This window comes from Paenibacillus xerothermodurans (assembly GCF_002220865.2).
GTDB classification, from domain to species: domain Bacteria; phylum Bacillota; class Bacilli; order Paenibacillales; family NBRC-103111; genus Paenibacillus_S; species Paenibacillus_S xerothermodurans.
In genome coordinates this window covers 57,672-115,342 of the sequence record NZ_NHRJ02000007.1, presented here as the reverse complement: position 1 = coordinate 115,342, position 57,671 = coordinate 57,672, and the positions used below count along the sequence as shown (strand labels likewise).

56 protein-coding genes, 1 pseudogene and 1 riboswitch (2 of these 58 cut by a window edge) are annotated in these 57,671 nt (G+C 53.2%); of the genes and pseudogenes, 36 read left to right on the top strand and 21 right to left on the bottom strand.

All coding sequences use genetic code 11. From position 1 onward, the window contains the following. The 8 genes from lplT to CBW46_RS13375 form a co-directional block, all read right to left on the bottom strand. On the bottom strand, positions 1-323 hold the start of the coding sequence (lplT, locus tag CBW46_RS13410) for a lysophospholipid transporter LplT (protein ID WP_089200506.1). Its footprint begins 937 nt before the window's first position; 323 of the gene's 1,260 nt are visible here — the first part of the coding sequence; its start codon is at positions 321-323; its stop codon lies beyond the left edge, outside the window. Further along, a complete protein-coding gene (locus tag CBW46_RS13405) occupies positions 323-2,446 on the bottom strand; it encodes an AMP-binding protein (RefSeq protein WP_089200505.1) in 2,124 nt (707 codons plus the stop codon). Before CBW46_RS13405 ends, lplT begins: the two co-directional genes overlap by 1 nt. A 291-nt stretch (positions 2,447-2,737) precedes the next feature. Beyond that, positions 2,738-3,919, bottom strand: a complete 1,182-nt coding sequence (locus CBW46_RS13400; protein ID WP_089200504.1) for an ABC transporter permease — start codon at positions 3,917-3,919, stop codon at positions 2,738-2,740. Beyond that, positions 3,919-4,665 carry an ABC transporter ATP-binding protein gene (locus CBW46_RS13395; protein WP_089200503.1) on the bottom strand — a complete coding sequence of 249 codons (747 nt, stop codon included), beginning with the start codon at positions 4,663-4,665 and terminating at the stop codon, positions 3,919-3,921. Before CBW46_RS13395 ends, CBW46_RS13400 begins: the two co-directional genes overlap by 1 nt. A 558-nt stretch (positions 4,666-5,223) precedes the next feature. Continuing rightward, on the bottom strand, positions 5,224-6,546 hold the full coding sequence (locus CBW46_RS13390) for a dicarboxylate/amino acid:cation symporter (RefSeq protein ID WP_089200502.1): 1,323 nt from the start codon (positions 6,544-6,546) through the stop codon (positions 5,224-5,226). A gap of 400 nt (positions 6,547-6,946) precedes the next feature. After that, on the bottom strand, positions 6,947-7,672 hold the full coding sequence (locus CBW46_RS13385; RefSeq protein ID WP_089200501.1) for a response regulator: 726 nt from the start codon (positions 7,670-7,672) through the stop codon (positions 6,947-6,949). 39 nt (positions 7,673-7,711) lie between these two features. After that, positions 7,712-9,334: an ATP-binding protein gene (locus CBW46_RS13380; RefSeq protein ID WP_089200500.1), complete on the bottom strand. Its 1,623-nt coding sequence runs from the start codon at positions 9,332-9,334 to the stop codon at positions 7,712-7,714. Positions 9,335-9,501: 167 nt separating this feature from the next. Beyond that, the gene (locus CBW46_RS13375; protein WP_133253982.1) at positions 9,502-10,185 is read right to left on the bottom strand and encodes a hypothetical protein; all 684 of its coding nucleotides are present in this window, start codon (positions 10,183-10,185) and stop codon (positions 9,502-9,504) included. Positions 10,186-10,267: 82 nt separating this feature from the next. On the opposite strand from CBW46_RS13375, the gene CBW46_RS13370 reads away from it, so the two are divergent. From CBW46_RS13370 to CBW46_RS13305, 12 genes and pseudogenes are all read left to right on the top strand, one after another. Further along, entirely contained in the window at positions 10,268-10,504 is a 237-nt protein-coding gene (locus CBW46_RS13370; RefSeq protein ID WP_089200498.1) for a hypothetical protein, read from the top strand. Positions 10,505-10,535: 31 nt separating this feature from the next. Further along, the gene (locus CBW46_RS13365; protein WP_089200574.1) at positions 10,536-11,381 is read left to right on the top strand and encodes a YitT family protein; all 846 of its coding nucleotides are present in this window, start codon (positions 10,536-10,538) and stop codon (positions 11,379-11,381) included. 71 nt (positions 11,382-11,452) lie between these two features. After that, on the top strand, positions 11,453-12,523 hold the full coding sequence (locus tag CBW46_RS13360) for a DctP family TRAP transporter solute-binding subunit (RefSeq protein WP_243633304.1): 1,071 nt from the start codon (positions 11,453-11,455) through the stop codon (positions 12,521-12,523). A gap of 152 nt (positions 12,524-12,675) precedes the next feature. Continuing rightward, complete coding sequence (locus CBW46_RS13355) at positions 12,676-13,497, top strand: uroporphyrinogen-III synthase (RefSeq protein ID WP_089200497.1); 822 nt, start codon at positions 12,676-12,678, stop codon at positions 13,495-13,497. A gap of 104 nt (positions 13,498-13,601) precedes the next feature. Beyond that, positions 13,602-13,735: pseudogene (locus tag CBW46_RS22310) on the top strand (bacitracin ABC transporter ATP-binding protein); the annotation flags it as partial. Positions 13,736-13,969: 234 nt separating this feature from the next. Beyond that, complete coding sequence (locus CBW46_RS13340) at positions 13,970-15,604, top strand: bifunctional metallophosphatase/5'-nucleotidase (RefSeq protein ID WP_089200496.1); 1,635 nt, start codon at positions 13,970-13,972, stop codon at positions 15,602-15,604. Positions 15,605-15,710: 106 nt separating this feature from the next. Further along, entirely contained in the window at positions 15,711-15,854 is a 144-nt protein-coding gene (locus CBW46_RS21335) for a hypothetical protein (protein WP_165842299.1), read from the top strand. Next, on the top strand, positions 15,851-16,639 hold the full coding sequence (locus CBW46_RS13335; protein WP_089200495.1) for an alpha/beta hydrolase: 789 nt from the start codon (positions 15,851-15,853) through the stop codon (positions 16,637-16,639). Before CBW46_RS21335 ends, CBW46_RS13335 begins: the two co-directional genes overlap by 4 nt. 641 nt (positions 16,640-17,280) lie before the next feature. Continuing rightward, positions 17,281-17,568 (top strand): CD3324 family protein, encoded by a 288-nt coding sequence (locus CBW46_RS13330; RefSeq protein ID WP_089200494.1) that lies wholly within the window; start codon positions 17,281-17,283, stop codon positions 17,566-17,568. A 222-nt stretch (positions 17,569-17,790) separates the two neighbouring features. After that, positions 17,791-18,855, top strand: coding sequence for a Gfo/Idh/MocA family protein (locus tag CBW46_RS13325; protein ID WP_165842298.1), 1,065 nt, complete (start codon positions 17,791-17,793; stop codon positions 18,853-18,855). A 185-nt stretch (positions 18,856-19,040) separates the two neighbouring features. Beyond that, the gene (locus CBW46_RS13315; RefSeq protein WP_089200492.1) at positions 19,041-20,177 is read left to right on the top strand and encodes a Gfo/Idh/MocA family protein; all 1,137 of its coding nucleotides are present in this window, start codon (positions 19,041-19,043) and stop codon (positions 20,175-20,177) included. Between the two features lie 329 nt (positions 20,178-20,506). Next, complete coding sequence (locus tag CBW46_RS13305; protein ID WP_165842297.1) at positions 20,507-20,737, top strand: TIM barrel protein; 231 nt, start codon at positions 20,507-20,509, stop codon at positions 20,735-20,737. A gap of 310 nt (positions 20,738-21,047) precedes the next feature. On the opposite strand, the gene CBW46_RS13300 is transcribed toward CBW46_RS13305, so the two are convergent. After that, entirely contained in the window at positions 21,048-21,188 is a 141-nt protein-coding gene (locus CBW46_RS13300; protein ID WP_089200489.1) for an N-acetylmuramoyl-L-alanine amidase, read from the bottom strand. A 42-nt stretch (positions 21,189-21,230) separates the two neighbouring features. Between CBW46_RS13300 and CBW46_RS13295 the strand changes: the two genes are divergently transcribed. Then, positions 21,231-21,446, top strand: a complete 216-nt coding sequence (locus CBW46_RS13295; protein ID WP_089200488.1) for a response regulator transcription factor — start codon at positions 21,231-21,233, stop codon at positions 21,444-21,446. A gap of 409 nt (positions 21,447-21,855) precedes the next feature. On the opposite strand, the gene CBW46_RS13290 is transcribed toward CBW46_RS13295, so the two are convergent. From CBW46_RS13290 to CBW46_RS13285, 3 genes are all read right to left on the bottom strand, one after another. Then, on the bottom strand, positions 21,856-22,161 hold the full coding sequence (locus CBW46_RS13290) for a hypothetical protein (protein ID WP_089200487.1): 306 nt from the start codon (positions 22,159-22,161) through the stop codon (positions 21,856-21,858). Beyond that, positions 22,154-22,312 (bottom strand): hypothetical protein, encoded by a 159-nt coding sequence (locus CBW46_RS21330; protein WP_165842296.1) that lies wholly within the window; start codon positions 22,310-22,312, stop codon positions 22,154-22,156. Before CBW46_RS21330 ends, CBW46_RS13290 begins: the two co-directional genes overlap by 8 nt. 90 nt (positions 22,313-22,402) lie before the next feature. Next, the gene (locus tag CBW46_RS13285) at positions 22,403-22,618 is read right to left on the bottom strand and encodes a hypothetical protein (protein WP_089200486.1); all 216 of its coding nucleotides are present in this window, start codon (positions 22,616-22,618) and stop codon (positions 22,403-22,405) included. A 117-nt stretch (positions 22,619-22,735) separates the two neighbouring features. On the opposite strand from CBW46_RS13285, the gene CBW46_RS13280 reads away from it, so the two are divergent. Beyond that, a complete protein-coding gene (locus tag CBW46_RS13280; RefSeq protein WP_089200485.1) occupies positions 22,736-22,957 on the top strand; it encodes a hypothetical protein in 222 nt (73 codons plus the stop codon). Between the two features lie 156 nt (positions 22,958-23,113). Here the strand turns inward: CBW46_RS13280 and CBW46_RS13275 are convergent, their stop codons facing one another. Together CBW46_RS13275 and CBW46_RS13270 are read right to left on the bottom strand one after the other, a co-directional pair. Continuing rightward, on the bottom strand, positions 23,114-24,151 hold the full coding sequence (locus CBW46_RS13275; protein WP_089200484.1) for a ribonucleotide-diphosphate reductase subunit beta: 1,038 nt from the start codon (positions 24,149-24,151) through the stop codon (positions 23,114-23,116). A gap of 574 nt (positions 24,152-24,725) precedes the next feature. Next, entirely contained in the window at positions 24,726-26,951 is a 2,226-nt protein-coding gene (locus CBW46_RS13270) for a ribonucleoside-diphosphate reductase subunit alpha (protein WP_089200483.1), read from the bottom strand. Between the two features lie 803 nt (positions 26,952-27,754). On the opposite strand from CBW46_RS13270, the gene nikR reads away from it, so the two are divergent. From nikR to CBW46_RS13250, 4 genes are all read left to right on the top strand, one after another. Next, positions 27,755-28,213 (top strand): nickel-responsive transcriptional regulator NikR, encoded by a 459-nt coding sequence (gene nikR / locus CBW46_RS13265; protein WP_089200482.1) that lies wholly within the window; start codon positions 27,755-27,757, stop codon positions 28,211-28,213. A gap of 29 nt (positions 28,214-28,242) precedes the next feature. Beyond that, complete coding sequence (locus tag CBW46_RS13260; protein WP_089200481.1) at positions 28,243-28,647, top strand: DUF2203 domain-containing protein; 405 nt, start codon at positions 28,243-28,245, stop codon at positions 28,645-28,647. A 40-nt stretch (positions 28,648-28,687) separates the two neighbouring features. Continuing rightward, positions 28,688-30,358: a copper resistance CopC/CopD family protein gene (locus tag CBW46_RS13255; protein ID WP_165842295.1), complete on the top strand. Its 1,671-nt coding sequence runs from the start codon at positions 28,688-28,690 to the stop codon at positions 30,356-30,358. 162 nt (positions 30,359-30,520) lie between these two features. Continuing rightward, positions 30,521-31,342: a putative bifunctional diguanylate cyclase/phosphodiesterase gene (locus tag CBW46_RS13250; RefSeq protein WP_243633303.1), complete on the top strand. Its 822-nt coding sequence runs from the start codon at positions 30,521-30,523 to the stop codon at positions 31,340-31,342. Between the two features lie 154 nt (positions 31,343-31,496). Here CBW46_RS13250 and CBW46_RS13245 read toward each other — a convergent pair whose 3' ends face one another. Next, on the bottom strand, positions 31,497-32,690 hold the full coding sequence (locus CBW46_RS13245; protein WP_089200479.1) for an MFS transporter: 1,194 nt from the start codon (positions 32,688-32,690) through the stop codon (positions 31,497-31,499). A gap of 137 nt (positions 32,691-32,827) precedes the next feature. Next, positions 32,828-33,748: an aldo/keto reductase gene (locus CBW46_RS13240; RefSeq protein WP_089200478.1), complete on the bottom strand. Its 921-nt coding sequence runs from the start codon at positions 33,746-33,748 to the stop codon at positions 32,828-32,830. A gap of 543 nt (positions 33,749-34,291) precedes the next feature. On the opposite strand from CBW46_RS13240, the gene pheS reads away from it, so the two are divergent. The 4 genes from pheS (at position 34,292) to CBW46_RS13220 (ending at position 41,254) form a co-directional block, all read left to right on the top strand. After that, on the top strand, positions 34,292-35,326 hold the full coding sequence (pheS, locus tag CBW46_RS13235; RefSeq protein WP_089200477.1) for a phenylalanine--tRNA ligase subunit alpha: 1,035 nt from the start codon (positions 34,292-34,294) through the stop codon (positions 35,324-35,326). A 19-nt stretch (positions 35,327-35,345) separates the two neighbouring features. Continuing rightward, complete coding sequence (gene pheT, locus CBW46_RS13230) at positions 35,346-37,787, top strand: phenylalanine--tRNA ligase subunit beta (RefSeq protein ID WP_089200476.1); 2,442 nt, start codon at positions 35,346-35,348, stop codon at positions 37,785-37,787. A 125-nt stretch (positions 37,788-37,912) separates the two neighbouring features. After that, complete coding sequence (locus CBW46_RS20925; RefSeq protein ID WP_117434371.1) at positions 37,913-40,687, top strand: hypothetical protein; 2,775 nt, start codon at positions 37,913-37,915, stop codon at positions 40,685-40,687. A 21-nt stretch (positions 40,688-40,708) separates the two neighbouring features. Then, complete coding sequence (locus tag CBW46_RS13220; protein WP_089200475.1) at positions 40,709-41,254, top strand: CvpA family protein; 546 nt, start codon at positions 40,709-40,711, stop codon at positions 41,252-41,254. 215 nt (positions 41,255-41,469) lie between these two features. On the opposite strand, the gene CBW46_RS13215 is transcribed toward CBW46_RS13220, so the two are convergent. Next, positions 41,470-41,853: a cupredoxin domain-containing protein gene (locus tag CBW46_RS13215; protein ID WP_089200474.1), complete on the bottom strand. Its 384-nt coding sequence runs from the start codon at positions 41,851-41,853 to the stop codon at positions 41,470-41,472. A 235-nt stretch (positions 41,854-42,088) separates the two neighbouring features. Then, the gene (locus tag CBW46_RS13210; protein WP_089200473.1) at positions 42,089-42,442 is read right to left on the bottom strand and encodes a phage holin family protein; all 354 of its coding nucleotides are present in this window, start codon (positions 42,440-42,442) and stop codon (positions 42,089-42,091) included. A 263-nt stretch (positions 42,443-42,705) separates the two neighbouring features. Here CBW46_RS13210 and CBW46_RS13205 point away from each other — a divergent pair, with 263 nt between their 5' ends. The 6 genes from CBW46_RS13205 (at position 42,706) to CBW46_RS21325 (ending at position 48,941) form a co-directional block, all read left to right on the top strand. Continuing rightward, positions 42,706-45,075 (top strand): endonuclease MutS2, encoded by a 2,370-nt coding sequence (locus CBW46_RS13205; RefSeq protein ID WP_089200472.1) that lies wholly within the window; start codon positions 42,706-42,708, stop codon positions 45,073-45,075. A gap of 119 nt (positions 45,076-45,194) precedes the next feature. Next, positions 45,195-45,614 carry a DUF350 domain-containing protein gene (locus CBW46_RS13200; protein WP_089200471.1) on the top strand — a complete coding sequence of 140 codons (420 nt, stop codon included), beginning with the start codon at positions 45,195-45,197 and terminating at the stop codon, positions 45,612-45,614. 140 nt (positions 45,615-45,754) lie between these two features. Continuing rightward, on the top strand, positions 45,755-46,240 hold the full coding sequence (locus CBW46_RS13195) for a hypothetical protein (protein WP_341538191.1): 486 nt from the start codon (positions 45,755-45,757) through the stop codon (positions 46,238-46,240). Positions 46,241-46,360: 120 nt separating this feature from the next. Continuing rightward, positions 46,361-47,716 carry an MFS transporter gene (locus CBW46_RS13190; protein ID WP_089200469.1) on the top strand — a complete coding sequence of 452 codons (1,356 nt, stop codon included), beginning with the start codon at positions 46,361-46,363 and terminating at the stop codon, positions 47,714-47,716. A gap of 86 nt (positions 47,717-47,802) precedes the next feature. Beyond that, a complete protein-coding gene (cysK, locus tag CBW46_RS13185; RefSeq protein ID WP_089200468.1) occupies positions 47,803-48,726 on the top strand; it encodes a cysteine synthase A in 924 nt (307 codons plus the stop codon). Positions 48,727-48,773: 47 nt separating this feature from the next. Next, on the top strand, positions 48,774-48,941 hold the full coding sequence (locus tag CBW46_RS21325) for a hypothetical protein (protein WP_165842294.1): 168 nt from the start codon (positions 48,774-48,776) through the stop codon (positions 48,939-48,941). Between the two features lie 115 nt (positions 48,942-49,056). Here the strand turns inward: CBW46_RS21325 and CBW46_RS13180 are convergent, their stop codons facing one another. The 3 genes from CBW46_RS13180 to CBW46_RS13170 form a co-directional block, all read right to left on the bottom strand. Then, the gene (locus tag CBW46_RS13180) at positions 49,057-49,314 is read right to left on the bottom strand and encodes a DUF1292 domain-containing protein (RefSeq protein WP_089200467.1); all 258 of its coding nucleotides are present in this window, start codon (positions 49,312-49,314) and stop codon (positions 49,057-49,059) included. Positions 49,315-49,527: 213 nt separating this feature from the next. Further along, positions 49,528-50,604, bottom strand: a complete 1,077-nt coding sequence (locus tag CBW46_RS13175; protein ID WP_089200466.1) for a PRK06851 family protein — start codon at positions 50,602-50,604, stop codon at positions 49,528-49,530. Between the two features lie 77 nt (positions 50,605-50,681). Beyond that, a complete protein-coding gene (locus CBW46_RS13170; protein ID WP_165842293.1) occupies positions 50,682-50,906 on the bottom strand; it encodes a DUF2642 domain-containing protein in 225 nt (74 codons plus the stop codon). Positions 50,907-51,113: 207 nt separating this feature from the next. Here CBW46_RS13170 and CBW46_RS13165 point away from each other — a divergent pair, with 207 nt between their 5' ends. The 8 genes from CBW46_RS13165 to CBW46_RS13130 form a co-directional block, all read left to right on the top strand. Further along, positions 51,114-51,944, top strand: coding sequence for a squalene/phytoene synthase family protein (locus CBW46_RS13165; RefSeq protein WP_341538190.1), 831 nt, complete (start codon positions 51,114-51,116; stop codon positions 51,942-51,944). A 228-nt stretch (positions 51,945-52,172) separates the two neighbouring features. After that, the gene (locus CBW46_RS13160) at positions 52,173-52,454 is read left to right on the top strand and encodes a GNAT family N-acetyltransferase (RefSeq protein WP_165842292.1); all 282 of its coding nucleotides are present in this window, start codon (positions 52,173-52,175) and stop codon (positions 52,452-52,454) included. A gap of 380 nt (positions 52,455-52,834) precedes the next feature. Next, positions 52,835-53,326 (top strand): Lrp/AsnC family transcriptional regulator, encoded by a 492-nt coding sequence (locus CBW46_RS13155; RefSeq protein WP_089200463.1) that lies wholly within the window; start codon positions 52,835-52,837, stop codon positions 53,324-53,326. 13 nt (positions 53,327-53,339) lie between these two features. Further along, the gene (locus CBW46_RS13150) at positions 53,340-54,542 is read left to right on the top strand and encodes an aminotransferase class I/II-fold pyridoxal phosphate-dependent enzyme (protein WP_089200462.1); all 1,203 of its coding nucleotides are present in this window, start codon (positions 53,340-53,342) and stop codon (positions 54,540-54,542) included. 127 nt (positions 54,543-54,669) lie between these two features. Then, entirely contained in the window at positions 54,670-54,936 is a 267-nt protein-coding gene (locus tag CBW46_RS13145) for an aspartyl-phosphate phosphatase Spo0E family protein (RefSeq protein WP_089200461.1), read from the top strand. Positions 54,937-55,179: 243 nt separating this feature from the next. Continuing rightward, the gene (locus CBW46_RS13140; RefSeq protein ID WP_089200460.1) at positions 55,180-55,707 is read left to right on the top strand and encodes a hypothetical protein; all 528 of its coding nucleotides are present in this window, start codon (positions 55,180-55,182) and stop codon (positions 55,705-55,707) included. 25 nt (positions 55,708-55,732) lie between these two features. Continuing rightward, a riboswitch (cobalamin riboswitch) is annotated at positions 55,733-55,935 on the top strand. Positions 55,936-56,113: 178 nt separating this feature from the next. Next, a complete protein-coding gene (locus CBW46_RS13135; protein ID WP_341538189.1) occupies positions 56,114-57,166 on the top strand; it encodes an ABC transporter substrate-binding protein in 1,053 nt (350 codons plus the stop codon). After that, positions 57,167-57,671, top strand: partial view of a FecCD family ABC transporter permease gene (locus CBW46_RS13130; RefSeq protein ID WP_089200458.1) — the 5' end (the start) only. The gene runs 527 nt beyond the window's last position; only the first 505 of its 1,032 coding nucleotides appear in the window; the start codon lies at positions 57,167-57,169; the stop codon falls past the right edge of the window.

Sequence of the window (57,671 nt, the reverse complement as noted above, 5' to 3'; positions counted from 1 at the left end):
GCCGCTTTGATAGCATTGCCGATGCAGAGCACGGTCGATTTCGCATTTTTATCCGCAAAAGCTCCGACGAAGGGAGCCAGCAGGACAAAGGCAAACAGGAATGCCCCTTGCACCACGCCGATGTAGAAGTCAGGCAGGGCATATAATTTAATCATGGCAAGTGTGATGAACAAAATCATATTATCTGCGAACGCCGATAAAAACTGGGTAAGCAAGAGGGCGGACAAAGGGCTGAATGAGCGGTGCAGCCTATGCTGAGGCTTGCTGCCGTTCGATGCGGTCAACGATGGGTTGATCAAATTCGTCGGCTTTGTCGGTTTCATCAGTCTTGTACTCCTTTGTCCGCGGCGGACTCGGCAAGTTTTTGCAGCGTCACATAGTCGGTTTTGCCGCTGCCGAGAAGCGGCAGCTTATCGATTACCACTAACCGCGATGGCAGCAGTAAAGGCGGGTGGCCTTTCTCGGTGATGTAAGCTTTGAGCTCAGACAGCTTGTGATTCGGATTGGTGACGCACAGCAGTATGCGCTCGCCTTTTCGGCCGTCCTCCACGCTGATCGCGGCTAATGCGGCATCGTTATAGCATTCCGCCGCGGTTTCCTCTACCGTCTGCAGAGAAATCATTTCGCCGCCTATTTTGGCGAATCTTTTTAAGCGTGATTTGATTGTCATAAAGCCTCGCTCATCAAACTCCACTACATCGCCGCAATCGTACCATTCCGGCCGGGGCACAAAGCCTTGGCCATGGATTAAATACCCCTTCATTACATTCGGTCCTTGAATCTGCAGACTTCCGCCACGCTCGATCCCGGGGATTTCTTGCAGTCTGCAGCGCATACCCGGAAGAAGGCGGCCGACAGTGCCGGGCTTGTAGGCCAAAGGCGAGTTGATAGTGACGATAGGTGCCGCTTCCGTGGTCCCATAGCCTTCCAAGATGCGGATGCCGAATTTGCGGCTCCACAGCTCGCGGACTTCATCTTTCAGCTTTTCCGCACCGGCTACCGCATAGCGCACGGCATGGAAATCATACGGGTGTGCCGCCCGGCCGTAGCCGGCTAAGAACGTGGACGTACCGAAGATCACTGTAGCATTCCGGTCATACACGAGCTCGGGAATCACCCGGTAATGCAGCGGACTTGGATACAGTACCACGGTCACTCCATTGAGTATGGGCAGCAGCGTCCCGGCCGTCAGTCCGAAGCTGTGGAACATTGGGAGCGCATTGAACAATTTGTCCGCCGGAGTGAAGTCGAACAACGTTAGAGCCTGCTGCATGTTGGCGAACAGCTGCTCATGGCCGAGCACCACGCCTTTCGGCTTGCTCTCGCTGCCCGATGTGAAAAGGATGACGTCGTTGAACCCTTTGTCTGCTCGTTGTCCCGTGAGCAGGTCTGCAAAGGCACCTAGTTTATGCGAAAAACGGATGTCTTTTCTCACATCTTCGAGATATACGATTTTGCACTTTTTCTCGAGTGCAGCCACGGTATCAGCCAGCTTGGCTTTTTCCACGAACTGCCGGGACGTGAGTATCGTGTGAAGCACGGCGGTGTCACAGGCGTCCAGCAGGCTTTGGGTGCCTGCTGAGAAATTGAGCATTGCCGGAGTGATGCCGAGCCGGAATAGGGCAAACAGGGCAATCGCATGACCGTTCGAGTTGGGCAGCAGCACCCCCGTCGCGGCTTGATCTTTCAACAACGGGCGCAGCTTGCGGCTGAACAGGTAGCTGGCGAGGATGAGCTTGCGGTACGTCAGCTTTTGTGCGATGTCCTCGCATATGACGCGGCCTCGCCCGTGACGCGAAGCCTGCAGCAGCAGCTCGTCGAACAGATTCACGCCGGGCTTCAGCCGGCTCTGCAGCAGAACCTCCTGAAGTGCGCGTAAGATTTTGTCAGCCGCCATCTCTTTTTGCAGCTTCATCGAGACATCGGGCTGCCCGGCAATATGGAAGTGATCCCCGATCACAATGTTGATTTTGGGGAACCAGACGGTTCTGATTTTGTTACCGATATAGGACAGCTTTGAGCGTTCCGCACCGTTAATCGCAATAGGATAGAGCTGTGCGCCGGTTCTGATCGCGATGTAGCCGATGCCGCTGTACACTTTCATCAAACCGCCCGTCACCGTTACTCGGCCCTCCGGGAAAAGCACTAGAGGCACGCCGCTTTGTACTGTTTTGAGCATGGTTCTGACGGAGTACGGGTTTTGGGGATCGACGGTGATATGATTGCGCAGCTTCAGCGGCAGTCTGATCTTCTTGGCAATCTGAGTGTTCACGACAAAAGTCGCTTCTTTTGGCAAATACGCTGCCAGCAGGACCGCGTCCAGCAATGACACGTGGTTCGGCATCAGTATGGTGGGGCGGGAGAAGTCCAGCTTCTCCAAGCCTGAGATGTTCAGTTTGAATAGAACGCGGAACAATATTTTTAAGAACGCCATAACTACGGGCATGACCATCGTCTCCTCTGCTTCTGCTGGGTTCTATTACCAGATGCTAATTGTATTCTACATGGTCTTGGCGTAATTGCAGAGTACTAATTTTGTATAGTACCTGGTTGTCGGAAGCTCCAGACTATGTCAGGGAATAACCCACTGAATAGAATGCGCATTGTACACCATAAAAAGCCATACAATCGACCCTGTCACAGGGAATTCCATGGAGGTACCGGAGCAATTCAACAACAAAAAAATGGATAGAACTTTCAGACATGATCTGAAATTTCTATCCATTATTAACGCAGCTCAGCGATAACGGTGATACAGCGCTGAAGCGGCGGCGCTGACCAACAGGACGGACGCTGCCCAAAGCGGATTGGCGATCGTAATGAATGTCGGTATGGCGAGTAGCAAAAGCATGCCCGTATGGATGGACAGTCTCACTCGGTTGACGGCATGTTCACGCAGCGCGGCGGGAAGCGGATAGATGTGCACCCACAGATGTTCGCGGTAGTACCGCTTCAAATCAGCCAACTGCAGTGCCCCGAAGCCGGCGAAGACCGCGTAAATGATCACACGGGTAATGTCGCCCGGTACTAGCGCCAGCAGAATGACACCGACCACCGTTAGACGAACAATGATACCGAACAGCTCCGAGCGCAGCCAAACGAGCGTATACAAATACGGGTAAGCACGGTCTCGCCGAAACCGGCCGGGACGGACAGCCCAATCGAGCCAATGCATATTTCTGGCTTTACCTTGGACCGCAGGAACGTCAATGAACCAGTTCAAAGTACGATACACGCTGCCCTTATGGGTCCGTTCCATGTCTATCAGCAAACCCCAGTTAACGATATACTTGCGAGCCAACCGCAGTCCGGCGAGGTATGCAATGGCTAACAACGCGAACACCAGAATGCCGTACAGCGGGTGCAAAACGAACAAAGCATACGCACCGGCAGCACTCATGCTCCATCGGAGAGCGGCAAATCCCAGACGGGAACGTCTTTCTTGGAGCTGCAGCTCCAGCCATTTTCCCTGTGTAAGGATATAGGCGAACGCGAGCCAAATGGCAAGAATGACGACAAACATCCAACCGCCGGAAGGCGTCAGTTTGTGGTATACAGGCCAGACGAGCAGCCATGCCGCGACCACTGCAACAATGCGCTTGAGCAATGCACGATTCACAGCGGTTCTGAGGTACGCGTCCATGGCATGTTCGCGCGGAAGCAGAAACAGCGTGTCCGCTTCCTGCAGATAAGTACGGATGCGCCCGCCTGCCAGCGCAATCAGCATCACCGCGGTCACTAAGAGCTCCCAGGGAAACGCCGGGTGGACCCACAACAAAAACTGACGGTAGCCGATCGCACCCAGCAGGAAGGCCAGTCCTGCAGACACGGCTGCACCCTGAAGCGCATAGTGCAGATACGGGCGGATTTCATTCAGGAACAGCGCGCTTCTCTGTCGGTATAACGCTTGGGTATCCATCAATGTAGATCGCCCCTTGTCACCAGATCACAGAACACTTCGTCCAACGGCGCGGAGGGCATGCCGGCAGTCTTCTGCAGCGCCGCCACATCCCCGGACGCGATAAGTTTGCCTTGGTGCAGCACCAGGAAGCGGTCGCAGTAGCGCTCGATGGTTGCCAGAATGTGAGAGCTAATGAGGATCGAAGCGCCGCTTTGCTTTACACTCACCATTAATTCCAACAGCGAACGCATACTGAGCGGGTCTAGCCCGAGAAAGGGTTCATCAATGATATATAATTCGGGCTGGACGAGAAAAGCGCACAAAATCATGACCTTTTGCCGCATACCCTTGGACAAATGGGACGAGAGTCGCTCGGTCAGCTTGTCCATCTGAAACTGCTTCAGCAGCGGCTCCGCTCGCTGTTCAAAAACGCTGCGCTCCAAGCCGTATGCCATAGCGGTCATCTCCATGTGCTCGCGCACCGTGAGTTCCTCGTACAATAGCGGACTCTCAGGCACAAAAGCAAGCGTCTGTCGGTATGACTCACGTGAATCCTCGAGCGTCCGCCCTTTCAAACGTATTTCGCCTGCGTGGGGCTGCATCAAACCAAGAATGTGTTTGATCGTCGTGCTCTTGCCGGCGCCGTTTAATCCGATCAGTCCGACCATTTCGCCGGGCTGCACATGAAATGTCAAATTATGCAGCACAGGCTGAAGTCGGCTGTATCCCCCGGTGACGCCGTTTACTTCGAGAATAGGCTTCACTGTCGTTCCCCCTTGGTATCTCTGTTTCTCTTAGACTAGCGGAAAAAGAGGGACTTTTCCAGTCGACCGCGCCGGAGAGCACGGCAGAAGCTGGATTCTCCTCGCGTAGAACTCAAGTGTCAAGCGCAGCTTAAACGCTCAGCAAGCGCTCACACCATCCCAATCCTATGGCGGTCCGGCAGCAAAGTCGATGATTATCCCAGCAGGCCATACTTGCCCGAATCCCCGGCACTTGACTGGTGCCTCGAATGGCAGCCACTCATGGTCCACGTTGGGAAAGAGACAACACGAAACTGTTTCCCCCGCTGACGCTTCGTTCTGACTGCAGACAACCGCATAGACAAACTAAAAAGCCATCCATTCTTCGTAGGGAAGAATGGATGGCTGGTTCGCGCGCCACCGCAGAGGCCGCACGCGTTGTCGGAGCAACCACACGGTGCGATGCCAGACGATTTTGTGGAAGTAGGGTGGGACCTTCATAGTGTCTCGTCATTTTTTTATCTCCCGGATGCCCTTCGCGGCCCCGTGGCACTGTGGCCCCGTGGCCCTCTGGCCCGCTCACCCTTTGGACGTGCCAAGCAGCTGCTGATCACTTACATACACAGAATCGTCGGTTGGCGCGGAAGCGTCGGTCGACGCCGGCTCTTGTTCTACGCGGAACTGATTTTCGCTCTTTGCGATTACCACCGTCGCCACGCTGTTGCCGATAATGTTAGTTATCGCGCGCGCTTCAGACATGAAGCGGTCAACGCCGAGCAGCAGGGCCATACCTTCCATCGGAATAACGTTGCCCGGAATTGCGGACAATGTCGCAGCCAATGTGATAAAACCAGAGCCGGTCACACCTGCGGCGCCTTTCGAGGTGAGCATCAGCACACCAAGCAGGGTGAGCACTTGCAATATAGTCAATTCAATGCCATACGCCTGCGCGATGAACAGTGCCGCCATGGACAGGTAAATTGACGTTCCGTCCAGATTAAACGAATATCCTGTCGGAACAACAAGTCCGACAACCGATTTGGAGCACCCGTATTTCTCCAGCCGATCCATCAATCGGGGCAAAGCGGATTCGGAAGAAGAAGTACCGAGCACCAGCAGCAGTTCATCTTTGATGAATCTAAGAAGATTGAATAGGCTGAACCCATAAAATCTGGCGACAGACCCTAAAATGATAACGACGAACAGGAACATCGTGATATACACGGAACCCATCATTTTACCAAGAGAAGTCAGAGAGCCAAGGCCGAACTTCCCAATCGTGTAAGCCATCGCGCCGCCTGCCGCGAACGGGGAGAAGCGCATAATCAGTGCGACGAGTCTAAAGAAAATCTCATTCATTTGCTCAAAAAAGCTGGTAACCGGCCTTGCTTTTTCCCCGAGTCCAGCCATGGCCAGACCGAACAGGACGGAGAAGAAAAGCACAGGGAGCATTTCCCCTTTGGCCAGTGCGCCGACAACGCTATCCGGGATAATGCTAACCAGGAAATCGACAAACCCGTGAGGTGTTTCCGCAGCCTGCTGCGTGAACTTTTCCACTTCTGCCGCGTTAGCGCCCACTTTGCTCGTGTCCATGCCCGTACCTGGGCTCACCAAGTACATTACGCCGATACCGATCGCCATGGCGAAGGTCGTAATGATTTCGAAGTAGAGCAGCGCTTTGCCGCCGATGCGGCCGACCTTTTTCATGTCACCCATGTTGGCGAAGCCGATAACAATCGTGAAAAACACTATCGGAGCGATAACCATCTTGATGAGCTTGACGAAAATATCGCCGAGCACCTTCAACTGAACACCGACCGCCGGGAAAAATTGCCCGATGGCGATACCGAGCACGATAGCGAAGAGCACTTGAACGGTCAGGTTTTTGAAATTGATTCGCATAAAAAGACCTCGTTTCTGTGAAAATAGGATGAAGTAGCCACCTGCGATGATAGATATGTCAACGGGTGCGGCACAGCATTTCTAAGCACCTGCCGGCGAAGGAAGCGGTTTCTTTTGCCCAGGTGAACGTATCTGGCCGTAGATTACAAAATGTTATTCCAATTTATTGGAAAACCGCAGCTTGCCCAGCCAAGGAAGGCTGTGAATGAGTTCATTCCCTATGTTGACTTTGTGGATTCAATGTTATCGCTTTCAAAAATAAATGTGAATCATTTGATCATATTGGTGCTTTTGGTCTTTTTGTTCATGACGTGTTTCCGCATAAAAAAACCATACTCCGCAGGTATACCAATGCTGAGAATGGCTGTGATTTGGATAGACTCCGATAAATGTGAACAATTCACGATTCGTACGCCAAAACATATTTGTGCACAGGGCGCCCGACTCCGTATTGGAGATCGATGCGCACCCGGCCCGATTTTTCCAAGAATTCAAGATAACGCCGGGCTGTGACACGGGCGATACCCACGCCCTCGGCCACCTCTTCGGCAGACAGCGGCGCACGTGTATGTGCGAGAAACGCGGTGATCTGCTTCATAGTCACCATCTGCAGCCCTTTCGGAAGCTGTACTGCGATAGCGCCAACGTCCTGTGGACCGGGCCCGGTCGACTCCGCCTGACTGGCCGAGCCGAATAGCAGCCGATCCAAATCATGTTGTGACAGTGCGCTATTATTCTCTAGCATTTCCTTCATATTGCGATAGTGGTCGAGTGCTTGTTTCACACGTTCGAACTTGAACGGCTTCATGATGTAGTCGATGGCTCCGTTTTGCAGCATACGCTGAATGGTGTGTTGGTCTTTGGCGGCGGAGATAACCATCACATCCACGGACAGCTGCTCCCGCCGGATCTGGGTCAATGTTTCAATGCCATCCTGCAGCGGCATAAATATGTCGAGAATGACCAAATCGGGCTGTAATTCACGCAGCAGCCGCATGCCTTCCACCCCTGAGCCGGCTACGCCAACCACTTTAAAAGCTTTCACTCTTTCAACAAACTGCCGGTTGACCTCCTGAACCATAGGATCGTCTTCAATTAGCAGTACTCTAATCGTGCGGTCATACATTCATGATGTACCTCCTTGCAGCAACACTTATTTTCAGCTTCACGCTAAATCCGTTAACTGTGAGGTCTCCTGTGCGGGACCGGTGAACGGAAAAGAGATCAAAAATGCCGTTCCCTCGCCAGGCGCGGAATCTATGCTTATGGTGCCAGAACCCTTCTGCACAATGTCGGCGATGAGGAACAGACCGATGCCGCGGCCGTCGGCCGCCTTGGTGGTGAATCCTTTTTCGAAAATGCGCTCACGCGTTTCCGCAGCCATACCGCAGCCGTTGTCCTCCACGAGGATGGAGAGCACCTCGTCATCCTGCTCAATACTGATAAAAATCTGCTTATCCATTTGTTCCTGGTTGGCATGCAACGCATCGAAGGCGTTTTCAATCAAATTGCCCACCAAAACGACAAAATCGTGATGATCGAGCCGCCCCGGAAACCGCTCGAGACGGCTTTGCCGGTCGATGGTCACGGTGATACCGAGTTCCGCGCCGCGGCTTATTTTTCCGAGCAGAAGCCCCGTCAGGCTGTCATTCTTAATCCGCCCGCTGAGAAACCGGGTCAGCTCTTCTTTTTGCTCTGTGATTTCAAATAAGTACTCCAGTGCTCTCTCCTTGCTGCCAAGCTGGATGAGTCCGCCGATCGTGTGAAGCTTGTTCATATATTCGTGATTCTGTACCCGCAGCGCGTCAACGAATGCTTTTACGCCGGTGAGTTCTTCAGCCATTCGCGTGACCTCCGTGCGGTCCTGGAAAATCGCTACGGCGCCGACAGTTTGACCGTGAACCTTGATTGGCACCCGGTTACTCATGATGTGAGCGGAGCTCACGTACAATTCTTGATTGTAGATCGGATGATTGAAATCCAAAATCTCAGGCAGCCGCGTGTCGGGTATGACCTCGCGAATCGGCCTGCCGATCACTTCGCCTGCGATGCTCAGCATTTGTTTGGCCTTGTCGTTGAAAATGGTGATGCGCTCATTTTTGTCGATGGCGATGACGCCTTCGTGCATCGCATGAAACGTCGCGGTGCGCTCAACGAGCAGACGGGCGATCTGGTGAGGCTCAAGTGCGAACATCTGCTGCTTGATGTGCTGTGCGAGCTTCCATGAGCCCCAGATGCCGAACAATAGCGACAGAAGCAGAATGACATAAGCTTTGCCGCTTAAATCTAGCAGCACCTCGCTGCCGGTCGGGAGCAGGTGGCCGACCATGACGACGCCGATCTGCACATGATCGGCGTTCATCACCGGCACGAATGCGCGCAGCGCCGTGCCGAGCTCTCCCTTCGCCTTGGACACGTACGTGTGCTCGGCAAAGGCGGATCCTTCATCGGCACCTTGCGAAGCGGTGCCGATCATCCCTTCAACCGGGTGGGACAGCCTCACCCGGTTCATATCCATCACAACGACATAGGTCACGTCGTTGATGATGCGGATGCGCTCTGCGGCGGGCTGCACCGCGGGGCGGTGACGCTCGTCGGCGATGGCGTTCGCCACCTCGGGCAGCTGCGCTACTGTCCGCGCAGTGACAAGCAGGCGCCGGCCGAGCTCCTCTTCTCTGAGGCTTATAATGGAGCCGACGAGTATCGTCCCGCCGATCAGCAGGGAGAAGACGACGATGCCGAAGGAAAGTATGGCTATTTTCCAGTTGATTTTCAGACGCTGCAGCATACGGCCAAGGCCCCCTCCGTGACGTGTCACTACCATCTTACAATAGGAGGGACGGATAGTTAAGAGTGTAAACAACAAACCCCGCTTTTGCCAGGACCTGCGCAAATAGCGGGGTGATAAAGTTTGTGTGGACCCTCAGTCCATGATTACAGCGAGCCAAGCAATGTCTACGCCCCGCGGCCGCCACCGCCGCCGCCTTCGCTGCCGCCATGGCCGCCGCCGCCGGTGCCGCCGCCGCGCGTTTTTTCTTCTTTTTTCCTCTGCTCTCCACCTCCACTTTCCCGCTTGCCGGCGCTACCACTTTCGGACGAGCCGTCCTTCTCGCTGCCTTGCCCGCCGGTCGAGCCGTCCTTCTCGCTGCCTTGCGCGCCGGACGCGCCGGACTTCTCGTCTTCTTGCCCGCCGCCATCGCCGTCCTGGCCGCCGCCTTGCCGATCACTTGGCGGCTGCGTGGCACCGCCCTGTGATTCGATCAGCATGCGCAGCTCCTCCCGCTCGACCGTAAGCTGCCGTTGCGCCTCATCATATTGTAATTGGCGCATGCGCTTATATTGCTGCAGCTGGTCGCTCAGCTCCGGATCCGGGGGCCGACTTTCGGCTCGCTCCGCGCCTTGCCCTTGCTGTTCGCCTTGGCCCTGCTGCTGCTGGCCGCTGTTCTGCTTATTGTCGCCTTGCCGCGGGCTGTTTCCGTTCTGACCGCCGTCCTGATGTTGATGCAATTGGTCGTCGCCGCACCCGGCGCACGAGATAAACAATAGAAAACAGAATAAGAAAGAGAACAGCCCTTTCATGCCCGCTACACCTCCGTGGAACAGTAATAACTGTATTTTGCCCTCGCGATTGGAAAACATTTATGTCACACACAAGTTGCATATATGTATACAATTGCATACAATTAATATAAAACCATATGCATAATTGGAGGAATCGGGCATGGCGGAAACATACCGTAAATCGAGAGTTGAGCACTACCTGGAACGTCTGGAGGTTCGCAGGCAGGCGCTCAAAGGCCAGTTGGAAATGAGCGAGCTTGAACCTTCACGTGAGTTTATCCGGGGGCAATTATCCGCCACGGATCTCATTATTTGCGAAATAGCCGCCGAGTTCGGTTTCGACAAAGCGAAAGAAGAAGGGGGAGAATCGAATGGAGGAAAAAGTCATCCGAAATGAAGCAGTTCCGGTGGCTCCGCGGCATCACAGCATGACCGGATTTCAGCTCATGAGAAGATTATTGTTTCTTTTTCTGGGCGCGTGCTTTGTGTCGGTAGGTCTGGAGATTTTTCTGGTACCCAACTCGATCATAGACGGCGGTGTCGTAGGAATCTCTATTATTGCATCTCATTTGAGTGATGTGCCGCTGGGCGTGTTTCTGTTTATTTTAAATCTGCCGTTTTTATTTCTCGGGTATAAACAGATCGGTAAAACATTCGCACTATCTACACTGTTCGCAGTGGTTATCATGTCCATCGGCACCACACTCCTGCATCCGGTCAAGCCGCTGACCATTGACCCGCTGCTCGCAGCTGTGTTCGGCGGGATTATCCTGGGCATAGGGGTTGGTATAGTGATCCGCTTTGGGGGATCGCTCGACGGCACTGAAATCGTTGCCATTCTGGTGAACAAAAAGTCACCTTTTTCCGTCGGCGAAATCGTCATGTTTATTAATTTGTTCATTCTCGCGAGCGCCGGATTTGTTTTCGGTTGGGACCATGCAATGTACTCGTTGATAGCTTATTATATTGCTTTTAAAATGATAGACGTGACCATTGAGGGCTTTGATGAGTCCAAATCGGTGTGGATTATCAGCGATGAGTACCGTGAAATCGGTGAGGCAATACTGGACCGCTTGGGACGCGGCGTGACATATTTGAACGGCGAGGGCGGCTTTACCGGGGGAGAGAAGCGTGTTATATTTTGCGTGATTACCCGCTTGGAGGAAGCGAAACTGAAATCGATTGTAGAGGAGCTCGATGCCACGGCGTTTTTGGCGGTAGGCAATATCCACGACGTGAAGGGCGGACGGTTTAAGAAGAAGGACATCCATTAGCGTTGCATGCGGCAATCCCTAAGATGCGATCAACTCTATCAAGTTCAGCGGAAAGGCAGGCGTGTGCACCCGTGAAATCATTTCTGGGCATAGCCGTCATTGTCGTGTTGGGCTTGACTGCTGCAGCCGTGATCGGATTTTATCCGGTGCTGTCGCAGGCTCCCACGGTATATGATGACGAGCAAGAGGGGTTCGATCAGCAAATTGTCATCAAGTTCAGCCATGTAGTTGCGGAAAATACTCCAAAAGGGCTGGCCGCGCAGCAGTTCGCCCGGCTGGTCGACGAGAGGACGCAGGGGCGCGTGAAAGTCGAGGTGTATCCGAACGGCGTGCTCTACTCGGAGCCTGATGAGATTGAAGTGCTGAAGCAGGGGAATGTGCAAATGATAGCTCCATCCTTCCCCAACCTGTCCAAGCTCCAGCCTGCCTGGATGGTGCTGGATTTACCTTTTGCATTTCTCAGCCACGAGGCGGTGCGGGAGGCGTTTGACGGCAAGCTGGGCAGGATGCTGTTCAACCAGCTGCAGCAGGAGGACATGGTCGGATTAGCTTATTGGGGCAACGGATTTAAACAAATGACCAACAGCGGGCGGCCCATTCTCCGTCCGTCCGATTTGCGCGGACAGCATATACGGACGATGCGCAGCGACTTGCTGGAAAGGGCGTTTCAGATGTTCGGCGCGCAGACGACGCAGATGCCGTTTAATCAGGTGTACCGCGGGTTAGAGAGCGGAATGCTTGACGGTGAGGAAAACTCGATCTCGAACATATACTCCAAGAAGTTTTTTCAGGTACAAAAGTATTTGACCATTAGCAACCACGGTTACCTTGGGTATGCGGTGCTGATGAATCGAACATTTTGGAACAAGCTGCCTACGGACATTCAGGCGCAAATCCGCGATGCGATGAAAGAGACCACGCAGTGGGCGAACGTGAATGCGATTCGTCTGAATGACCGGCAGCTGGAAGAAATTCGACAGATTCCCGACCTCGAGATCCATACGTTAACCGACGCGCAGAGGGCGGAGTGGATGCAGGCTTGGGAACCGCTCTATAGAGAGTACGAGTCGGTCGTAGGCAGGCAGTATATCGACGAGATACGCGCGCTGCAGCACAAATATGCGGGTTCATTGGTGCCGTAGCTCAATATTGTATATAAGAAAATTTGATGGAAGTCATAAATTGTTGCTGCTTGTCACGGCACAGACATGTGCGGTATATTGCAGTTTAATGGCGATACTCACACGGGAGAGGCAGGATGAAGCCAATTATTAGCGGTTCGGGGGAGTAACACATGCGGAGATTGGAAGGGAAGCGAATCGCCCTCACGGGGCCGAGAAAGGCGGCGGAGCTCAGCGTCATCGTAGAAAAGCTGGGGGGTATACCGCTGCTACGACCGGCGCAGGGAACGGTTGCGGTAGAGAGGCCTCAGCTGGAGGCTGAGATTAGACAGTTTTTGGATCACGGTGCGGATTGGATCATACTCACTACCGGAATCGGTACGGAGATGCTGTATGAGGCAGCAGCGGGACTCGATGCCGCGGACGTTTTTGTCGAGCGTTTAAAGCAAACCAAAATAGCCGCCAGAGGCTACAAAACCGTCCGGTATCTGAAATCTTTAGGCTTGACGCCAACGGTCCGCGACGACGACGGTACGACGCGCGGCATTTTGCGGGCTCTGCAGCCGTATGATTTGCGCGAATGCCGGGTGGCATTGCAGCTATACGGGGACCACGCTCCTCAGCTGGTCGCTTGGCTTAAGCAGCAGCAGGCGGATTATTATGAGATATTGCCATATCAGCATGTCCCGCCGGAGTTGGAAGTGCTGGACATGCTGCTGTCCGAAATAATTGGTGGACAGGTGGACGCAGTCACATTTACCAGCACGCCGCAGGTCCGGTTCATGATGTCCTACGCGCGGCGGCAAGGCAAAGCCGACCAACTGCTGGCCGCCTTCCAGTCGGGCACCGTGGCGGTTGCGGTGGGTAAGGTCACTGCCGAAGCGCTGTGGGATGAAGGCGTTGAGCGGGTGGTAGCGCCCGCGCCGGACGAAGAGCGAATGGGCAGTATGATCGTGGCCCTGGCCAAATATTACGAGAGCCAATCTCCCGCGTGACGCGGTTTGGCCCGATTTTAGAGGATATGGTATACTTTCCAAAAAAGTTGCCATATCTTTTGTTTGTGGGCGGAAAACCGGCGAATAGCCAGTGCGTGCTACAGCTGCGGGATGTGTCGGAGCGGATCGGCTCCAAAACCATAGTCGATCGTCTGTCGCTAGACGCGTCCCCGGAGAGGTGTTGGGCTTCCTCGGTCCGAATGGCACGGGCACAACCAGCATCCGCATGATGGTAGGTCCACCACGGTGATCGTATCGAGCCATTTGCTGTCCGAAATGGAGCTTTCACAACGAGACAAGCCGCCTTCTTGTTTGGCCGTCCCTTCGTGCCGGGCATGACGCTGGGATTTTCAGTGCGATACTTGCGCTGTATTGGCTTGTACTGTACGGCGTTCCCTGGCTCTTGTTCACTAAGCGGGATGCAGCCGGGTAATACTGTATTACAAAAAGGACAGTGGGAGTTGACCACACGATGGATTCACTGGCGGAGTTTACGTTGACCATACTGGAAACGAGTGACATACATGGTTATATGCTGCCCATTGAATATGCGAATAATGAACCGACCGAGCAAGGCTTCGTCAAAATTGCTACGCTAATTGCACAACAACGGGAACGGAATCCCAACCTGCTATTGATTGATAACGGGGATTTAATCCAAGGCACGCCGCTTGCCTATCATCACGCACGTCTGAATGCGGATGCGGCGAACCCGATGATCCGCTGCTTGAATGAGCTGCAATACGATGCGGCGGTGGTTGGCAATCATGAATTTAACTACGGGCTTCCGCTGCTGAAGAAGGCGGTACGCGAATCGGCGTTTCCTTGGCTGGCCGCGAACGTCGTGGATGCCGGAAGCGACAAGCCGTATTTCGGCACACCTTATCTGTTGAAACAGTATGAGAATGGGCCGCGAGTAGCGGTCCTCGGTCTTATTACGCACTACGTGCCGCACTGGGAGAAACCGGAGCATATTGCAGGGCTGCGCTTTTTGGACACGGTGGAGACGGCCCGCCAATGGGTGTCCTTCCTTCGCCAGGAAGCAGGGGCCGACGTGATCGTCGTCTCTTATCACGGCGGCTTTGAACGTGATCCTGATACGGGCGAGACCACTGAGCCGCTCACCGGCGAAAACTTGGGCTATGCTCTATGCACTGAGGTGGAGGCGATAGATGTGCTGCTCACAGGTCATCAGCATCGTACCATCCACAGCCGCCAGATCAATGGAGTGACAGTCCTACAGCCCGGAAGCCAAGGCGCGTTTGTGGGGAAGGTGGAGCTGCAGCTGCACCGGGGACAGGACGGAAAATGGAGCATCACGGCCGCAGAGTCGGAGCTGCTATCCGCCAAGGGTGTCGCTCCCATGATGAGCGTTGCGAAGCTGCTGAAGGAGCATGAAGAGCTGACACAAGAGTGGCTCGACCAGCCGCTCGGCAAGGTCGCGGGTGAAATGCGAATTGCAGATTCGATGGCTGTGAGGCTGAAAGATCATCCGCTGATCGAGTTCATTAATAGGGTCCAAATGGAGGTTTCCGGAGCCGCTATCTCCATGACAGCATTGTTCGATAATGTCTCGCCGGGTTTTCCGCCGGACATCACCATGCGCGATATTGTGTCGAACTACGTCTATCCCAACACGCTGCAGGTGATCCGCATCAGCGGACGGGATATCAAAGCGGCACTGGAGCGGTCGGCTTCCTATTTTGCTACGTACACGGGAGGCCCCGTTCAGGTGAATCCAGCATTCAGCCAACTTAAGCCGCAGCACTACAATTACGATATGTGGGAAGGCATAGAGTATAAATTAAACATATCCCGCCCGGCAGGGCACAGGGTGGAGGACCTGAAGTTTCAAGGGGAGCCGCTTAATTTGGATCGGGAATACGAGGTGGCGATGAACAATTACCGCGCGGCAGGCGGAGGCGGATATACCATGTTTCAGGGGAAGCCTGTCGTACGGGACATTCCTACGGACATGACAGAGCTCCTCGCTAACTACATTATGGAAAAGGGCACCATCGAGGCCAGTCTGAATTCGAATTGGGAAGTTGTATGGGATGGAAAAAGCCAGACGAGGAGCGGTCAGACGGGGGAACTGCAAACGTAATCTGAATCGATGCCCGAATGGCGCATCTAGGCACAGCAGTCGGACGCATCGCCCGAGCGGGACGCATAGACTATACTAATCCGCTCAAAAAAATAGGAGGGCAAGTATGGGATATCCTACTGGTGGCGCCGGCTTTGGCAAACTGACAAGCGCACAAGCAGCCGGAATCAGCCGGCTCAGTTTTTTCGCTCACGACGACGATCTTCCACTCCGACTGCATAAGCCGATACTTAGGAGGTATTACGCATGAGCCTGTTATTGTGGCCTGACGGAACGCCCAATGCTCTTGGGGATGGAGAAGAGGATAAACCCATCTTGGTACCTTATCTTGTTGACGCTCCCCAGCCGACGGCTGCGGTTGTGGTTTGTCCCGGGGGCGGATATGCGCGCCGGGCGGATCATGAGGCAGAGCCTGTTGCCCGATGGTTGAATAGCTTAGGGATTTCCGCTTTTGTTCTGCATTACAGGGTTGCGCCATATCGGCATCCTAACCCGCTGCTGGACGCCCAGCGAGCAATAAGAATGGTACGAAGCCGTGCCGGGGAGTGGCAGCTCGATCCCGCCCGCGTAGGTATTTTAGGGTTTTCCGCCGGCGGACATTTGGCGTCCGTGTGCGGTACGCACTACGACGGTGGACGGCCGGATGCTGACGATCCGATCGAGCGGCAGAGCTCAAGGCCCGATCTACTGGTGCTCTGTTATCCGGTGATTAGCCTTGATACCTTCGCACATATGGGTTCAAGAGCGAACCTTCTCGGTGAGTCGCCCGACGATTATTTGGTGCAGGTGCTTTCCACTGAGAGACAGGTGAATAAGCAAACACCGCCGACATTTCTCTGGCACACTGCCGACGATGCCGCAGTACCGGTGGAAAACAGTCTCATGTTCGCCGCCGCCCTCAGCGGGCATAAGGTGCCGTTTGAGCTGCACGTATTTGAACAGGGCAGGCACGGTCTTGGATTGGCATCAGACAACACGGGCGTGAAACAGTGGACGGATGTGTGTGCAGTATGGCTGAAAGGGCAAGGGTTTTGAGTTGTGCCGTCCACTCCTTGCCGCAGCTTCATAGAGGAGAAAACATTTATAAAAATTTTTTCGCTTGAGAGTGGATGTGCGGTGTGCGTTAATAAGAGATGTAGCCGGCCAGCTAACGTTTGACGGAAAGGAGTGATCGTGAGCGATGATTACATTACCTGAGGTGGTCTCCGCGTGAGCGGAGGCGCCATACCACGGGGAGGCGCCAGAAGCCTCCCCCCATTTTCTTTTCCGGCCGTGCACAGTGTCCGTGGTCCGGTAATTCGAAATAGACAGTAGTCGAGGACATCAGTTATAATTGAAAAGGAAGTTTTTGGTATCATGACTAGAAGACGAAGGGAGTGGCGTTCGATGTATGAGGGCACAGTTAACAAAGGGTTTCGCACAATTGAATAAGCATTTTCTCCATCACCGTCACCTGACGTCATTCACATGAAACCATCAATATAAAATATGGCATCCAGGCACGATACGGCAGATCGTGTTTTTTTGTTTTTATGCATGACCCTATAAATGCTGGCACAAGCGAGCTCGCTTTGGGCTTCGTGCATTTTGACAGCCTTCAGGAGGTGTGAAGATGAAAATGCTTATCTCTTTCACGGCGATAACTGCAACGAAAGCACGGAAGGAGGATTTCATCGATGGGTTACAAAAACGGGAGGGATATTCTTCCCCCTAGCCTGCTGAAGCAGCTGCAGGACTACATATCGGGAGAGATCATTTATATCCCGAAGAAAGAGCAAACGCGCGCCGGCTGGGGTGAAAATAACGGCACACGGCAAACGATCCTGCGGCGTAACCATGAGATATACCGGCTGTATGAGAACGGCACCAGCGTGCCGGAGCTGATTAAGAAATACCACTTGTCCGAGGACAGCATCCGCAAAATTATAGTAAAAACCCGGGGGGGCGCCGCACGGCAGCGTTAGTCATATGCATGCTGCCTGCCATGGCGTTGCAACCCCAGTCAAACATCCCGAGCCTGCTCCGGTGCCCGGGATGTTTTTGTTACCATAGCTATGTTACCAAATCGTAAGCCTTAACTTTATTTATGCTGCAATCTTAAGTTTGTGTATTCTCATCCGTGCGGATGTTCGTTATATTGTATTGTGTAAACGCTTAACATGGTGCTGACAAAGGAGAGGGACAATTTGAGCGCAATTCGTTTGATTCAAATCGGAGCCGGGGGATTCGGGCAGTCTTGGTTGAAAGTCGCGACCGAACACCCGAATGTAGAGCTCGTGGCGGTAGCAGACATCATGGAGGACAATCTGCGTTTGGCGGGGGAGCTCACGAGTCTGCCGCCGGAGCGCCTGTTCACAAGCCCTGAATTGGCGTTGAGCCAAGCGGCTGCGGATATGGCGTTGATCGTCACACCGCCGCAAACTCACAAAGAGCTTGCGGTGACAGCCATGCAGGCGGGGCTGCACGTATTAATGGAAAAACCGTTGGCCCATACATACAGTGAAGCGCTGGAGCTCCTGACGCTCAGCAAGGGACACAACATGAAGCTGGGAATCAGCCAGAATTATCGCTGGCGCCCTCCGGTGCAGACCGTCAAACGGCTGCTGGATGAGCAGGCGATCGGTAAGATCGGCTATGTCGAGTACGAGTTCAGGAAGGCGATGAAATTTGGCGGCTGGCGAGACAATTACAAGGAAATTTTGCTCGAGGATATGTCCATCCATCATTTTGACATCATGCGCTTCCTGCTTGGCGCCGACCCGGTAGATGTGATGGCGCACAGCTTCCGCCCGGATTGGAGCTGGTTTAGCGGAAAACCGTCGGCCAGTGCGGTGATCCGGTTTGAACAGGATGTGCACGTGCACTACTTCGGCAGCTGGGTCTCGCGGGGACAAGAGACAACGTGGAACGGAGACATTCGCATCGTTGGAGACAGAGGCGCGATAGAGATGATAGGGGATGAAGTGAAGCTGTGGCTTGGAGAAGCGCCGCACCAAGCCGTCTGTCAGGACATTGAACTGATTGTCATGCCGTGTGATGACCGAGCGTCCTCGTTGGATAACTTTGTCGCGGCGGTTGTCGGTGGCACTGAGCCTGCCACGTCCATCGGAGATAACATACGGAGCTTCGAGCTAACTTGCGCCGCCATCCGGTCCGCGCAAACCGGTCAACGGATCAATATCAGTGAATTCAGGCAGCGTACGGAAGCAGAGAATGCCACGGTCCGAAGCGTACGGCACACAGTGGAATAATTTGATGGCTGCAGCTACGATAACGGCAGTGCCAATTATATTGATATTTATCACGATGCAAAAATATATTGTGGGAGGGCTGACTAACGGATCGATGAAGGACTGATTCTGCGTCCAGTCCAGTCTAACAAACGAAAGGACGGCGACTGCAAGTGGGAGTACAGACACAGGAAGTTCGGGTTGGCATGATCGGTTATAAATTTATGGGAAAGGCACACAGTCACGCATATCGGGACGTGCCGTTTTTCTTCGACGTTCCTGCGGTTCCGGTGCTGCAGGCGATCGCTGGAAGGGATGAGGCAGGAGTGCAAGCCGCGGCCTCCCGCATGGGCTGGCTATCGCACGAGACCGATTGGCGCAGGCTGATTGAGCGCAAGGACATTGATCTGATCGACATCGTAACACCGAATTACATGCACGCGGAGATGGCGATTGCGGCGTTAGAGGCAGGCAAGCATGTGCTGTGTGAAAAGCCCTTGGCGATGAGTGCGGATCAAGCGAAACGCATGCTCCAAGCGGCTGACCGTTCGGGCAAAGTTCATATGGTTTGCCATAATTACCGCTATGCTTCGGCGATCCAGTATGCGAAGAAGCTCATTTCCGAAGGCAGGCTTGGCCGAATTTATCATATTCGTGCCACTTATCTGCAGGATTGGATCATGGATCCGCAGTTTCCTCTTGTTTGGCGGCTGCAAAAGGAGGTGTGCGGCTCGGGCACGCATGGAGATTTGGCCGCGCATATCATCGATCTTGCGCGATACCTCGTTGGCGAAGTAAAAGAAGTGGTGGGCACGATGGAGACCTTTATCAAGGAACGGCCTATGGCTGACGCAAGCGGCGGATTGAGCGCCACGGGCAAAACGGGGACTGTTGGCCAGGTGGATGTGGACGATGCCTCGGTATTCATTGCACGGTTTGAGAATGGCGCAATCGGCACGTTCGAGGCGACACGATTTGCCGCCGGCAACCGCAACGGTCAACGGCTGGAGATCAATGGAGAGCTTGGTTCCATTCGCTGGGACCTGGAGAACATGAATAACCTGGGCGTTTACCTCTCCTCCGACGAGCAGGGTATGCAAGGGTTCCGCACCATTAATTGCACGGAGGAGAGTCATCCATACGCCGGGGCATACTGGCCGGCCGCGCACATCACCGGATATGAGCACACTTTCATCAATATGATCAGCGAGCTGATGAAAGGGATCGCCGGCGGCTATAGTCCAGCACCGGACTTCTCGGACGGATACCGCAATCAGTTAGTGTTGGACGCAGTTGAGCGCTCGTCTGAAAGTAAAACATGGGTGCCCATACAGTACGACTGAGCCGGCAAATAGGAGCAGCTTGGATCTACGGCAACAAGAGTGGAATCACACGTATCAAAGATCTGTTGCATAAATGCAACCTGACTATCAGCGCGCTGAGCTGCCATGGCAATCCGCTTCATACGAACGAAGCGATTGCTTCACAGCATCAGAACGATTTGAACAAACCGTGCTTGTCGCAGGACAGCTTGGCGTCGACACTGTGGTGAATTTCTCCGGCTGCCCGGGAGAATCGGAATCGTCGCAACAACCGGTTGGATCACATGCCCGTGGCCGACGGTTGTTGCAGACACGGTGCACTGGCAGTAGGAACAGCGGGTCATTCCTTATTGGGAGAAATGGGTCAGTTTGTCCGTGCCCACGGTATCAGGGCGGCGGTAGAGCCGCATCCCGGCTTTGTGGTGTGCAACTCCGAGACCGCGCTCAAGCTGTGTGAAGTGGCGGGGGGCAGCGCTGGCGTGAACTTTGACCCGAGCCATTTGTTCTGGCAGGGCTCGGATCCGGTCGCCTGCATCCTCCCGCTGAACAAGCGCTATATGATCCGGCCATGCGGAGCTTGATTTGGCACGCCAGGCGATCAACTGAAAGCATGCCACTAATATCACTGAACTCCCAACGGGGCTAGATTATTACGATAAGAAAAAGAAAGAAGGCAAACCCTACAAGGTCGCGGTGATAGCTTACGCCAACAAGCTATTGCATCACGTATTCGCCATCCTTAGTAAGAGTCAGCCTTACCATAGATAATTCCACACTTATCCAGAAGTCTTCACGCCAATGAAGGCTTCTTGGTCATGCCAATAAAACCGCATACCAGTAATCCTTTCCGGACCAAGCAAGATACTTGACAAACATTAGCTGGTGTTTGTTTCATTCTTCCGGCAGGCCGGCTGCTCGGCGTACCGCGTTAGCCAAACGGTGGAATTCCGCTCGAGCGGCATCGGACTCAGTGCAGTAATAAGCTGCGGACAAAAATAAAATAATTTTTTTGGCGTCCTCCGCACTTAGCAACTAGATCATCCCCTTTCTCGGGAAGCTGTGTGTCACTGCATTATGATATGCTGCAATCCGGATTTAGCGGCGGCGGGACTTTTTTCCTATCTAATTGGTAAAAATGGGGACGCCCCGGTCATATTATTGACAGCCAAGGCGCTGGAGAAGGATCGGGTACGGGCGGAGGCTGCGGGAGTCACTACTTATGTGGTAAAACCTTTCAGTCCTCTCAAGCTGGTCGACACGGTGAAAGAGTTAATGGGGAGCAGCGTGTAGGGGGTCTGTTTCATTTTGGCAACGGACTGCAGTGGTTTTTTAATGCGACATCCAGCATCTCAGCAGCGGGCCGATCGAGAAGAGAGATTGCTGCAAGAAGGCCGAAAGCGATATATCGCGCGCTGTGCAATGAGCTCGACCGGCTGCATGAACTGCGCAGCACTGCCAGCTCACAAGTGACTTGGATCACCGCGGCACAAATCTACAGGCTGGTGCATCTGCGGACAACAGCTTGGATTGGATGCCTATCTGCGTGATTCGTTTTCGATGGTCGAATTAGAGTTTAAAGTAAAGCAAATATTAGAGCAAACCGATTGCTAGGTTGGCGATAATTAAACAACCCGGCCCCAAAACGTCGACAGTTTGGGATCGGGCTGTTTTTGTTATGCTCGTTTCGGCCGCTGCTCATTTATATGATCTCATCCTTCTCCGGATCATAATAATCGACTTGATCGGGAAACGCACCCTTGGCCTGCAGTGCGGCTCCGCGTACGGTATCAAACCATGCCGGCACAGGCTCTGCTTCGGTGTCCGGCTGTTCCTGTCGGTCCGTGCGTGTGCTGGGCGGCTCATGTCGATCAGTATGTGCATACGGCGGCTCATGTCGATCAGTATGTGCATCCAACGGACCGTATCGGGCAGTCCGTGTGTCCGACAAGGATGCATCCTGGTTCTCCTGAGCCTCCGGCACGTCCGATCTTTGTTCGTCAGTCATTGGCACTGCCTCCCTGGCCAAAGGCCCGCCTATCGCCCTTGAATTGCAGGTCGATCTCGTTGCTTTCCTTCGCGCTGGTGGACGGAGTGTCATCCTGCTCATTAGACAGCCGCTCCGCTGTCTGCCGCTGATCGTCGTTTGCTTTCACCATATGCGCCGCCGCCTTTCGCGTGTGATTGTTTGCCCTTGTTAAATTTCCCGTCCGCAAACAAATTATTCCTGGATCAGGGCCGCACATACGTTATCTGCGTCTTAATTCAAAAAACTCACACTCATGTCTGCGGTGGTACGATATGTCACTCACTCCGGACTGCAGTACAACCGACTGTTCGTCAAACCGTGTGATCACTCCCCCGTGGGCGACCACATGATCATTTTGAAATACACGTATCGCCCGTTGATGCTCCATTGCCTCCTGAAAATCTTGATCCGTCAGCAGCCGCCTATTTTGGGACATGTCACAAGCTCCTTTGTGTATAGTATGAAATCATTCCATTGTTTGACTATCCCTGCAAAAAGGTAAAAACAAGGTGAGGAAAGCTTTATTATATCAAGTTTACGTGAGGTGAGCCAAATGGAAGAATTCAATAAAAGTGCCGATAAAGTGAAGCAAAAAGGGAACAGGGACCACCCTGAGCAGTATCCGACCGAAAATGAAAGCCTGTTCGACATGTATGAGAGCGAGCGTAATGTGGATCCGATTCCGGTCGAGGATTTAAACATGGAGGTACGAGAAGAAAAAGATAAGGAGGCGACCAAAACCAATTCCTCCAGTGAGAAAAAATACAAGCCGTAACGGCGTACGCAGCCGATAAACAACAGCTGCACAGCGCACCGTCCAATGGGCTATCTACAGCAGCATAAAAAACACCCCTCGCGTGCGAGCAGTGCTCTGAGCAACGCAGAGCTTAACGCCGCAATGAGGGGTGTTTGACTTTGATTGTGTGCCGGCTTATAGGTCGTCCCAATTCAGGCTCGACGATTTGCTGTAGTTCGTTACCTTTTGTTCGAAAAAGTCCGTCTTCATGCTGTTCATGTTGCTGAAATTCTCCACCCACTTCATCGGGTGCTCCTGCACTTCCGGAAAGAGGATCTCCAGCCCGAGCATTTTCAAACGCTCATTGGACAAGTATTTGATGTATTGATCAATTATTTCGTTGCTCAACCCAGTGATTTGGTTATCGGTAATATATTGTCCCCACTCAATCTCATGGTGTACCGCGGTTTTCATCATGTTCCGCAGATCCTCAATCAGCTCGCCGGTGAACACTTCAGGATTTTCCTTCCGAATCTCACGGAAAATGTTTTGGAACAAGGCCAGATGCGTCAGTTCGTCGCGCTGGATATATTTGATCTCCGACACGGTGCCGAGCATTTTGCCCTGCCGGCCTAGCGCATAGAAGAAGCTGAATCCGCTGTAGAAGTACAATCCTTCCAATATGTAGTTCGCCATGATCGTGCGGATCAGATTATCTGTGTTCGGCGTTTCGATGAACCGCTCATATAAATCGGTGATAAACCGGTTGCGGCGCAGCAAGTGTTTGTCCTCACGCCACTGATTATATATCTCATCACGGACTTCCGCGGAGCATACGCTGTCCAAAATGTAGGAGTAGCTTTGGCTGTGTACCGCTTCTTGGAAAGTTTGAACGGTCAGGCACAGATTCACTTCCGGCGCGGTGATGTACTCGTTGATGTTCGGTAAATTGGCTGTTTGCAGCGAATCCAGAAATATAAGAAAGCTGATGATTTTATCATAGCTTTGACGTTCGTGCGGCGAAAGAAATTTATAATCCTTGGCGTCTTGAGCCAAAGGGATTTCTTCAGGAATCCAAAAATTATTCATCATCGTTCTGTACATCTTCGTTGCCCAATCATATTTCACATTGTTCAGTTCGATCAGGTTGGTTGTATTGCCGCCGATCATGCGGCGCTTACCCCAATCCCGATCACCGTCTTCATTAAAAAGCTTCTTCTTTTGCAAATCCAAGTGGACTACCCCCTAAATCCCCCTCCAGTGGGGGACCCCAGGGGGCGCTACCCCCTGGACCCCCTGGTGTGGGAGGTACTTTTGTGTGGTTTGGTGCGCGTCTGTCTGAGGACTGGCCGGGGTTTCTCCCCGGCATTCCTCAGACACGCTTGACGGTAGAGCGGTGATCCGTGTGCGGACGTTTGGGCGATGGATGCCCGCTTACGTACATACCGTCTGCTTGCTTCTGCAAAACAGACGGTATGTACACGCTCTACGGTATGCTGTGGTGCGACGTAAACATGGGCAGAGCGCTTCCGCTGCTGCCTGTCGCTGGCGGTATGACTACGCCAGCGGGAGAGAACTAGCGCAAGTGAGGCAGAGCGCTGCGCTGCTGCCTGAAACGCTGGCGGTATGATTACGCCAGCGTGAGAACTAGCGCAAGTGAGGCAGGGCGCTGCGCTGCTGCCTGAACGCTGGCGGTATGACTACGCCAGCGGGTGAGAACTAGCGCAAGTGAGGCGGAGCGCTGCGCTGCTGCCTGAGCGCTGGCGGTTGACTACGCCAGCGAGTGCGCACTAGCGTAACCGGGCATTTACGCGGAGCAGCTGACGCAATCCTCCACTTCCAGGCTCTTATTGCGGACGTAGTATACGGTCTTCAGTCCTTGTTGCCAAGCGGCCATGTACAGCTGCAAAAATTCCTTCGCAGACAGCTCAGGCGTGATATACAGATTGAACGATTGAGCCTGGTCAATATGGCGCTGACGGGCGCCGGCAGCTTTGATGCTCCACAATTGGTCGATCGAGTGAGCTTCCTTGTAATACCACATCGTGTCGGCGTTAAGATTAGGCGCCGTTTGCGGGATCACGGCATTTTTCTTCTCTTCCACGAAAAATTTATTGAAGATCGGATCAATGCCCGCAGTAGAACCGGCAATCAACGAAGTGGAGGCGGTAGGAGCGATAGCGAACATCCACCCGTTACGAACACCATGCTCTGCGACCTGCCGCTTAAGCTCGAGCCACTCAGGGCTATTATAGCCGCGGGATTCGAAGTAAGCGCCGGTCTGCCACTCGCTGCCTTCAAAAGCACGGAATGCTCCTTTTTCTTTAGCGATTTCCATGGAAGCTTTGATCGCGTAGTAGTTCATCCATTCGTACACTTCATTGGCTTTGGTCACATGGTCATCCGATTCCCAAACAATTTTCAATTGCGCCAGCATTTGATGATATCCGCTAGATCCAAGTCCCACCGCGCGGTATTTTTTGTTCGTGATTTCCGCCTGTGGCACGGGGTAATAGTTCAAGTCGATAACATTGTCCATCATGCGCATTTGGGTTGTTACGACTCGTTCGATGTCTTCCTTTGTGTACACACGGCCGAGATTCAGTGAAGACAGGTTGCACACAACAAAATCGCCGCTCTTCACTTGATTGGTGATGATACCATCTTCGTGCTGGGTTTCAATCAGCTCGGTAGCGCTCATGTTCTGGCAAATCTCCGTGCAAAGGTTCGAGCAATAGATCATGCCCGCGTGCTTATTAGGGTTCGCACGGTTCACCGTATCGCGGAAGAACAAGAACGGCGTTCCGGTTTCAAACGAGCTGGTCAGGATGCGCTTCATAATATCGATGGCAGGAATCTCATCTTTCGAGAGCTTGTCGTCGTTGACGCAATCCCAATACCGCTTCTCAAACTCTTCGCCCCAGCTGTCCTCGATGGAATAGCCCTTCAGTTTACGCACTTCGTGCGGATCGAACAAATACCAAGTGCCTCTTTCCTGCACGGTTTTCATGAACAGATCGGGGATACACACGCCTGGGAAAATATCGTGGGCTTTCATCCGGTCGTCCCCGTTGTTTGTTTTCAGGTTGAGGAAATCCAGTATATCTTTGTGCCACACGTCCAGGTAAATTGCCACCGCGCCGGAACGCACTCCCAACTGGTCGACGGCAATGGCCGTATTGTTGTAGTTTTTAATCCACGGGACAACGCCGCCGGCCACATTTTTGTAGCCACGGATATTGGACCCTCTGCTGCGCACCTTGCCGACATAGATTCCCATGCCGCCGCCATGCTTGGATACCTGCGCGAAGCTCTGGTCGACGTTGTAGATGCCCCACAGGTTATCAGGCACGGTGTCAATAAAACAGCTCGACAGCTGGTGCAGCGGCTTCCGTGCATTCGCCAGAGTCGGGGTGGCCACCGTCATCTCCAAGCTGCTGAGCACGTCATAGAACTGCTTGGCCCATTTTAATTTATCGTTTTCCTTCATCGCCAGGTGCATGGCTACACCCATGAACAACTCTTGCGGAAGCTCCAGCACTTCCTTGTCCAAGCCGCGGATCAGGTAACGGTCGGCGAGAGTTTTCAGACCGATATAATTGAGCAAATAGTCGCGCTCCGGCTTGATGTATGCACCGAGCTCCTGAATTTCTTCGCGAGTATAATGTTCAAGTATGTAGCTTCCGTATAACCCCATATCAGTCAAATATGTAATGAGCGAGTAAAGGTCACCGTAGCCGAAATATCCGTATTTTCGGTTCAACCGGGCTTCCTTATATAAATCGTAAGTGAGCAGCTTGGCCGCAACATACTGCCAGTTAGGCTGTTCCACACTTGTTTTTTCCACAGCTACCTGAATTAATAGACGTTGAATTTCCTTAGTGGTGATTCCATTGCGGAACAAAGGCAGAAGCGCAGTCTCCAGCTCTAATGGATCGCATTCCGGGTAAGTCGCGCACGCGAAATCGATCACTTTCTTCATTTTGGAAAAAACGAGTTCTTCCTGTGTGCCGTCTCTTTTTACGATAATCATGCTACTACCTACTCCTTTGCGAGCATAAATGGGGAAAAATTGATTGACAAAAAATGAAAAAGAATGCGGCCTGTCAGATGTCGCAGGCACAACATGCGAGTCTCCAGCGAGAAACCCTGTGAATACACTTTTCGGAGGGGGATGCTTGCGGTAGAAATTGTGGTTAGTGCGCGCCAAGGTGCATCCGAGATCTCATGCCGCCTGCTGGGTCTTTTTTAACCCCCCCCGAAAGCAGGTGATAACGGGCGAAAAGCAATTCGCGAATCTTGTCGTTCACGTAAGCCGTATCCACAATATATAGTTGCAAATGAACATGTAAAAAGAACTTACCGCAATATATGGTAGCTGTCAATGATATTATTTTCGACATGGCAGGGCTGCGAACAAAGTGCGAATCACTTGTTTTTGACGTAGCTCCAGGGCTCCAAGAGATCGCGAAGGGGCATCTAGCCGCCGAGAAGAATGGACAAAATTAGGCAAAAAGTCCTGATTAACAGCGCTGCATGTATCCAATCTATATCTGTTCCGACGCCAACCCACTGCAGGATCGCCGCAGCGCTAATCCCATGAATTTCGTATGGCGATTGCATGCACAGCCGTGACGCCACGCGAGGGGTATGGTCGCAGCGTATGGTGCGCCGGTCAACATCGGCGGTGCAGCGAGTTAAGATGGACTAGCAGGTTTGACTAACATTGCTGTGTGGCATTACCGTGAACACATTGGTTTGATTTGCACGAATATGCTACATTTAATGCAATCAACCAATAGGAACGGGAGTACTCAGACCAAAGGAGAGAGCAGGATGAACGAGAAGGAGACGTTAGTCCGTTTCGGTATTTCCATGCCCCAGTTTTTAATCGAGCAGTTTGACGCTTTAATCGTTAATCAAGGTTACGATAACCGCTCCGAGGCCGTCAGAGATTTGGTGCGCAGGGCGCTTCTGGCACCATCCAACATTGTACCTGAACAACTGGCCGCCGGCACAATTGTGATGGTGTACGACCACCATGTTAGCGATCTGCCGGTTGTTTTAACGGAGCTGCAGCATGATTACCATCAGGAAATCAACTCTACTCTACATACACATTTGAATTATCATCAATGTTTGGAGGTCATCGTCGTGCGGGGTGTCGTGCGTCGGCTGCGGGAGCTTCATCAGCGCATTCAGGTGCTAAAGGGAGTGAGCTATGCCGAGCTCTCCGTTACCCACATTGACGGACAGGAGCCGTCTTCTCATCAACATAATCCACAACACAGTTAGAAGAAAAAATTCATGGAAGGAGCTCAAAAATGAAAACTTATTTCACAGTGTCAGAAGCAAACGCGATGCTGCCTTCGGTTAAGTCGGATTTGGAAAAATTGCAGCAGATCAAACGACGGTTCCGCGATAAACATACGGAGCTGCAGCAGTTGAAAGGAGCCGCCAGTCACAGCCATTTGCCGCGTGGCACTGATCCCTGCTTCACACTGGAGTGCGAAATGGATTTCTTGCAAATTGAGGCCAATGCCTTGATCAAAAGCTTCGAACTTAAGCATGTACAGCTGAAAGATATTGACACCGGTCTGGTTGATTTCCCGGCGCTGATCGACGGCGATGAAGTACTGCTTTGCTGGCGTCAGGGTGAGGAGCGAATCATGCATTACCACAGCCCGGAAGACGGCTTCGCAGGAAGAAGGAAATTTACCGGAGAATGAAAAGATATATCCCGGCTATTTGCAAGGAGGATTGTATGCAATGGTAAGTCCGGCGTTGAACACGCTGCCAGACAGAAGGAAGACAATATTGCGGTGCAGTGCGATCAGGCTGCTCGCAGTATTTGCAATGATAATATTTATACTGCTTATCCCGCATCGGGCAGGAGCCCATGCCACACTCATCAGGGCTACGCCGGCCGCTAATGCTGAACTGCCGCAATCACCCCCTCGGATTCTGCTCGAGTTCAACGAACAGCTGGAGGCTAGCGCGTTTTATATTAAAGTATTTGATGCAAACAAAAAATCAGTGACGAACACCCAAGCGAGAATAAACGCGACCCACACTGCGATAGAACTGGATTTGCCTGCGCTGCCGAAGGGACACTATGTAGTCACGTACCATGTGATTTCCGCTGACGGACATCCCGTGGAAGGAACCTATCTGTTCGCGGTTGGGCAAAGCTTAGACGGACCGCCGACGGAGCCGGGAGCGAATATCCAACATTCGCCTGCAGCAGGACTGTCGCTGGGGCCAGACTTGATGGACATGCTCAATTTTGCATTACGGATCATTTACTATGTTTTCCTGCTTGTTTTGAGCGGGTGGGTGATATGGCTGCGTTTCGGCCAGGTGTCCGACAGCGGGACGAGCGCGATGCTGGAGGGCTGGCGGGTGCAGCTGCTTCGGGCTTATGTGCTGGTCTTTCTTTTGTTGATGTTTACCCACCTGTATTCGATGGCGGGGGACGGCGGCGCGGAAACACTGCTCGCACTTTTTACCCGCACTGGCATCGGCTACGTGTGGATCACAACGCTCGTCGTATCTCTGCTTGGATTTGTGCTGCTTGGCCGCAGCCTTTTACTTGACGTGCTGTGGGTGATACTCTTGTGGCTGCTGAAAAGCTTGAACGGTCATGCCGCAGCTTTCGAACCAACCGCACAGACTATCACATTGGACGTGATTCATTTGGCTGCAGCTTCCCTTTGGATGGGAGGACTGTTGATGTTAATCGTGCTCTGCTATCGTAAAGGAGAAGTCGCCCGGAAGTTTTTCGAACGTTTCTCTCCGGCAGCCGGAGCAGCTATGATACTGCTCACGGTGTCGGGGATTTTCATGGTGCTGATCTATCTCCCGGACATCCGGTATGTGATTGAGACCAACTGGGGCAAAATGCTCCTTGTGAAATCCGCACTCGTGGTGCTGGTCATCATCAGCGGCATGCTGCTGCGCAGGAGCTACCGCAAGCGTTCCGCAGACAGACCGTCAGCGCTGCTCATGTTCGACGGGGTTCTGGCGCTGCTAATAGCGGCCATCGTGGGTATATTTACGTATTTGAGTCCACTGCCGGAGAATCAACCATTGAATTGGCATGCAATGGGCGGCACCATTCACATGACCACGCAGATCACACCGAATGCTCCGGGCGTGAATGACTTTACGGTGAAGGCATGGCTGCCCGAGGAGCTCGGTAAACCGAAGCAGGTTGTGCTAAAACTGCACAATTTGAGCATGCCGGAGATGGCGGCGATAGAGGTGCCCCTGAGCTACACGGAAGATATGACATCGGAAGAATCCTTTGGGTTAAAGCGACATACCTACAAAGCGCGCGGTGCGTACATGCCCTACCCCGGTGATTGGCGGATTGAAGTGCGCATAATGGACAGCAATGACGATGAGACGCCGTACGAGCGCCAAATTCGGGTATATTAACTCACGGCTATTGTCCCCCTCAATCCATAAAAGGACCTAAAACGTAAATCACACACGTTTTAGGTCTTTTGTTCTAAATAATGCTTGTCGAATGTACTCGAAACAGGTAAAATAATACATCATCTCTGATAGAATTTGTTTTTCGAGGGGACGCGGTGGACATTGATAATCAACCGTAAACGGCAGTTATCCGACCGAACTGTACAACAGGACAAAGGCACGATGAAGGACCGGCTGAATAAAGCGTTGCAGCGGGAGGAATTTTTCCTGCACTTTCAACCGCAAGTGGACATCCTAACCAACCGGGTGAACGGCATGGAGGCGCTGCTCCGCTGGCGTCATCCCACCGACGGCCTCATTCCTCCGGGGGAGTTTATTCCGGTGGCGGAGGAGACGGGACTCATCATCCCCATAGGCGAATGGGTACTGCGTACCGCGTGCAAGCAAAATAAAGCATGGCAGCTTGCCGGCTATGCACCGGTAACAATGGCGGTCAATGTGTCACCAATCCAGTTTCATCAGCACAATTTTATCGAAATCGTGCTGGATGCTCTCAGGGACAGCGAGCTTGATTCGGCATACTTGGAGCTGGAAATCACGGAAGGCGTCGCGATGGAGCACGTCGACCAAGTGATATATAAGCTGCAAGCTCTTCGTGATATTGGCGTACAAATTTCGATCGATGATTTTGGCACGGGCTTTTCATCATTAACCTATCTGAAGCAATTTCCGATTCATACCTTGAAAGTAGCCAGGGAGTTCGTCCGGGACATACCCGGTGACCCGGATGGAGCTGCTATTGTGCAGGCTATTATCGCCATGGCGAACAGTCTCAGGCTGAAGGTGATCGCCGAGGGCGTCGAAACGGAAGAACAGCTGTCGTTCCTTCAGCATATTGGCTGTGCGGAGATCCAAGGTTACATTTTCAGCCGGCCGATGCCTGAAGGAGAAATCAAGAAAATGCTCACTCCAAGTCCGGCATAAGCGATAGCAGCGTGCGAGGGCCGTAGTTGGCTGGCTTAACAAATAAAACGCGTCCGTTCAGTGAGATGGGCGTCTACTGCGTTTAAGCGTCCCAGCCATCGCAGTTCGGGGCACATGAATAAAGCGTCCCGGCCGGACGCTTTTTTATTACGCTTCAGCGGACTCCACTTCCCTGCTGCGGCTGCAGCAGGAGGGCGGTCTTTGCCTCTTGCGCTTTCATCGCTCGATAGCTGACATAGAACAGAACCCTGCAGATTGCGATGATCACGAAGCATCCCCAGATCGGAAGGAACATCAACAGCGCGCCGGACAATAACGCCCCGATGCCGTTGCCGGCATTCATAACCAGCTGAAAATCGGAAAAATACGCCATCTCCTTGCTGTGCTTGTGTGCCTCTCTCATCATAATGGTTTGCGAGGCCACCTCGTTCACCGCAAGACAGACGCCGACCCAGCTTTGTATCACCAGCAGCAGCCAAAAGGATTGGATAAAGCCGTATGGCAGCAGAACCAGCGCCATGCCAATGATTGCCGTGCCGTACACCTTGATGATGCCGAAGCGCTCCATGCAGCGGCGGGCGACCGGCAGCAGCACCGTTGACGCGATTCCGGCAGCCACGACAAAGTAGGCGATTTGTGTGTTGCTCAGCTGCAGCACATTGACATGGTAAATGATAAGCAGCGGTGTGACCATCGCAATGCCTACATTATTCAGACCCAACCACCATGTTGTGACACCGCATTCTTGGAAAGGTTTCACCCAGGTCAATCTGATCGGTTTTTTCTCCCGAGGTGCAAGCTCGGCCATGATCGACATTCCGGCAAACGTAGAGAGGCATCCTATTAACATAGAGATGACATAGTTGGTTGGAAACATCCAGTTATAAGCGTCCAGAAAGTGGCCGATAGCAAAGCTGCCAGCCGTCATGATGACGATGCCGATAATTTTGTTGTTGCTGAAGATTTTCGTAAAATCTCCCGCCGATACCCACCTGCGCATGATGGCGGGCTTCTGGGCCTCACACACCATAACCGCCACGGCATTGACCGACCAGAAAAGTAAAAGATAAGGTACCGGATCGGGAAGCAGCACAGAGAACGCCATGCATAGAAACGCGCATTGACGTATGTATCCGCCGGCAAGAAAAACACCTCTGGTCACCGGCAGTTGTCGAGTTAGTAAAGCTAACGACAGCGCGCAGAACAGAGGCGGTAGAGCATTGGACAGAGCGATTTGGAAATTCGATGCGCCCAGACGTGCGATAAGTACGTGCAAAAAAGTAAAGAAGAAAACACTTTTCATGTTTTGCAAGGCGGCGTCCAGGTAAATTCGAGTCGACAGCTTCATCGGTTTTCTAATACCTTCTTTCTCGACAGCAGTGCAGGCGCTGTTGCATATTCCTGCGTTTGTTTACCGACTAGCATAACGCGTGCAGTCGTGGAAAAACATGGACGGTTCTGCCGAGAAACATGGATTATCTTGCTCTAATCCTTCCAGCTTTGAGCATGCTCATTGGAAACATAGTCCGCCGCCGCGGCGTTGGAAATGACCTGCTCGGCACTCTTGCAGCCCGGAATTACAGCGGTGACAGCGGGATGCTTCAAGCACCAGGCCAACGCCCATGTAGCCATATCGATGCCTTCGGGAACCTCGTTTTTGCGTATTTTCTCGACTTCCTCGAGCTTATGGAGCGTTTGCTCCCGGTCATGGCGGTGACGCACGTCATTTTTGCCAAATTCCGCACCCGGCTTATATTTCCCGCTTAGGTAACCACTAGCGAGCGGCACGCGTGCCAGCACGCCAAGATCTTGCTCCTCGCATGAAGGCAAAACCCGTTCTTCCGGCTTACGGTCCAAACGGTTATACACGACTTGGATTACTTTCGAATTCACCTTGGTGGAAGCGGCCGTTTGATGCAGATTAGCGTTGCTGCCGATCGAGGTGCCCAAGTGGCGGATCTTCCCGGCCTCCACCTGTTTCTGCAGGACGGTCCAAAGCTCGTCGTTGTCAAAGGCTTCGTCTGTGCCCGAATGGAACTGGTAAATGTCGACGTAATCGGTGCGAAGCGCCTGCAACGAGTCGTCAAGCTGCTTGATGACGTCCGAGGCGGACCAGAGCTGCTCCCGGCTGAAGTTCTCGGTAAAACGGTGGCCGAATTTGGTTGCAATCACCCAATCCTCACGCTTCCCGCGTGCCACATAATTGCCGATTAACGATTCGGACACATGGTCTCCATAGCACTCAGCAGTGTCGATCAAGTTGATGCCCGATGCCTGCGCCTGATCAAGAATTGCGTCCACTTCCTGCTGGCTGAACTGTTTGCCCCACTCGCCGCCATACTGCCAGGTGCCTATACCGATCACGGACACCTTCAGATTCGTTTTTCCAAGCCTCCGATACTTCAAATTCCATCCCTCCCGGATACGTTAATTCACCTTCATTTAACGGTATTATTCCAATGAAGTCAAAATATCACTTATGATGAACTGTCCGCGTTTGTGAGCGGTATTGAAACCGGCTTGCATATCGCAGGCAATTTTCATATAATAAAATGTAAAGTTTCATACAATGAAATGCGTTGACGGAGAAAAGTACGCAGTGCCTCTTTACAGGGAGGAGCCGCCGGAGATTGAGAGCGGTTCTACAGATCCAGGCTGCCGAAGTTCGCTCCCGAGCAGACCTTTGAAACCTCGGCGCTTCGCCGCAGGCAAGTAGAGGGCACCGGCTATGAACGTCACTGTTCTTGATCCGTTATTTTCAATGAAGTGAGAAGTTATGTTGCTCGCTGGTTGTGTGGCTCATATTGGGTCTGCAAACGCGCACAGGCTTTTCTGAACAAGGGTGGCACCACGACTTTTTCGTCCCTTTCCCGGGATGGAAAAGTCTTTTTTGCGTTCTCCCGCATCTAAACGTGCCAGCCTTGACCTAAGAATCAAGGAGGAGAATAAATGAGAGAGCGATTGGAAGCTTTAAAAGCGGAGGCTTTGGAAGAGCTCGCACAGGTTACAAATCAGCAGCAGCTGAATGAAATGCGAATCAAATATTTGGGCAAAAAGGGACCGATCACCGAGGTATTGCGCGGGATGGGCGCATTAAGTGCGGAAGAGCGTCCGGTTATCGGTCAAGTAGCGAATGATGTGCGTGCAGCGATCGAGGCTGTCATCGAGAGCAAGCAGGCGGAATATGAGAAGGCGGAAACGGAAATGCGGCTTCGTGCGGAGACGATTGATGTCACTCTGCCCGGGCGGCCTGCGGCGGCGGGAGCGGCGCATCCGATCAGCAAAGTCATCCAGCAAATCGAAGATATTTTTATCGGCATGGGGTATACGGTGGCCGAGGGTCCGGAAGTCGAACAGGATTACTACAATTTCGAAGCGCTGAATCTACCGAAAAACCACCCCGCCCGGGACATGCAGGATTCATTTTATATCACCGATGAGATTTTGATGCGTACCCACACATCTCCCGTTCAAGTTAGAACCATGGAGAAAAAGAGAGGCCAGGTTCCGGTAAAAATCATCTGCCCCGGACGTGTGTACCGGCGTGATGACGATGACGCAACGCACAGCCACATGTTCACGCAAATCGAGGGCCTCGTGATAGACCGCAATATCCGCATGAGCGACCTCAAAGGAACACTGCTGCAGTTCGTGCAGGAGCTGTTCGGCAAGCAGACCCAAATTCGTATGCGTCCGAGCTTTTTCCCGTTCACGGAACCGAGCGCGGAGGTAGATGTTACTTGTGCGATGTGCGGCGGAAAAGGCTGCCGCGTGTGCAAGCAGACCGGGTGGCTGGAGATTCTTGGCTCGGGGATGGTCCATCCGCGCGTGCTGGAGATGGCCGGCTACGATCCTGAAGAATACAGCGGATTTGCTTTCGGATTAGGCGTCGAACGGATCGCTATGTTGAAATACGACATTGAGGATATCCGTCATTTTTACACGAACGACCTTCGATTCCTGAAGCAGTTTGCACATTTATAAGCGAGGAGCGTGAGCGGCAATGAAAGTATCATATCAATGGTTGTCCCAATATGTGGACGTGAGCGGCTATACGGCTGCGGAATTGGCGGAAAAGTTGACCCGCAGCGGCATTGAAGTGGACATTGTGGAGGAACGAAATCAAGGTGTCGAGGGTGTGCTTGTCGGCTACGTAAAAACCCGTGAAAAGCATCCCGATGCAGACAAACTGAGCGTGTGTACGGTCGATGTCGGACAAGGCGAAGACCTGCAAATCGTGTGTGGAGCAAAAAATATTGCGGCGGGACAAAAGGTGCCGGTGGCCGTGGTCGGCGCCAAACTGCCGGGTGATTTCAAGATTAAGCGGGCTAAGCTGCGCGGCGTGGAGTCGCAAGGCATGATTTGCTCCGCAAAAGAGCTCGGCTTGAACGACAAGCTGCTGCCGAAGGAAATTCAGGAAGGCATTCTCGTCCTGCCTGAAGATACGCAGGTGGGCGAAAGCATTTTGGATGTGCTGGCGATTGATGACCAAGTGATGGACCTGGATTTGACGCCGAATCGTTCGGATGCCTTGAGCATGCTGGGGACGGCGTATGAGATCGCAGCTATTCTCGGACGGGATGTAAAGCTGCCTCCGACAGAGCCGCAAACAAACTCCGGGGTCCGCGCGGCAGATCATATTTCTGTGGAAATCACGGCGAAGGAGCAATGCTCGCACTATGCGGCACGATTGCTCGAAGGCGTTCGTATCGGCACATCACCGCTATGGATGCAGAATCGGTTGATGGCTGCGGGCATCCGACCTATTAATAATATCGTCGATATTACCAACTATGTAATGCTTGAGTACGGTCAGCCGCTGCATGCGTTTGATGCGGATACATTGCAGAACGGGCATATCGAGGTGCGTATGGCTCAGCCCGGAGAAAAGCTCGTCACATTGGACGGTGTGGAGCGGACTTTGGAACCGCATATGCTGCTCATTACGGATGGCACGAAGCCTGTCGGACTGGCCGGCGTGATGGGTGGAGAGAACTCGGAAGTGACGGAGAATACGACGAGAATTTTGCTGGAGTCGGCTAAGTTCGATGGCGGCACGATACGTAAAACATCACGCCAGCTTGGTCTCCGCTCTGAGGCGTCGCTCCGGTTCGAGAAGGAAGTGAATCCGGAGGCAGTGATACCGGCATTGAACCGCGCCGCACTGCTCATGAGCGAATTGGCCGGAGGACAAGTGGCTGAAGGCGTTGTGGAAGAGGTGGTGCTGCAGCATCAGCCCGTCCGCATCGAAGTGTCGGTCGGGCGTATCAATGACTACCTCGGCACGGAGTTGTCTCCTGAGCAGGTGCGGAGTATTTTTGAAAGGTTGCACTTTACAGTTGAGACTGAGGGCGAGAAGTTCATCGTTCATGTGCCAAGCCGTCGTGGTGACATAGCCCGCGCCGTCGATTTAATTGAAGAAGTGGCTCGTCTGCACGGTTACGACAACATTCCCACTACACTAATGACTGGTGTGACCACGCCGGGGGCGCTGACGAAGGAGCAGGCTATCCGCCGGGTGGTGCGTCATCTGCTGACCGGGAGCGGGCTTCATGAAGCGATCACATACGCCTTGACTCATCCGCAGCAAATTGGGGATTTCCCTGGCCCGTATCAGGATGCCAAGCCGGTGGCACTGGCCATGCCGATGACTGAGGAGCGCAGCACACTCCGCACAAGTCTCATTCCGCATTTGCTCGACGTCGCTGCGTATAACCGTAATCGTAATACTGATGACGTGGCAGTGTTTGAGATCGGGAAGGTATTTATCACGGATGAAGCGGCTCTGAGCAAGCTGCCCGATGAGCGGCTGCACCTGGCAGTACTGCTCACCGGTAAGCGGCATGCAACGCACTGGGCTGGCAGACCGCGGGATGTCGATTTTTATGATCTCAAAGGGGTGTTCGAAAGTGTGGTCGGCTATTTGGGATTGGAGGGCGCGATCGGATACTCGACGGCTCAGCCGGAAGGCTTCCATCCGGGTCGCACCGCTCAAATCACGTTGGACGCGGAAAACGGTCGCATCGTGGTCGGTACATTAGGACAGCTCCATCCGGAACTGCAAAAACACAAGGATTTGGCTGATACGTATGTACTCGAAGTGGAGCTCACTCCTTTGGCTGCAGCGGCGGACGAACGTATCACATACCAACCGCTGCCGCGCTTTCCATCTATCGCACGAGACATTGCCGTCGTGGTCGGCCGCGAAGTACAGGCCGCCGACTTGACCGAAGCAGCTCGCAAAGTGGCGGGAGACTTGCTGGAATCCATTCAAGTCTTTGACGTTTATACCGGTGACCGTGTGGGTCCCCATAAGAAAAGCGTAGCCCTTTCTCTGGTGTACCGTACACCTGAGCGTACGCTCACGGATGAGGAAGTCAGCGATCTGCATTCCAAGGTTGTGTCAACGTTGGAGCAATCCTTTGGAGCTGAATTGCGTAAGTAGGTCTGGGACTATTTGGGATTGACTAAAGTGTCCTGGCTATAGAAGGAAAAAAGGTTCCTCGTATCGAATTAATTTATGAAGATACGAGGAATTTTTTGCGCACAGTTCGAAAGGAGAGCTCGCTCGTGAACGAAGACAAAATCCGGATGACGGTGGATATATATGGCAGCCAGTACAGACTGGTTGCCAGCACAAGTGCTACATACTTCAAACAAGTAGTTGCCCATGTGAATGAGCAGATGCATTCGATAGCCGCGGCTGCGCCGCGTTTGGATACGCCCAAAATCGCTGTGTTGGCTGCGGTGCATATGGCCGATGATTATTTCAAAATGCGCGACGAACTGCAGCAGTCGCTTGACAAGGTGAAGTACCTCGAGCAGACGCAGCTGGAGCTGCGCCAACTCGAGGAACAGCATGTTCTGCTGCAGCAAAAGCTGGCACAGCAGCAGAAGCGTGCGGAGGAGGAACTGGCCGCAGAGCGGGAGCGTACGCAGCAGGCGCAGGCACAAGCGCAGCAAGAACTGGCGGCAGAGCGGGACCGATCCGCGCGGGAGCTAGCGGCGGCGCAGGAGGAAGCGCAGCAGGAGCTGGCAGCGGAGCGGGAGCGTGCGGAGCAAGAGCTGGCAGCGGAGTGGGAGCGAGCGGAGCAGGAGCTGGCGGCGGCGCAGGAGCAAGCGCAGCAGGAGCTGGCCGTGGAGCGGGAGCAAGCGCAGCAGGAACTGGCCGCGGAGCGGGAGCGCGCGGAGCAAGAGCTGGCGGCGGCGCAGGAGCGAGCAGCGCAGGAGCTGGCGGTGGAGCGGGAGCGCGCGGAGCAAGAGCTGGCGGCGACGCAGGAGCAAGCGGCACAGGAGCTGGCCGTGGAGCGGGAGCGCGCGGAGCAAGAGCTGGCGGCGGCGCAGGAGCAAGCGGAGCAGGAGCTGGCGGCGGTGCAGGAGCAAGCGCAGCAGGAACTGGCCGCGGAGCGGGAGCGCGCGGAGCAGGAGCTGGCGGCGACGCAGGAGCAAGCGCAGCAGGAGCTTGCCACGGCGCAGGAGCGCGCAGCACAGGAGCTGGTCGCGGCGCAGGAGCAAGCGCAGCAGGAGCTGGCCGCGGAGCGGGAGCGTTCAGAGCAAGAGCTGGCCGCGGAGTGGGAGCGAGCGGAGCAAGAGCTGGCGGCGACGCAGGAGCAAGCGGCACAGGAGCTGGCCGTGGAGCGGGAGCGCGCGGAGCAAGAGCTGGCGGCGACGCAGGAGCAAGCGGAGCAGGAGCTGGCGGCGGTGCAGGAGCAAGCGCAGCAGGAACTGGCCGCGGAGCGGGAGCGCGCGGAGCAGGAGCTGGCGGCGACGCAGGAGCAAGCGCAGCAGGAGCTTGCCGCGGCGCAGGAGCGCGCGGAGCAGGAGCTGGCGGAAGAGCGCGATCGTGCGTTGCGTGAGAGCGAACGGCTGCAAGCAGAGGCTGCGCAGCTTCAGGCACAGCGTCAGCAGCTGCAAGAGCAGTACCGCGCAGAGCGTGCAAGCCGCAGCCAGCTGGAACAGCAGCTGGAGGCTGAGCGACGTACGGCAGAAGAGCTGCGGCAGCGGGCCGCCGCACAAGAAGCAGAGCTTGCGGAGCGGGCGGTGCAGGCCACAGCCGTTCAGCAGAAGATGGCTAAGCAGGCGGCTGAGAAGCGTCAGCTGGAGCAGCGGTTGGAGCAGCAGCTCAAGGAACAGACCAGTTTGCGTTCGCAGCTGCAGGCTAAGCAAGGCGAGCTGAGCAAGCAGGGTGAAGAGCACAGCCGCCTTCAGCAGCACCTCAGCCAAAATCAAGGCGAACTGCAGCGGTCACGCGAGCGGCTGGAGCAGCGGGAGAGAGAAGTGAAGGAACTGCAGGAGTTGGGCAGTATCCGCCAGCAGCAGATGGACGAGCTGGGTGCGCAGTATGATCAACTGCAAGACTTGCACCGCCAGCAGCAGGAGGACTACGAGCTGCAGCTTGAAATCAACACGGAGCTCGAGGGACAGCTTGGTGCGGAACACAAGCGCTCCGAATCGCTGCAAGAGCAGCTGCATACAGCGCAGCTGCAGCAGCAGCAGCTGCAGGAACAGTTGCAGGAACAGCAACAACAGCTGCAGGCACAGCAACAACAGATGCAGGAGCAGAAGCAGCAGCTGCAGGAGCAGAACCAGCAGTGGCAGCAGCAGAAGCGTCAGCTGGAGATGCAGCTGGGCGACCACGCCGCACAGGGCAAAAAGCTGCAGGAAGCCGTCACGCATTGGCAGCGCAGATGTGATGAACTGGCCAAGCAGGCGGAAGAGCAGCGCAGCCAACTGCACTCTCAGCGTGAAGAGTTGGAGCTTCAAGAGGAACTGTACAACGAGTTGGAAGGTCAGTTGAGCGAGCTTCAAACCGCTGCTAAACAACAGGACGCGAGACAGCGCGAGGCTGTGCAACAGCTGGAGGCGGAGTGCCATGCTCTGCAGGAGCTGTTGCAGGGTCAGTCGGAAGCAGCTGCAGCGCTGGAGGCACAGCTGCATCAGGGTAAGGAGCAATATGCTGCGATAGACCGGGAATACCAAATGCAGCTGGAGAACCACCGCGGTCTAGCCCGTGAGCATACCGAACAACAGGCACGTATTGCAGCGCTGGAGACACAATGCAGTGAGTGGCAGCGGTTATCGGAGGAAATCTCTGATGAAGCCGAGCAGGCACGCCGGCAGTTTGCCGCACAGCAGGAGGAACTAGAGCTGCAAGTGGAGCTCTACAAGGAACTGCAGGATAAATACGATCAGCAGCTGAAAGAGCAGCAATCACTGAGAAACGAGTATGAGCAGCAGCAGGGGCGCGCGCAGCTCATACATACCGAATTGGAAGAATTGAAATCGGAATACGAGAAGCTGCAGACGGAATATAACGAATGGATAGAGCTGGTTGAACAAGAATAACTGCACAAGAGGGCAATCAGCGTGAACGGATTGGACTGGACGGCGGCAGTCGTCATCGCGGCGGGCACCCTATTGGGCTTTTATCGGGGATTAGTGAGTCAACTGGTGTCCGTGGCAGGGTTGGTGTTAGCGTATATTGCGGCGTTCGCCTTTTATCAGGCAGTAGCCCCGTGGGTAGCGAAGACGCTGGCTTTGCCTGCTTCTGAGACGTATCAAAAATATGAGTTTCTGGTACAGCGCCTGCGGTTGGACACCTACATCTATAATGCAATAGCGTTTGCGCTGCTGCTGTTCGGTGTAAAGATAGCGCTGAGTTTTGCGGGACGAATCCTCAACTTGATCGCGCTGGCACCTGGCGTGAAACTGGTGAACAAATGGAGCGGCGCGATGCTTGGGCTCGCGGAATCCCTCCTGCTCATCATTATCGCAGTCCAGGTCATGGCCGCAGTGCCAAACGACGCCGTCCAGCAGGTGCTGGCCGGCTCTCGGTCGGCGCCCTACATGTTGGATGCCGTGCCGTCCCTCACCGACAAGCTGCAACAACTATGGGCACGGAAAGCGCCATAGGATCACAGCACCCGGCGGGGGCTTGCTTCGTGCAAACACGCCAGAACTAACCCCACGGCGTGGAATGCGAGGACCGCATGCACTTGTTCTCGGGATCAATCGTTCCCTTTGATGATCGCTGTTGATTGGCGCCCCCGCCAGCATTCAACCTACGCCGAACGAACAAAAAAGACCGTTGCCCGAATGAATTCCGGTAACGGTCTTTAGTATTAGCACTACGCCTCAACGATGAGCTTGGATTTCATCGCTGCATGACCTTGTCCACATGGAATGCTGCAGATGATGTCGTAGGTGCCTTCTTCGTTGGCTGTGAAAGTGCCTGTTTTGTTGTTGCCGTCCAGCTTAACGCCGAGCCCTTTAATTTCAATACCGTGCATGCCTGCTTTGTTTTCCAAAGTGACTTTGATCTCTTCACCTTTTTTCACTTTGTACTCAGCCTGATCGAATTTGAAATTAGTTGCAGTCAGCTTCAGTTCGTTGGAAGCGGCGGCTGCGGGCGCGCTGCTGTTGTTCGCGGGCGCTGCTGTTTCCTTCTGGCCGCAAGCGGACACTGCAAACGCCAAGGAAGTTGCCAGGACAAGTGTCATTAGTTTTTTCACGGTTGTTTCCCTCCGTCACGCTGTGTATGTTAGTTCTGCACGACCATTATACACCAGTGGCAGAGAGTTTCCAGTGTCGAATTAGTGACAAAATGGAAAAATTTATCTTAGAATATGTCGATTAATGTCGTAATAACGTTGACTTTGGTAAACATCTGTGCCCGTGGCAAGCGACGACAAAAAAATCAGCCGCACGGGCAAGCGCCGCAGGCTGATTTTTTCGGCTCGGTTGGCCTCAACGTTTCGCCCGCTCCCTGGCGAAAGGTCTAACCGGAATAAAGAGGTCGATAATTCCAATGACCAGCGCGGCCAATATTGCACCAATAATACTCGCCTCTACGTCAGCGACAATGAATTGAGCCAGCCAGATGATGAAGGCACTGGTGAGAAAGCCCACAATGCCACGGCCGAACGGAGTAATCCGTCTGCCGAATATTGCCTCAATTAGCCATGCCACAATCGCTATCGTCAACGCGAGGAAAAACGCACTCCAGAAACCGCCAACCTCGAACCCGGGAACGAGAAAACTCACCACCATCAGCACCAAAGCAGCTACGATAAACCTGACAACATGGCCAAGCAATTGCATCAGCTGTACCTCCCTTTGAGAATAGCGGATGGTCTCCGTCACGCATTGTAAGGCATTTGGAACTGTCATATCGATCGAACGGCATTATTGGTGTACCCGTAGTATGGTTTCCGGCCGGACCGTTTATGTGGCGGCTGCCGGACCATTATATGGCCGGAGGCGTGTACCGCGCGGCGTGGACATTAGCTAATCCTTCGTATGTTGGATATAATAGAATAGAGTAGGTATGCTCTCGGCAACACACAGAAAGGCAGGAATTGCACTTGAACAAAAAGGTATTACAAACGCTGGATTTTTCCGCTATTTTATATAAATGCGCCCATCATGCGGCGACCAGCTTAGGCAAGGCGCGGCTCGAGCAGCTGCTGCCGAGCGGTGATTTTAATGAGGTGAAGCAGCGGCTCCAAGCAACCGAAGAGGCTGTCAACGTCCACAGGTTGAAGGGGGGAGCGCCATTCGGCGGCATCCGCGACATCACAGCACCCGTGCATCGTGCAAGAATCGGAGGCACCCTCAATCCGTCGGAGCTGTTCGATGTCGCAAATACGATTTCCGGCGGCCGTCGGCTGAAGCGTTTTCTGGCAAGCTTGCACGAGGACTACGCTGTTCCGCTGTTGGTGGCTCTGTCCGAACAAGTTCCGGAACTCAAATCTACCGAGGACAGGATCAAATCCTGCATAGATGACAACGCCTATGTCATGGATTCAGCCAGTCCCGAGCTGGCACGCTTGCGGAGCGAATTGAGGAGCAGTGAGACGCGCGCGCGCGAGCGACTTGAACAGATGGTGAGGACACCTTCCATCCAGAAGATGCTCCAGGAAAATTTGGTCACCATTCGCGGGGACCGGTACGTGATTCCGGTGAAGCAGGAATACCGCGGCCATTTCGGTGGCATGATCCACGATCAATCTGCGTCAGGAGCCACGCTTTTTATCGAGCCGGAAGCTGTAGTGCAGCTGAATAACCGTGTTCGTGAGCTGAAGCTGAAGGAAGAAAAGGAAGTTGAAAAGATTCTACAGATGCTGACTTCGCTTGTGGCGGAAGTGGCGGATGAACTGCTGGGCGGTCTCGAGGCTCTGGCTGAGCTCGATTTCATTTTCGCCAAGGCGGGCTTGGCGCGAGAGATGAAGGCCACGCTGCCGATCATGAATGATCGCGGCTTCATTAAAATCAAGCGCGGGCGCCACCCTATAATTGATCCGGACAAGGTTGTCCCGATCGAGCTTGAGCTGGGCAATCGATACGCGACGATCATCGTGACCGGGCCGAATACCGGAGGTAAAACCGTGTCGCTGAAAACGATCGGCTTACTGTCGCTTATGGCGATGTCAGGGCTGTTCGTTCCCGCCGAAGAAGGCAGCCAGCTGTGCGTGTTTGACGCGATTTACGCTGACATCGGCGATGAACAGAGCATAGAGCAGAGCCTGAGCACATTCTCGAGCCACATGACGAATATTATCAGTATTTTACGCGAGATGACACCAAAAAGCCTGGTGTTGCTTGATGAGTTGGGTGCCGGCACAGACCCGGCGGAGGGGTCGGCGCTGGCGATAGCTTTGCTGGAATATATGCATACCATGGGCTGTCGTATTGTAGCGACTACCCATTACAGTGAGTTGAAGGCATACGCATACGATCGTGAAGGCATCATCAACGCGAGCATGGAGTTTGACATACAAACCTTGAGCCCAACCTACCGCCTGCTCGTGGGGGTGCCCGGACGAAGCAACGCATTTGCTATCGCCGAACGTCTGGGTCTCGCCAGAAGAATCATCGATCACGCGCGAGGACAGGTCGGAGAAGAAGACCAGCGTGTGGAGTCGATGATCGCCACGCTGGAAGAGAACCGGTTGACCGCGGAAGCCGAGAGGCATACAGCCGAACAGCAGCGGCGTGAGGCGGATATGCTGCGGGCACGCTTGGAGGCCCAGCAAAGGCAATTCGATGAGCAGCGTGAGAAGCTGCTCGAGCAAGCTGAGCGCGAGGCGCAGGAGGCGGTAGCCAAAGCACGACGCGAGGCCGATGAGATCATAGGCGAGCTGCGCCGCATGCAGCGCGAAGCATCGCTCGGCTTCAAGGAGCATCAGCTAAGCGATGCCAAGCATCGGCTGGAACAAGCGGCGCCGCAGCTGCGCGGCAAGAAGCCGGCGGCCAAGGGGCGGCAGAAGCCGGACAAACTTACTGCCGGCGACGAGGTACTGGTCACTAATTTAAGACAAAAAGGGCACATCGTAGAAATCATCAATGACCATGAAGCGACAGTGCAGCTCGGCATCATGAAGATGAAGGTACAGCTGGCTGACCTGGAGCTGGTAAAACCGGCCAACAAAACTGCTCAGAAAGCACAGCCTCAGCGGGCAGCCAGCTTGAAGCGCACGCGGGATGAACATGCCCGCATGGAGCTCGACCTGCGAGGCGCTAACTTGGAAGAGGCCATCATTGAGGTTGACCGCTTCCTGGATGAGTCGTATTTGGCCAATTTTGGCAGCGTCTCTATTATTCATGGAAAAGGCACCGGCGTATTGCGTGCCGGTATTCAGGACTTTTTACGAAAGCATAAGCACGTGAAGTCCTATCGCATCGGCAGCTTTAACGAAGGCGGCACGGGCGTGACCGTCGTGGAATTAAAATAAATACGATGCAACGAGACTGAGGCCTGGCCGGAGTCTCTTCAATCATCCACCGACAGATGCTATAATGGGGAAATTAGTGCCCGGATTCATTCCGCAGAATCGTGAAGGTGGGAAGACTTATGAATGAAGAGGTGGATATGTTGTTGGCAAATCCATATCTTGAAACTTTAGCTTATTTTTCCGTCGCCGTGGTCGCGCTGATTGTATTCTTGGCGATATTTGAGCTTGTTACGAGATACAAAGACTGGGAAGAGATCAAAAGCGGCAACATTTCGGTTGCCATGTCCGCGGGCGGTAAGATTTTTGGAATCTGCAACATTTTCCGTTTCGCGATCCTTAACAATGACTCGGTGCTGGATTCCTTGATCTGGGCGGGATTCGGCTTCATATTGCTGCTGGCCGCTTATTTTATTTTTGAATTTTTGACACCATACTTTAAAATTGACGAGCAGATTCAACAGGATAACAAGGCTGTCGGGCTGCTGTCGATGATGATATCGGTATCGATTTCTTATGTGGTGGGGGCCAGTGTAACGTAATAACGCCTGTTAGGATGGTGATCCGGGGGGACTGGTACGAATGAAATATTTATGGGGCACGCTGTTCGTATTAGCACTGGTGTTTTTTGGTGCCGGTGTGTATTACTTTATAAATCACGCATAGCAATGAAACCGGAGGAATGATGATGCAGCAGTCGGAGAATAATGTGTGTCCGTGGTGTCAGACGGAAATCGTATGGGATCCCGAAATCGGCCCGGAGGAAACGTGTCCTCATTGTTTGAATGAGCTTGGAGATTACCGCAGCGTCTCCCTTCATGGACTACAAGACACCGAACAAGAACTGGATTTTGACGAGGATGAACTGGATGACGAGGATCTCAACACGCTCCACGAATATGAAGAGGGTGCGCAGCGGGTGTTGGACACCCAAGAGGAGACTCCGGAGTGCGGCAACTGCCACAGCTTTATGCTCTTTGCCGGACACCGGACGATGGCACTGGGCTTCGTGCCTGTGGTGCCTGCCCAAATGAAGGAACCGCTGCTGGATGCATCGCATTCAACCAAAGTGTTTGTTTGTCCATCGTGTTTTCGAATAGACCATGTCCTCGCGGATGAGGACCGTACAAGAATGGTCGAGCTTCTTAAACAGCATGGCAGTAAATAGTACAAGGAATTTTCACGTGATAACCGCGTGGGAATTCCTTTTTTTATATGGCTTCATGTTTTGCGCCGGTTGGGGTACGTTAACAAGGACGTCATAATTCGTTTTACAGGGGGAGCAGGCATGCATTCAGGAGTTAGGCATTTCCCTCGAAAATGGTTGCGAAACAGGTCTGCGCGCCCCGACGGCTCGAAGCACCAGCAAAACGCCGGTTCGCCTTCATCACAGTCGACAAAAATCCATCTAGACGGACAGGCCAGGCTGCTTCTCACCGTGCAGGGTCTGTGTACCGCGGCCAATGCGTTGTCGGGCACTTTTGTGAATGTGTATCTGTGGAAAGCAAGGCAGGATTTTCTCGTGATTGGCTGGTTCACGTTGGTGCATCATATCGCTATGGCACTAACGTTTTGGCTCGCAGGCAAGTGGGTGAAGGAACACAACAAAATGAATTGTCTGCGCACCGGCGTCGCGGTTTCAGCGGCATTTTACATTTTGGTGCTTTGGTTTGGCCCCCGTGCCGCGGACTATTATTTGCTCTTGGGCGCGATTCAAGGAATGGCGACGGGATTTTTTTGGGTATCGTTCAATGTCGTTTATTTCGAAGTCACCAATCCTGCTACACGCGACCGCTTTAACGGATGGGCGGGATTGCTCGGTTCGGCCGCGGGTATGATCGCACCTTGGATTTCGGGATTTCTGATCGTCCACATGATGCCCACGATTGGCTACCGGGTGATTTTTACTATTTCACTGGTGGTGTTTCTCATTGGCGTTGTGGTGAGTTTTTTTCTTAAGAAAAGGAAAACCGTCGGCCATTACGATTGGCTTCTGCCATGGAGATGCCTGCGGCAGAAAAACCCCGGCTGGCGAACGGTGACTGCCGCGTTAGCCGCGCAGGGCATACGTGAAGGGGTATTTGGATTTATGATCGCACTGCTTGTCTACGTGCATACCGGAAGCGAGATGAGCCTGGGTAACTTTTCGCTCGTGACGTCAGCGGTTGCTTTGTTCAGCTTTTTGCTTATCGGGCACTTTTTGAAACCGCGTCACCGCAGGACTTCGATGCTGATAGGGGCTGTCATGATCATAGTGGTGCTGCTGCCCTTTTTTTGGCAGGTGAATTTCACTACGCTGCTTATTTTTGGCGTGGGGGTGGGACTGTTCTATCCGCTGTTCTCGATTCCCATGACTTCGTCGGTTTTTGATTTGATCGGCAGACATGAGGACAGTGTCAAGCGCCGTGAGGAATATATTGTGCTCCGCGAGCTCGCGTTGAACGTCGGGCGCATTGTAGGCACAGCCGCCTTTATCATGGTGGTGTCGCTCACTAGCGCGCCGCTGGTCATGAATCTACTGTTGCTCGTGATCGGCAGCTCGCCGCTGCTGGCGTGGTTTTTTATGCGACGGGTACATTTGCATGCGGGCGGGGATGACAGGGAACACAGCAGGGCACGTGTCAAACAGCCCACCATCACTTGACAAAGTAAGCCGGTCCGAGAAACAATAGGGGCTGTCAAAGACAACCGTGCAACGCACGGCGTGCTGACGGAGAGGAGCGGTCAAAAATGAGAACAAGTCGAATGGTCAACAGCATTACAGAGCTGATCGGAAATACACCGGCCGTGCGGATTCGTTCGTTGGCCGGCGAAAATGATGCGGAAGTTTACGTTAAGCTTGAGTACTTCAATCCTAGCGGCAGCGTGAAGGACCGGGCGGCGTTTAATCTGATCGCACAAGCTGAGAAAGACGGCTTGCTGCAGCCCGGCGCGACCATCATCGAACCGACTAGCGGCAACACCGGTATCGGGCTCGCCATGAACGCGGCAGCGAAAGGCTACAAAGCGATTTTGGTCATGCCTGACAATATGACGAAGGAACGCATTAACATATTAAAAGCATACGGCGCAGAAGTCGTATTGACGCCGGCCGCTCAGAGAATGCCTGGCGCAATACAGAAAGCACTGGAGCTCAGGGATCAGATTCCAAAGAGCTTCATACCTCAACAGTTTGAGAACGAAGCAAACCCTGACATACATCGCGTCACTACTGCGGTGGAGATTATCGAGCAGACGGAGGGCAGGCTCGACGCATTTGTCGCGACATCAGGCACCGGCGGTACCATCACGGGCACGGGGGAAGTGCTGAAGGAAAAAATACCGGGAATTCGCATCTACGTGGTGGAGCCTGCAGGCTCGCCGGTGTTGTCCGGCGGACAGCCTGGGCCGCATAAGCTGGTTGGCACCAGCCCAGGCTTCGTGCCTCCAATTTTAAACACAGACGTGTACGATGAAATCGTGCAGGTTGCCGACGAGGACGCATTGCGCACTATGCGTGAGCTGGCCAGTCGTGAAGGTATTCTGGTCGGTCCATCCGCCGGTGCCTCGGTGTGGACGGCACTTCAGGTCGCCCGACAGCTTGGTAAGGGGAAGCGTGTGCTCTGCATCGCCCCGGATACTGGTGAACGCTATCTCAGTATGGATATATTTTGAGTGACAAAGAACAGGGACAACGACAACCTGCGGGGTGGTGAACGACTATGCAGCAAGGCAGGAACAAAGGGCACGTTGAATTCAAACAGCCGCTCGCTCAAGTGGTGGCGAATCGACCTGAAGATGACAAACTGCGCAAGCAGATTGATGAATTAAAGGCTAACGATGGCTATGAGCAATCGTGTGGCATCGTTGACAACCGCATCGACGGCTAGACGGATGAGCTCGCGGCCGGACGTAAGAAGAACCTTCATCCCCAGTGTTTGTGCTGTGGCTGAAGGTTTTTTCGATTCTAGGTATGAGGCTGGCAGGGCTGGCCCTACCGGCCGGTTACTCGGCCGGTGCTGCGTCGATCGCCAGTTGGTAGGCGTCAAGTATAGCGTCCGCTTCTTCGGGGTCCTCTATGCCTTCCAAGTACTGCTCATCGCCTTCGCCGTCAACTACGCGCATCAGCACCATGTTGTCGACTGAATTCAATAACGCATATGTCTGCTCATTCATGTCAAACAGTGCTTCCACCCAGAAATCTCTGGCGTTGCCTTCATTGTCCTGTACCGTAATGTGATCCCTGATATTGTCTTCTGCCATATGTGCGCTCTCCCCTTCGAAATAACGTATGGACATATTATCTCCGGGAGTATGGACATTTATCGCCCGCGTACTAGCAGGTTTATGGATATCTGCTGGCAGCTGGAACGCATCGGTGTCAACAGTGTGTTTTGCGATTGCTTCACGTCCACAGCCGTACCGGTATGAGTTCGACCGTGATGCCTGAGCTGCATGGTCACACAACATACTGCTTTATAAAATACGCTGCTCAAGCTGCGATGTTATGTGTTCCACGGCTTGGTAGTCCGTGTGATTCACATAAATACTTTTGAGCTGCTGATTATATTCGCGAACTTTACGCAAACACGCTGTTGCCGCTTTCATTTTTGCCGAGTACACCTGGCGGATTTCCTTCAACTGTGCCTGATGCTTCTCATCCGTGCCGGGCGCGATAAGCAACTCGTAAAGATCAACAATTTCATCGCTGCTGCGGTGTGGGAAATACTCATGGGGGGCGGTGCTGTCAAACACGGCGATGCTCAACTCAGGGAAAATCAGCATATCCAAGCTGTTTGGGTCAAACCCGCAGTGAAACACATCCACATCGATACCGAGGCTCTGGGCGCTGGCGGACAATTTTTTTAACATGGTTGATTTACCTGAGCCGGGGCGACCCTTCAAGAAGTATCGTTTATTCACCTCTTGCGTGAGGCTTTGAATGTGGTCTACGGCCCCATCCGGCGTTGCTGCACCGAAAAACCGCCTACGCACATGAGAGGGTTTATTCTTTTTATGCCCTGTGAACCAGGCGTCTGCCAAATTGTCGGCCACTTGATCGGCCTTTTTGAAATCCATGTTCTGAATGTAGAACTTTTCCCATTGATCATGCACGCTAAGAGCTTCAGCGAATATATCGAACGCTTGCTCATATCCCTCAGTGATGCCTGCGTTCAGCTCCGATATATCCTTTTTGTACGCTGTCAAATCCGATGTTTGCAGGGCGGGCCACAAGTTGACATAGATCTCGCGCACGCCCGGGGCGGTTATGGCAGCGCCGCGATAGGCGGAGCCGTCCACAACGCCGGTTTTGCCGCCGTTTATGATAATCCCATCTACGCTGCCCGGGTTGAGCGGGCTGTGGAACAGTTCCACCGGCTCGCCGCGCTCCTGCACCGCTGTGGCCAGCTTGTGCATCCAGTGCGATTTTCCCGCCCCGTATCCGCCTTCAAGGATATATAGCCGCTGCGTTTCATGGAACGCACTCCCGTACAGGCTGTGAAATCCCCGTGCGGTGTGTCCGAGCGCAAAATAATTCCGTGTGCTGCTCACATTGCATGCTCCTCTCAGTGAAAAGATCGGTGATGATTCAGCATATGAACAGCACACGGTTTGTGTGTTTACCCAACTTAAACCTTTTTCGGCAAAATGCCGTTGATCTTTGCCACTTCTATATTGATGTGTTTACCGTTGCTGTGCAAAACTACGTGCTCCCCATGATACTGCGACAATTGGCCGTGATAATGATTGGTGTTGGTACACAGAATAACGTTTTTGCCGACGACCGTCGGCAAAGCGCGGGCGATATAAGGGCCAACATAAGGGATATGTTGTCCCTCTAACATTGGATACATGCTGTCTGCCTCCTTTTTTCTTTGGGTTACACTCATAGTAGTGTTATCTCTGCCTACGCGGAAGGTATACCGGCCTATTTTCTAAAAATTATATCCGCGGCGGGCCCCGGATTTATGTAAAATTAACATACACGTTTGAACCTGCACCCAAATGTTTATATAATCAAGGGATACGATGTGTTTAGCAGAACTAGGAGGATCGGTTACTTGAAAGAGCAAAGTGAGCTTTTACCTACAGCGATGAACATGCTGCTGACAACCAGTCGAACATTCTATATCCCTATTAGCAGATTAACCCGCGGTTTGAAGGAAGCTGTCGCTTCGGCATATTTGTGCATGAGGGCGATCGATGAAATCGAGGACCACGAGCAACTGCCGCAAGCAGTGAAAGTCCAGCTGCTGCAAGGTGTGGGCAGAATGCTGCGTTCGCCGGAGCGGATTGCTGAGCTGGCTGAGATGTTCGCACCCCACCGGAGTGAACTGCCGCCAGTTACACTGCGCCTCGAAGATTGGGTGAAGCTGTGTCCGCAAGCGATCGCGCCGCGTGTAGTGGAAAGAACGGCAGTGATGGCCGAGGGAATGGCTGGCTGGGTGGAGAAAGAGTGGCGGATAAGGACAAAGGACGATCTCGACGATTATACATATTGCGTTGCCGGCGCCGTCGGCGAAATGCTGTCGGATCTTTGGCTTTGGCACGATGGCACAGTGACCGACTACGATAAAGCAGTAGCGTTTGGGCGAGGCTTACAAGCTGTCAATATACTTCGGAATCATATAGAGGATCGGGTGCGAGGCGTGAACTTTTTTCCTGATCGTTGGGGACCAGAGGACATGCTCACATATGCTCGCGGAAATCTTGAGAAGGCCGACTCCTACATTCTGGACTTGCGGCCTGGCCCGGCGCTGGACTTTTGCAGTATCCCATTGGCGCTCGCGCACGGCACTTTGGACGCTATTGCACAAGGAAAGAAGAAGTTGAGCAGGCTTGATGTTATTCGAATAGTGAGCCGTGTCGCAGGTACAAGCCAGGGAATGTGATCCATGCTGTGTGGACAAGATCTATACGATATACGAAAGCTAGGCTGCCGTAACGACGGGAGCCTTTTTTCACATACGCGCATTGCTGCTTTTTCATGTAGGGCAGGCAGCAGGGCAGGTGCATAGGATAGAATCATAAGACATAATATAGTATATGTTTGCATATTAATTCATTAAATTGTATAATTATAATAGAAGGTGAAGATGACCTGACGGAAGGTGATGATTATGAAAATCGCATTGGACACAGCGCTGCCTGACCAACAGCATTACGCAGAGCTTGTCGCTTCATTGAACGAAAATGGAATGGAATCGCCGCTGGAGTACAGCCACTTTTGCCGGAGTCGTTATGTGCTGGCCGCATATGATCAAGATAAATTGGTCGGCATGGGGATGGTCGAGGAGAACAATCACGCGGGAGCCGGCTATCGTATGGCAGTGCACCCCAGATACCGAGGCCGGGATATAGAGCATTATATGCGCAAGCTGTTATCGGTCAACCGCGCATAAAGCGGATTAACAATAGAATGCAACATGTGTGACTTTCTGTGCAAATCCCAGATCCCGATGAACGGTTCATCGGGATTTTTCTGTTGTAGCGCGCAAGCGCCATCAGCTTCTCGCCGTGTAGTATCGCGATGCAAATGTGTGGCTGCGGTGTATGAGCCGGTGATGCATCCGGGAGTGTAGAGACTATTGTATTTGCTGCGTGGCAGTGCTGGAATTTTATTTTGCAATAATTGCGGCGGAGGGTGTAATATGAAGTAATAATCATCGCTGCAGGTATGCTTCGCGTCACCTTGTGTGAATGTGGATGCAGCCTGGCAGCTGCCGCAGCATGAGGCGCATGATTACATAGCTAGTTTCTCTACTAGGAGGTCAATCAACCGATGGAACAATTTAAAAAGAGCATCGTCAAGCTGTTGAAGGAAGACGCGAGAAGAACCCCCGCGTTGATCGCGACCATGCTGGGCGCCTCGGAGGAGGAAGTGGCTGCAGCTATCCGGGAGCTTGAGGACGCTGGTGTTATCGTTAAGTACGCGACTGTGGTGAATTGGGCGAAGGTGGAAGAAGAGAGAGTGACCGCCTTGATTGAAGTGCAAATTACGCCGGAACGCGGTCGTGGATTTGATGCGATTGCCGAACGCATATATTTATATCCGGAAGTGAAATCCGTCTATCTTATGTCAGGATCGTATGATTTGCTGGTCGAGATCGAAGGAAAAACTTTAAATGAAGTCGCCTGGTTCGTGTCCAACAAGCTGTCACCGATCGAGCGTGTGCTATCAACCAGGACCAATTTCACCTTGAAAAAATATAAGCAGGACGGCATTATTTTTGAAAATCCAGATGAGGATAACCGCCTGCTAATCTCTCCGTGAAGGACGATGAGCCATGATAAAGCAGAACCAGTTGAACGAATCAAACATGAAGCCGATGTCGGGATATTTGGCCCCGCTGGTACGGGATATCGCGCCTTCCGGCATCCGCAAGTTTTTTGACTTGGTTACCGCCAGCAAGGAGGACATTATATCGCTTGGTGTAGGCGAGCCGGATTTTAGTACACCCTGGCATGTGCGCGAAGCATGCGTGTACTCGTTGGAACGGGGAAATACCAAATATACTCCAAATGCCGGGGTCTATGAGCTGCGTGAAGCGATCGCAGAATATTTGTACGATTCCTTCCAAACCAAATATGAGCCCGCGAACGAGGTACTTGTCACGGTGGGCGGCAGTGAGGCGATCGATCTGGCTTTGCGTGCGCTGATTGTTCCGGGAGATGAGATACTTGTGCCTGAGCCTTCCTATGTTTCTTACTCTCCGATCACCAGAATTACGGGCGGTGTCCCAGTTGGCGTAGAGACTTTTGCGAAGGATCAGTTTAAATTGACGGCAGAGGCATTGCAAGCATGCATTACGCCTAAGTCGAAGGTGCTCGTGCTGAGTTACCCAAGCAACCCTACGGGCGGCATCATGACATATGAGGACTGGCTGCCGATTGCCAAGCTCGTGGAGGAGCATGACCTGATAGTCATATCGGATGAGATTTATGCCGAGTTGACCTACGGCCAGAAGCATGTCAGCTTCGCAACATTGCCCGGCATGTGGGAGCGGACGATCTTAGTAAGCGGCTTTTCCAAAGCTTTTGCAATGACGGGTTGGCGGTTAGGTTACGCCTGTGGGCATCCGGAGTTGATCTCGGCAATGCTGAAAATACATCAGTATACGGTGATGTGCGCACCCGCGATGGCACAAGTGGCCGGGTTGGAGGCGTTAAAGCATGGACTTGGCGAAAAGGACCAAATGGTCGAGTCATACAATCAGAGGCGCCGCTTGGTCGTGCAGGGGTTTCGGGATATCGGGCTGGAATGTCACGAGCCGCAGGGCGCATTTTACGCTTTCCCGTCAATAGCTTCAACCGGATTAAGCTCAGAGCAATTTGCGGAGCAGCTGCTCTATGAAGGCAAGGTCGCCGCTGTTCCCGGCAATGTTTTCGGACTCGGAGGAGAGGGCTTCGTTCGGTGCTCTTACGCGTATTCCGTGAGTCAATTAACCGAGGCTATCGATCGTATCGGAAATTTCATAAGAAAACTGTAGTTTCGATACGATGCGACAAAGTTAGTCATTTCCTTCTTAGACAATAACTGGTATCTTTATACTATAGAGGTTTTATTAGACGCAGCTTTCTATGAACTAAAGGTATGAGTCCGAGGAGGGATGATCCATGGCTTTTCCGCAGTATGAGTATCGTAACTCTCTTAGTGTGAACTGGGTCAGAGAGAACGACTCCCGGCCCAAATGGATCTTCAGGAAAAATAAGAAATCTTCTGTTGTCTTATCTTTAGACGAGGAAATCTATCAACTGCGCTGCAGGCTGGAACAATTGGTGCTGGAGCAGAGAAGTCTCACTTCTCCGGAAGTGGTGGAAATCAGTATGATGTTGGATCAGAAGATCAATGAATATATCAATCAGACGCGGGGGAACCGATAGTTTCGGCCCCTTTTTGATTTATTCCACACGTCCATGAGGCACCGCAGCGTAAACACCGGTCATTGGGAGCTTCTGTCATTGCTATGGCGAGTTCCATCTGCTGGCGGCGCTCGTCTGTTGACAGCGGCGGCAGTACGAGCAGTCGCGGGTGTGCTCTTTTGCAGTAGCGTGTTGTATGGTATGATGTAAGTTGGGATTTACATAGGATCGGTTTCACTTATGCGCGGATGCGGGGGTAAGTAAATGAAGCTGAGATTTTCGTTAGCTGCTCTGATGCTGTTATTGGTGCTGGCAGGCTGCGGCGGCGGGCCGAAAGCGGATGTGATTGTGTTTATGATGTCCTCAGGAGGCATTCCTGCCGAGGCGGGTGACAAGCTGCAGGCTGATTTGCAAACTAAGCTCGGGCAATCGCCAACTGTTCAACTAGTGACCACGCCGATTTATTCTATAGAAAAGCTGTTTGTCGAAATTGCGGCTCAGCAAAATGGTATTATTATCATTCCTACAAAAGACTTCCAGGCTTTAGGCCAGCAGGGCGGTTATGTCAGCCTGGACGACATCGCCAAACGGGAGGATTTTCCTGAGGGCGTACTTGAGCTGCCGGTTGACGGAGGCGGTAAGGAAACGCATCTGTATGGGATTCCACTAGAAAACACCAAATGGTTCACGGATACGAAGCTGTCCGGCAAGGACTTGGTGGCTCTCGTCCCGGTCAACGCGCCAAATCGAGAGCAGGCGCTGAAGGTTATGTCTATCATTGCTCAGAAGTAGCAATCGTACGGCTAGTTCATTTTATAACTGCATAGCTCGATCAGGTGCCTGCAGCCACAGAGCTGCGGGTTAAAAAGGGAAGCCGGTGTGAATCCGGCACGGTCGCGCCACTGTAATATGAGGAGCTCCCCAATCAGCCACTGTCCGCTTACGTCGGGTGGGAAGGGGGGGGATGCTGCACCACACAGCCTCATGAGTCAGGAGACCTGCCTGAACGGGAAAGACTAATCCTTTCGCGAAAAAAAGGAGCGTCGCGCACAGCGGACATCGGTTTATGCCGAGTCATACTGTCATTTGAGAATGAGACGTGTGCCCCTGATTCCTTGCTGCGGAAGGAACCAGGGCTTTTTTGTGTGCTTGAGTAAGCTTCTATTAGCAAGATTCTACGTGGTTGAGAGGAAGAGACATGATGAGAAGAACATCAGTTAGTAGATTGTTGGGCAAGAAAAAATGGCTTGGTGCACTGCTAGGTTTGGCTGTAGCGTTCGGCGCCGCAGGCTGTGGAAATAGTGCTGATAAACAAATGCTGCAAGGTGAAGTGGAGCCGCCCAAAGCACGCAGCGCAACAGAGCAGGTTGGACAAGCAGGTGCACAAGGGGAGCTGCAAACCGCCAAATCAACCGTGTATCCGCTGAAAATCAGCGATTCCACCGGCAAGGAATTCACCTTCGAAAAGGCACCGGAGCGGATTGTGTCCGTGTCGCCGAGTGAGACGGAGATTCTGTTCGCACTGGGACTTGGGGATCGAGTGATTGGGGTGTCCGATTTTTGCGATTACCCGGCGGAGGCAGCAGCCAAGCCAAAGATGGGCAGCATCGTGAAGCCGAACGAAGAAGCGCTGCTCGCAGCGAACGCGGACGTGATATTGTCGGGCGTATCGCTGAACATGCCCGCGGTGGAGCATCTGCGTGAGTTAAAGCTGAGCGTGTTCAAGGTTGAGCCAAAGACGATGGACGATGTGATGAACAATATATTAATGTTCGGACAAATATTTGATAAACAGGAGCAAGCTGAAAATATCGTGGGCTCTATGAAAGCTGACCGGCAGAAGGTGACGGATGCCGTAAAACAGCTCACTCCGGAACAGCGCAAACGGGTGTTTGTGGAATTTGCGCCGGGCTGGACGGTGGGCAAAGGCGAATATATTGACGAACTGGTGACTCTGGCCGGAGGTGTCAATATCGCAGCGGACACAGAGGGATACGCTCAGTTCAATGAGGAGCAGGTGATTGCCGCAAACCCGCAGGTCATATTGTATCCTCACAATCTCGTCGATGACAGTTCGAAGAAGACAATGGATCAAATTATTCGCGAACGCAGTGGCTGGGCGCAAATTGACGCCATTAAAAACAACCGGCTGGTCGGGCTCGATACGAATATAATTAGCCGGCCCGGACCCAGACTGGGAGAGGCGCTGGTAGCTGTGGCCAAGGGATTGTATCCGGCATTGGTGAAATAGATGAAGCGCAAGCTGCTGCTGTGGGGCGGAGCGGGCCTGCTGCTCCTTTTTCTTTCCGTTACGGTTAGTCTGTCCGTCGGCTCCGTTCATGTGCCCCTCGCTCAGGTGTGGAGCATTCTCGCACATCATTTGCCTTGGGTGGGCGAATGGGTGCCTGCCCGGTGGGAGCCCGCGACCGAGCAAATTATTTGGCGGGTGCGGCTTCCGCGCGTTCTGCTGGGACTGCTGGTCGGAGCAGCGCTCGGGGTCGCCGGCACGGCGTTTCAAGGGGTGCTCCGGAACCCTTTGGCGGATCCTTTCACTTTGGGCGTCTCATCCGGCGCTGCGGTAGGAGCGGCATTTTTGATTTTGTTCGGTCTGCAGTTTGCATTGTTTGGAGCATGGACTATCCCCATCGTGGCGTTTACTACGGGTGCGATGTCGCTGGTGGCAGTGCTTTTGCTGGCGCGTACCAACGGCAAGCTGAAGATGGAGACGGTGCTTCTGTCCGGGGTCGTGATGCACT

What these genes read in the sequence shown, in the direction of transcription:
- CBW46_RS13195 (WP_341538191.1), top strand. Translation starts at nt 45,755, where the DNA reads ATGATGATGCAGCAGTCGGAGAATAATGTGTGTCCGTGGTGTCAGACG.
- pheT (WP_089200476.1), top strand. Translation starts at nt 35,346, where the DNA reads ATGAAAGTATCATATCAATGGTTGTCCCAATATGTGGACGTGAGCGGC.
- CBW46_RS13280 (WP_089200485.1), top strand. Translation starts at nt 22,736, where the DNA reads ATGGAAGAATTCAATAAAAGTGCCGATAAAGTGAAGCAAAAAGGGAAC.
- CBW46_RS13255 (WP_165842295.1), top strand. Translation starts at nt 28,688, where the DNA reads ATGGTAAGTCCGGCGTTGAACACGCTGCCAGACAGAAGGAAGACAATA.
- CBW46_RS13245 (WP_089200479.1), bottom strand. Translation starts at nt 32,690, where the DNA reads ATGAAGCTGTCGACTCGAATTTACCTGGACGCCGCCTTGCAAAACATG.
- CBW46_RS13375 (WP_133253982.1), bottom strand. Translation starts at nt 10,185, where the DNA reads ATGTTTTCCAATCGCGAGGGCAAAATACAGTTATTACTGTTCCACGGA.
- CBW46_RS13330 (WP_089200494.1), top strand. Translation starts at nt 17,281, where the DNA reads ATGGGTTACAAAAACGGGAGGGATATTCTTCCCCCTAGCCTGCTGAAG.
- nikR (WP_089200482.1), top strand. Translation starts at nt 27,755, where the DNA reads ATGAACGAGAAGGAGACGTTAGTCCGTTTCGGTATTTCCATGCCCCAG.
- CBW46_RS13385 (WP_089200501.1), bottom strand. Translation starts at nt 7,672, where the DNA reads ATGTATGACCGCACGATTAGAGTACTGCTAATTGAAGACGATCCTATG.
- CBW46_RS13380 (WP_089200500.1), bottom strand. Translation starts at nt 9,334, where the DNA reads ATGCTGCAGCGTCTGAAAATCAACTGGAAAATAGCCATACTTTCCTTC.
- CBW46_RS13135 (WP_341538189.1), top strand. Translation starts at nt 56,114, where the DNA reads ATGATGAGAAGAACATCAGTTAGTAGATTGTTGGGCAAGAAAAAATGG.
- CBW46_RS21325 (WP_165842294.1), top strand. Translation starts at nt 48,774, where the DNA reads ATGCAGCAAGGCAGGAACAAAGGGCACGTTGAATTCAAACAGCCGCTC.
- cysK (WP_089200468.1), top strand. Translation starts at nt 47,803, where the DNA reads ATGAGAACAAGTCGAATGGTCAACAGCATTACAGAGCTGATCGGAAAT.
- CBW46_RS13180 (WP_089200467.1), bottom strand. Translation starts at nt 49,314, where the DNA reads ATGGCAGAAGACAATATCAGGGATCACATTACGGTACAGGACAATGAA.
- CBW46_RS13285 (WP_089200486.1), bottom strand. Translation starts at nt 22,618, where the DNA reads ATGTCCCAAAATAGGCGGCTGCTGACGGATCAAGATTTTCAGGAGGCA.
- CBW46_RS13190 (WP_089200469.1), top strand. Translation starts at nt 46,361, where the DNA reads ATGCATTCAGGAGTTAGGCATTTCCCTCGAAAATGGTTGCGAAACAGG.
- CBW46_RS13340 (WP_089200496.1), top strand. Translation starts at nt 13,970, where the DNA reads ATGGATTCACTGGCGGAGTTTACGTTGACCATACTGGAAACGAGTGAC.
- CBW46_RS13210 (WP_089200473.1), bottom strand. Translation starts at nt 42,442, where the DNA reads ATGCAATTGCTTGGCCATGTTGTCAGGTTTATCGTAGCTGCTTTGGTG.
- CBW46_RS13170 (WP_165842293.1), bottom strand. Translation starts at nt 50,906, where the DNA reads ATGTATCCAATGTTAGAGGGACAACATATCCCTTATGTTGGCCCTTAT.
- CBW46_RS13260 (WP_089200481.1), top strand. Translation starts at nt 28,243, where the DNA reads ATGAAAACTTATTTCACAGTGTCAGAAGCAAACGCGATGCTGCCTTCG.
- CBW46_RS13145 (WP_089200461.1), top strand. Translation starts at nt 54,670, where the DNA reads ATGGCTTTTCCGCAGTATGAGTATCGTAACTCTCTTAGTGTGAACTGG.
- CBW46_RS13405 (WP_089200505.1), bottom strand. Translation starts at nt 2,446, where the DNA reads ATGCCCGTAGTTATGGCGTTCTTAAAAATATTGTTCCGCGTTCTATTC.
- CBW46_RS13400 (WP_089200504.1), bottom strand. Translation starts at nt 3,919, where the DNA reads ATGGATACCCAAGCGTTATACCGACAGAGAAGCGCGCTGTTCCTGAAT.
- pheS (WP_089200477.1), top strand. Translation starts at nt 34,292, where the DNA reads ATGAGAGAGCGATTGGAAGCTTTAAAAGCGGAGGCTTTGGAAGAGCTC.
- CBW46_RS13150 (WP_089200462.1), top strand. Translation starts at nt 53,340, where the DNA reads ATGATAAAGCAGAACCAGTTGAACGAATCAAACATGAAGCCGATGTCG.
- CBW46_RS13270 (WP_089200483.1), bottom strand. Translation starts at nt 26,951, where the DNA reads ATGATTATCGTAAAAAGAGACGGCACACAGGAAGAACTCGTTTTTTCC.
- CBW46_RS13155 (WP_089200463.1), top strand. Translation starts at nt 52,835, where the DNA reads ATGGAACAATTTAAAAAGAGCATCGTCAAGCTGTTGAAGGAAGACGCG.
- CBW46_RS13290 (WP_089200487.1), bottom strand. Translation starts at nt 22,161, where the DNA reads ATGACTGACGAACAAAGATCGGACGTGCCGGAGGCTCAGGAGAACCAG.
- CBW46_RS13370 (WP_089200498.1), top strand. Translation starts at nt 10,268, where the DNA reads ATGGCGGAAACATACCGTAAATCGAGAGTTGAGCACTACCTGGAACGT.
- CBW46_RS13140 (WP_089200460.1), top strand. Translation starts at nt 55,180, where the DNA reads ATGAAGCTGAGATTTTCGTTAGCTGCTCTGATGCTGTTATTGGTGCTG.
- CBW46_RS13295 (WP_089200488.1), top strand. Translation starts at nt 21,231, where the DNA reads ATGATATGCTGCAATCCGGATTTAGCGGCGGCGGGACTTTTTTCCTAT.
- CBW46_RS13390 (WP_089200502.1), bottom strand. Translation starts at nt 6,546, where the DNA reads ATGCGAATCAATTTCAAAAACCTGACCGTTCAAGTGCTCTTCGCTATC.
- CBW46_RS13315 (WP_089200492.1), top strand. Translation starts at nt 19,041, where the DNA reads ATGATCGGTTATAAATTTATGGGAAAGGCACACAGTCACGCATATCGG.
- CBW46_RS21330 (WP_165842296.1), bottom strand. Translation starts at nt 22,312, where the DNA reads ATGGTGAAAGCAAACGACGATCAGCGGCAGACAGCGGAGCGGCTGTCT.
- CBW46_RS13355 (WP_089200497.1), top strand. Translation starts at nt 12,676, where the DNA reads ATGCGGAGATTGGAAGGGAAGCGAATCGCCCTCACGGGGCCGAGAAAG.
- CBW46_RS21335 (WP_165842299.1), top strand. Translation starts at nt 15,711, where the DNA reads ATGGGATATCCTACTGGTGGCGCCGGCTTTGGCAAACTGACAAGCGCA.
- CBW46_RS13200 (WP_089200471.1), top strand. Translation starts at nt 45,195, where the DNA reads ATGAATGAAGAGGTGGATATGTTGTTGGCAAATCCATATCTTGAAACT.
- CBW46_RS13160 (WP_165842292.1), top strand. Translation starts at nt 52,173, where the DNA reads ATGAAAATCGCATTGGACACAGCGCTGCCTGACCAACAGCATTACGCA.
- CBW46_RS13335 (WP_089200495.1), top strand. Translation starts at nt 15,851, where the DNA reads ATGAGCCTGTTATTGTGGCCTGACGGAACGCCCAATGCTCTTGGGGAT.
- CBW46_RS13365 (WP_089200574.1), top strand. Translation starts at nt 10,536, where the DNA reads ATGACCGGATTTCAGCTCATGAGAAGATTATTGTTTCTTTTTCTGGGC.